Below are 56,673 nucleotides of genomic sequence, written 5' to 3' on the forward strand. Positions count from 1 at the left end.
CAGCTAATATATATGTACAATATCAGACATGCACAAATAGCTGCCCTGACGGGGTGGCATCAACATTGGAGACAAGCATGCGGTTCAAGGACAAGACTGTTTTTGTGACTGGCGCTGCCAGTGGCATTGGTGAAGTGACGGCGAGGATGTTCGCCACCGAGGGTGCTCGCGTCGTGCTCGCGGACTTATTGGAGGAAGAGGGCGTCGCAGTGACGCAGGCCATCAATGAAACGGCGGGGACGCGTCTTTTGTCAAGCTCGATGTGTCGAGCGAGACGGACTGGAGGCACGCGATAGCGTCCGCGGAAAAGGACTTCGGGGCCGTGCATGTCGTTGTCAGCAATGCCGGCATCAGCGGAATGGTGCCGGACCATGAAAATGTTGAATACATGGACCGGCTGACGTCGGTGCACATTCGTGGGACCTTCCTGGCGATTCGGCACGGGGCGAAAGCGATTGTTCGGGCCGGTGGCGGATCAATCGTGACGGTGTCGTCGATTGCGGCCTACTGCGGATTGCCGGGCCTTCACATGGGCTATGCCGGGGTCAAGGCGGGCGTGCTGGGAATGACCCGGTGCGCAGCCGGTGAGTACGCAAGATCGGGGGTGCGCGTCAATGCGATTGTGCCGGGGCTGCTGCCCCCCAATGAGAACGTCCGTGGTCTCCGCGGATCCGGCCATGCGAGAGAAGTTCTTCGAGACCGTGCCCGCTCGGTGGCACTGGAGGCAGAGAGGATGCTGCCAATGCCATTCTGTTCTCGCATCGGATGCGGCCGCCTACGTCACCGGTGCCGAAGTCCTTCTGGATGGCGGTTTCCTCGCCTACCGATGCTGAGGCCGGCCATGCCTGTCTTCGTGGGAGTGCATGGTGCTTGGTCCGGCGGGTGGGCGTGGTGGCGGATGCATTCGCTTTTCCTCGGCAAGGGCATCCGCTTCGTCATGCCGACCTGTACCGGCTTGGGGAGAGAGCGCACTTGCTGAATCCTGGCATTGACCTTAACACGCACATCGAAGACATCGTTCAGGTCATCGAACACGAAGATCTATCCGATGTCGTGCTCGTTGGACACAGCTATGGCGGGATGGTTGCGACTGGCGTTGCTGCGCGGGTGGCCAATCGGATCCGGCGGCTGATTTACGTCGACGCGCTGCTTCCGGAGCCCGGTGAGTGTGCGCTCGACCTCTTGCTCGGGTACAGAGTCAGGGCGTGCTGGAAGCCGCGCAGCAGAAGGGATTCGGGTGGTTGATTCCACCCACGCCCATGCCCGAGGACACGCCCACGCGTGATCTCGACTCGCAGCGACGCGACGAGGGCCTCAGCCCTTGCACACAATTCACGTCCGCACTTCCGGCGAGGGATCATGCGAGCCGTCTCCCGGCCACGTATGTCTACTGCACACGGATCGGTCTGTACGACAGCTTCGGCAGTTCTGCCGCACGCGCCCGCGGCCATTCCGGGCTGGACGTTTCACGAGCTGAATGCAACGCACAACCCGCACATCACGATGCCGGAGCGCCTCGTCGAACTTCTGACGCAGAACATCGAACGCAGCAGCAATCCCTCGAGCTGAGGACGCAGGCGACAAGACGTTTTTCTGGCGCCGCACCACATCCTTGGCGGGATGCGGTGATGAGTGCTGGTGCTTATTGACATTCTTTTCACACAAGGAGCGTGTTCATGCTCGGTTTGATGCAAGATCGTCCCGCTTTTGATTTCCAACCTGATCGACTTTGCCGAGCGCCACCATGGTGAAGCCGAAATCGTCTCTCGCCGCGTCGAGGGCGACATCCACCGCTGCACCTGGGCCGACGTCGCACGGCGCGCGCGCTGCGTGGCCAACGCGCTCGACGCCGATAAGCTGGCGTTCTCCGAGCGGGTGGCCACGCTGGCCTGGAATGGCTACCGCCACCTGGAGCTCTACTACGGCGTCTCGGGCTCGGGCCGCGTTCTGCACACCATCAACCCGCGCCTGCACCCCGACAGATCGCCTGGATCATCAACCACGCCGAGGACCAGGTGCTGGCCTTCGACCCAACTTCCTGCCGCTGGTGCAGGCCGTGCATACCAAGTGCCCCACGGTGAAAAAGTGGGTGGCGCTGGCCGACGCAGACAAGCTGCCGCAGGACACCGGCATTCCGACCTCGTGAGCTACGAAGCCTGGATCGCGGGCAAGCTGACACCTACGACTGGCCCGAGTTCGACGGAATTCTGCCTCCAGCATGTGCTACACCAGCGGTACCACCGGCAATCCGAAGGGGTGCTGTACAGCCACCGCTCGACCACGCTGCACGCTCTCGCAGCAACGCTGCCGGACGGGGTAATCGTACTTTCGTGCTAAATCTGGCGCTTTCCCTGAAAGCCGTTACTGGCAGGGCTTGTCGGTCGACTCCCGCGACCGTCGGCAGACTCTGAGAGATCTCGCGGTAACATAGCTGCCCACGCACCGCGCCGCCGCAAGGAGGTAGGGAAATGCCAGGCATGGAATTTCGCTATGTGGGAATCGACCGCTTGCCCGCCAAATGTCGGAGTTCGACGTGGAGCGGTACTTTGCGCTCACCGACAGCGACATGGCGGAAGTGAATGAGCGGTTTCGACGAGACTGGCGCGCCGGCGCGGGCAATCCAGCTGGTCTTTCTTCGGGCGAGCGGCCATACGCTGGACCATGTCGGCACCCTGCCGCGTCAGTTGCTGCGTTACATCGGTGAGCGCCTTGGCGTGCCGACGCCAACCATCGCGTCGCTGCGGACCATGTATCACCGCTACAAGACGCTCTATGACCACCAAGTCTGGGCCTGCGACTATCTCGGGCTGACACGGATTGGGCCAGACCATTGGGCAGGGCTTGGGGCGTGGATGCGCCAGGATGCAAAAGAATCTCTGACGCCGAGGACCTGCTACAGCACGCGCGCTCCTGGCTATACGAGCGGCGGATCCTGATCCCGGCCGAGCGAGCGTTGCGCGATCTCGGCCGCTCGATCTGGGCGGAAATCGAGCGAGCTGTGGTAGCCATGATCGAGGCTACCATCCCGGAATCTCAACTTGCGCGTGCGGACGCGGTTCTGTCGACCCGTCACGAAACGTCGGGAGTGACCGTTCTTGAGTGGCTGAAGACCCCGCCAGCACGTCACAGCCCGACAACCATTGCCGAACGCTCGAGAAAATACGATTCCTGAAGGAACTCGGAGCGCATACCTGGCAACTGGACGCGGTGCCTATGGAGAAGCAGCGGGCCTGGGCCAAGCGCATCGAGGCGCGCCGCCCCGTTAAGATCAGAGAACTGAAGGCGTCGACGCGCACGCTGGAACTGGTTTTCTTCCTTCGAGTGACCTTACTGGAATTGACAGACTCCCTGCTTTATCAGACAGGGCGACGGGTCTCCGATCTGGTCCGACAGGCCTACGAAAAGACCACGACCAAGCAGGCCCGCTCTGCCGCGGATTACCGCCAGCGCCTGCTAGCGATCAAGATGCTCGTCGGCGAGGCCGAACGTTCGGCCGAGGAGCGGCTCGCGGAGATCGGCAAGCTGCTGGGGGATTTACCTAGCAAGCCCGCCATGAGCCATGCAGCCAGTGTGCGCGAGACACTGACTGAGGACAATCAGCGGATCCGAGCTCTACTCACATCGCTGCGGGAACTGGATTTTGCCGGCCGGGAAGCGGAACCCAGCCTGCGCCAATTGGCGCTCGTTACCAAATTGCACGATAGCGGTGCGAGTGAGCTACCCCGCGGCAGTGAGGTGCCAGCCAGCGGCAGTTGGCATGACCTTATCGAGAATGACGATCGCAAACGTGCACTGCATGCGTTGGAAGCCTCGGCAATCACCGGCCTGCGCAAAGGCCTGCGACGTGGCTCCGTGTGGATTCATCACAGTCTATCTTTCCGGGAACGGGATCAACTGCTGATTCCATCGACGCAATGGGAAAACGAACGCGACCGACATCTGTCGTCGCTGGCATTGCCATCGACGGCCAATGCGTTTATCGACCGCCTGTCGGAGCACCTCAAGGTGAATCTTGCGGCCTTGGATGAGGCGCGCGAGGCCGGCCGGGTCACGATCGGCTCAGACGGTACGCTGCACCTGTCGGCATTGGAGGCGCTGCCCACGGATGGTCTGCCTCGCAAGACACGCGACATGCTCTTCAAGGCCATCGGTACAGCCCAGTTCGCGGATCTGATCATGGAGATGGACGCCCGCACCGGCTTCAGCGCAGTCCTCCTGGCCCGAAGAGCGCGTGACGCGAACGAACTCGTGGCGTTGTACGGCGCGCTGATCGCACACGGCACTGAGATCGATGCCAAGGCTGTCGCAGCGATGATTCCCCAGCTGGACGCGGCGCACATTTCAACACTGATGCGCGCGTTGGAGATGCCAGGCCGACTGGCACGTGCCAATGATCGGGTAATTGAGTTCCAGCGGACTCACACGATCACCGAACTATGGGGAGACGGACAACGAGCCTCGAGCGACTCCATGAGCCTCGACACCTCACCCACCTTTTCTATGCCCGCGCCGATCCCGGCGGCGCACCCACGCGGTCGGAATCTATACGCACGTGCTGGACCAGCACGGAATTGTGTACAACCAGCCGATCGTGCTCAACGAGCGACAAGCTGGCGTCGCGATCGAAGGCGTCGTGCGCCACAATGACACGCGCGACGACGGTGGCTTGCTTCGACTTTCCGTCGACACGCATGGATATACGAGCGTCGGCATGGCGGTTGCGAGCTGCTTGGATTCGATCTGTGCCCGCGTCTGCGCAATCTGGCCGAGCGCAAGCTCTACTTGCCGCGGCGATTGGCCGCCCGGACAAGCTGACACCGGTCGTCGCCATGAAATCTCTCTCAAGGCTATTCGTGATGGCTGGGACGGCTTGCTGCGGCTGGTGGCATCTATCAAGTCCGGACGCGTCAGCGCCGTGGTTGCCCTTCAGCGCTTCGGCAGTGCCGCACAGGGTGATGCCGTCTATCGTGCCGCCGATCAGCTCGGCAAGCTGCTGCGGACGCTGTTCCTATGCGACTATTTTGGCAATCCAGAATTCCGGCGGGAGTTGCATACCCTGCTCAATCGCGGAGAGTCAGTCCATCAGCTCCAGCGTGCGGTCTACACCGGCAAGGTCGCGCCAGAACGGGGCCGTCGGCGTGACGAGATGATCGCGATCTCGGGCTCACTGACCCTGCTCACCAATCTGGTGATTGCGTGGAACACGCAGCGCATGCAGGTGACAGTGGATGCCTGGCGCCAGAAGGGGCAGAGGATCGATGATGACTGGCTACGGAGAATGGGGCCAGCGCACTTCGGACATATCAACTTCCGGGGCACGCTGCGTTTCCCGCTCCATCTGTATCAGGAGATGTTGCTGGACGCCGCACACGGGCAGCGCGCGACAGGTTCATGAGGAACGCACCATGGAATCTGTACTGAGAAAGCCTCCTCGTCTTGCACTACCGAAACTTGAGCTTCCTTTAGCTCAAGGTAGAGAAAGTGGTCGGAGGACCCTCAAGCGATTTTCAACAGTGCGGAGGCAGTGCCACGCTAATGCGAATGACGATGATGCACGTCCGGATAATGCGGATGCTTGTGTACCATCACCTCGTGCGCGTGCCAGTGTCTGTGGGGCTCCTTGCCATCCCATGGGAAGTCGTGCTCATGCTGATGATGCTCGTCGTGTCGATGCGAGTGGCTGTGCGCCAGTGGCTCATGGGTATGCTCGTGCTCGTGCCGCTCGCGCAGGTGCAACCACACGCCCAATGCCATCAGCGCCGCGGCAAGCCAGAAAGCCAAGCCTGGCACTTCAGGCCAGATCACAAATGAGATCAGGACTCCAAACAATGGTGCGACCGAGAAATACGCACCGGTTCGCGCAGTGCCCAACAGACGCAGCGCCACCACAAACAAGGCGAGACTCACACCGTATCCGGCGAATCCGACGACCAGCGCACCTGTCGCGGTACTGAGCGGTGGAAACACAGCCCCATGCATCAGGGCGAGCGTCGTGTTGCATAGTCCAGCGACAACACCCTTCAGGCAGGCGACGAGTAGCGCGTCATTGCTGGAGACCTTGCGGGTCAGGTTGTTGTCAACCGCCCAGCACAGGCAAGCGCCGACGATAAGCAGCGCGCCAGTCGACATCTGCAGGCTGCCCGGCTGCCAGGAAAGCAGCAAGCCGCCGGCCACGATCGCGATCATCCCCAGAACAATCTGTCGGTCGGCGTTCTCCTTGAACACCACCCAGGCGATGACGGCCGTGAACACACCCTCCACGTTCAGCAGCAGGGATGCCGACGCGGCGTTGGTCGAGACGAGGCCAGTCATTAGCAACGCTGGCCCCGCCACGCCGCCCGCAAGGATTGCGCCAATTAGCCACGGCACCTCTGCTCGCGGAATGCCACCATGATCATTTCCCGGATCAGGCTTCGCCCAGATTCTTCGGATCGCGAGCACAAGGGCCAAGCCGAAGCCGCTGCCCAGATATAGCAGCCCGGCCAGCAAGAGCGGGGCAACTGAACCGGTCAGCGCCTTGGCCAGCGGCGTGCTTGCACCGAATAGCAGAGCGGCCAGTAATGCCGGAGATGCGGTACGAATGGACATGGCGGATCAGGGGATGGGGCTAAAGTGGACTCGCGAACTCACATTTCTAGCACGGCTTGCGCTTCCGGCCGGCCGGCGGCCCGGCGCTTCAGCACCATGCCGCAAAGTGCCGGCAGCACAAACAATGTCAGCACGGTTGCGGTGATGAGTCCACCGATGACGACGGTGGCCAGCGGCTTCTGGACTTCCGCACCGGTGCCGGTGGCAATGGCCATCGGAACAAAACCGAGCGATGCCACTGCGGCAGTCATCAGCACCGGCCGGACCCGTTCCATGGCACCGTCGATCACCGCACTGTGCGGTGTCATGCCATCTTCAAGCCGCTTCCGGATAGCTGAAATCAGTACCAGTCCGTTCAGCACAGCCACACCCGACACCGCAATGAAACCGACGGCCGCCGAGATCGAGAACGGGATGCCGCGCAGGAGCAGTGCGAACACGCCGCCAGCCAGCGCCAGGGGCACTGCCGTCAGTACGGTCGCCGTCAGTGCGGCGCTGCCGATCGCCATGTACAGTGTCGCGGCGATCAGGATGAAGCACAGCGGTACGATGATGGCCAGGCGCTTGGTTGCCGCCTGCAGATTCTGGAATTGGCCGCCCCACTCGATATACATGCCTGGCGGTAGCTTGACTTCCTTGGCGATGCGATCCGCGGCATCGTCCACGAAGCTGCCCAGATCGCGGCTGCCCACATTGGTTTCCACGTACACACGACGCTTGCCATTGTCGCGGCTGACTTCATTGAGACCCTGCGTGAACCGGAACTGCACGAGTTGGCGTAGCGGTACCGAGGCACGAGGCTGACCGTCAACCGCTGGCAGCATGACCGGAAGCGCGCCGAGGACGTCGAGGTTCCCACGCTGCTCGCCCGGCAGGCGAACCACGATGTCGAAACGGCGATCGCCATCGAAGATCTGCCCGGATTGCCGACCCGCCATAGCCGCGGACACCGTATCAGCCACTTCCTTGACCGTCAGGCCATAGCGGGCGATTGCGGCGCGATCGAAGACGATGTCGAAGGTCGGGAAACCGCTGGTTAGTGGCACGCGAACGTCGGTGGCTCCCGGGGTTTTTCTCAGCACGCCCGCGATGCGCTGAGCCGTGGCCGCCAGTTCGTCCAGGTTTTCGCCATAGACCTTCACGGCGACGTCGCTACGCACGCCGCCGATCAGTTCGTTGAACCGCATCTCGATCGGCTGCGTCACATCATAGTTATTGCCGACCATCGGCGCGGTCTTCTCGCGAATGCGCTCGATAACCTGTTCCTTGCTCGTGACCCCCTCCGGCCACTCGTCCTTCGGTTTCAGGATGATGTAGTTGTCCGAAGCGTTCGGCGGCATCGGGTCGGCCGCCAGGCTGGCCGTGCCCGCCTTCGAATACACCGTTTGGACTTCCGGCAGCGACAGCACAGCGCGTTCAAGTGGCAGATCGATGGCGACCGACTGGTCGATCGACGTCGACGGAATACGCACCGACGACAGGTTCAAGTTCTGCTCGTCGAGCGTCGGCATGAATTCGCGTCCGACAAACGTGAAGGCCGCCGCCGCGATCGCCAGCGTCGCAACACCGGTGCCAATGAACGGCATTGGGCGCGCCACGGCAAGCTCAAGCCACGGCCGGTAGCGCTGCTTGGTTGCCGCGATGATGCGCACCTCCTTCTCAGCCACCTTCTTGCGCAGCAGCACTGCCACCATGGCGGGCACGAAGGTCAGCGACAGCACAAAGGCCGACGCGAGTGCCAGCATCAGCGTAATCACCATCGGGGAGAACATCTTGCCTTCCACTCCCTGGAAGGTCAGGCATGGCAGGAAGACCATGAAGATCACGAGCTGGCCGTAGACCGTCGGACGGACCATTTCGCGGGAGGACTGGATAACTTCTTCCAGCCGCTCATTGAGTGTCAGCACACGCCCCTCGTGGTGCTGCCGCTCAGCCAGCCTCCTGAGCGAGTTCTCCACGATGATGACCGCCCCGTCAATGATCAGGCCGAAGTCCAACGCCCCCAGGCTCATCAGGTTGCCGGAAATATTGAGCTGATTCATGCCGATCGCGCTGACCAGCATGGACAGCGGAATGACCAGGGCGGCAATGGCCGCCGCACGCCAGTTGCCCAGCAGGGCGAACAGGATTGCCACCACCAGCAGCGCTCCTTCCACCAGGTTCTTCGCCACCGTTTCGATGGTCGCAATCACCAGTTGGGAGCGATTGAGAGTAGGAACGATCAGCACGCCTGGCGGCAGCGTCTTCGAGATCTGGTCCAGTTTGTCGCCCACGGCTTGCGCCACGGTGCGGCTGTTGGCCCCAACGAGCATCAGCGCGCTGCCCACCACGGTTTCGTTGCCATTGCGGCTGGCGGCACCGGACCGCAGTTCTCCGCCAATCTTGACCGCTGCGACGTGTCCCACCGTGATCGGCACACCCTGTCGTTGGGCAATCACAGCCCGGGATATTTCGTCGGCCGATTTGATCCGGGCATCGGCGCGCACCAGGTATGACTCTCCGGAGCGCCGGATAAAGTTCGCGCCGACTGACAGATTGGCATCCTCAAGTGCCTGCGCAAGCTCGCCATAGGAAATGCCGTAGGCTGCCAATTTGGCGGTGTCAGGCTCGACGACAAACTGCTTGACGTAACCGCCGAGTGAATCGACGTCGGCCACGCCAGGCGTCGTGCGCAACTGCGGCCGGATGATCCAATCCTGCACCGTGCGCAGATAGGCGAGCCTTGAGACGCGATCATCGAGACGCTCGCCACGCTCGGTCAGAAAGCTGCCGTCGCTCTGCCAGCCCGGCTCGCTGTCCTTGATGGGGGCGCCGGTGCCGTCCGGATACTGGTACTCGACGCTGTAGTGAAAGACCTCACCCAGCCCCGTCGATACCGGTCCCATCTGCGGCTCGACATTTCCCGGCAGGTTCGGACGCGCCTGGGCCAGCCGTTCGGTTACCTGCTGGCGCATGAAGTACAGGTTCGCGCTCTCTTTGAAGATCACGGTCACCTGGCTGAAGCCGTTACGCGACATCGAGCGCGTGCTCTCGACACCGTTCAGACCGGAAATAGCCGTCTCGATCGGATACGTGACGCGCTTTTCCACTTCCACCGGGCTCATCGTCGGCACCACGGTGTTGATCTGGACCTGCTTGTTCGTGATGTCAGGCGTGACATCGATCGGCAGCAGGTTGAGTTGCCAGGCGCCAATGATCGCGACGATTGCCGTGAGGAACAGAACCAGCCAGCGATAGCGGACCGAGCCGCTGAGGATACGCTCGATCATTCCTCGTCCCCGCCGCCCTTGTTCATTTCCGCCTTGACCAGGAAGGCATTGCGGGTGGCCACCTGTTCGCCGGGCTGTACACCGGAGAGGATTTGCGCCGAACCACCGCTACGGGTACCCACCAGCACGGGACGTGGACGGAAGCCTTCCTGCGTGCGGACGAAGAGGACGTCGCGGCCGTCGAGGTTCTGCACCGCGTCTTCCGGCACAGAAAGGGAAGCGGCATCGCTCGCCGCCGTGCGCAGGCGCACCTGGACGCCTTCGCCCACCACGAGCCGATCAGTCGGCTGCGCCGGCACCACGACCACCGTCGCGGCACGCGCGCTACCTGTCACAGTCGGCGTGACCGCCTGCACGCGCGCCGGCAGCGGCGAGCCGTTGGCCAGCACAATGGTGGCGTCGCTACCGGTGGCAATGCGGTTCGTATCGGCGGCGGTCACGGCGGCCTCCACCTGCACGGCACCGGTGCCGGCCACGCGGAAGAGTTCCGCCTGGGGGGCCACGAAAGCGCCCAGCGTGACGGACTGGGCCGTGATCTTGCCCGCAATCGGGCTGACGACGGCCACCGAGCGCCCGTCGCTGGCCAGATGCGCGGACTGGGCCACCGTGGCAGCGCGCTGCGCTTCGGCCTGCGCAACTTCGAGCGCGGATTTCGCTGCTTCCATTTCCTGACGGGGCGTGACGCCCTGCTGGAATAAGCTTGCCTCGCGCTCGTAGGTCTTGCGCGCGAGATCGGCCTTCGCCTGCGCGACCTTGCGCTCGGCAGCCATGGCGGCTGCATCGGGGCTATCGACCACGGCCAGCACATCACCCGCCCGCACGGAATCGCCAAGCCGGCGCTGAATACGCTGCACGGCGCCGGCGGCGCGCGACACGATAACCGCCTCGCTGCCGAGCACTGCTGCCACCGTGGCCGGCGCCAGGATTTCCGCGCCGACTGCTGCGCTCGCTACCGGCTCCACCGCGATGTTGGCGGCCGCAAGGTAGGCGGCCGGAATTTTGACCTCTTGTGGGCCAGCTTTTTCCGCCGTGACTCCCGGCTTCTTCGCTTCTGCAGCCTGTGACGATGCGGGCAACTTCTCCGGCCCAGACAGTCTCGCCGCGCCGAAACCCACCGCCGCCGCCACTGCGGCCACCCCAGCTACCATTGGCCAGTTCACAGACCGACGCTCGTTCTTCATCATCGTGATTCCTCAAATGCCAGACGGCCGTCTGCCTGAGCCAGCGCCGCCAAGGCGCGCACGCGCGCCAGGCGCGCGTCAATCGTCAGTTGCCGGGCTTCGATCAGTGCACGTCGCACGACCAGCAGTTCCATCAGCGGCGTCTTGCCTGATTCATAACCAATGCGCCCCATGCGATAGGCTTCCGTAGCCGCCTGTTCTCCCTCGCTAGCCGCGGCGAGTTGCTTTTCCGTCGTGGCCACTTGGGAGATGGCGGACTGGCGTACGGCATTCGCCTCAAGCCGAATGCTGTCGAGCCGCGCCTGCGCAGCCGCGACGCGTTCGACGGCAGCGTTGATGCCATTGCGGTTCTGGTCAAACAACGGAAGGGAAGCCGTCACGCCCACCACGTAGCCACTGGCATTGGTCCAGCCATAGCGGCGTACCCCCGCGCTGACGCCGACATCGGGGATCCAGCGCTTTCTTTCGACGTCCACCTGGGCGTCCAATGCATTGCGTTCGGCTTCGGCAGCGCGCACCGAGGGGGACTCGCCAAGCGCGGTGGGAGCATTCAGGATGGCCGGCTGGGCCGTCAGCAAGGAACTCGTGACCGCCGTATAGGGCTCCGAGGCGCCAGACAGCGCGGACAACCTTGCCAATGCTTGCGTGGCGTCGTTGGTGGCTGCCGCCTCGGCAGCCTGCGCCGCCGACACACTGGCTCTTGCCTGCGCGCTGCGCAAACTGGCCTCTTTCCCGGAATCGACGAGGGCACGCGCCGCCGCCAGCTCCTCATTGGCGCGTGCCAGATTTTCGGTCGCCAGCGCCTGGCGCCCCAGCATCGCTTCTGCGGTTGCGTAGACCACAGCGAGTTCCGCGGCATAGGCCACCTGAGCCTGCCGCTCTCGCGCCTGTGCTGCGGCGAAGTTGCGTTCTCCGACCTCGATGCGCGCGCCCCGCTTGCCCCCAATTTCAAAAGGCTGCGTGATCGAATAGGTATTCTGGCGCTGGCTTACGCCTTCGCTTGCCGGGGCGCCCAAGTTCTCCAGCACGGTATCGATCCGCGGGTTGAGCCAGGCACGGGACTGAGCGGCGTCGGCGCCGGCGGCGCGAACATTGGCCGCCTGCGCGACCATTGCCGGGGCAAGTGCCAGTGACTGCTGCAACAGGTTCTGATAGGGAGGCGCCTCGGCGGCATGGCTCAATGCGGCAGGCAGGCACCACAACGCCACGCTGAGGTAGCGAGGCCGGCAAAGCAACGAAAAAATCACCTGTTTCATCGAAGAGAGAAGGTTGACTACTATTCCTCTCTATACGAATCCAGGTGGTGCTTCCCCTCGTCGGATTGGGTCTTTATTTTTGGGAGCCCGCCTCGAGTACGGCGGCAAGTTTGGCCCGCGCACGCGCAATGCGCCCCTCGATGGCTTTCACGCTCATGCCAAGCACGGCTGCTGCTTCCGGCTGGGACATTCCCACGATTGCCGTCAATACAATCGCTTCGCGCGAGCCCTTGTCCAGCTTGTCCAGGGTCTTGACTACGCGTGCCAGGTCCCGGCGCGCTGCCACGTGCTGTTCCGGGCCCGGCTCATCGTGTGCGACCCCGCCGGCCAGTTCCATGTCGCCAAGGTCCTCAGCGCCGAAAAGGAATTGTCTGACGCGCCGGAAGCGATACAGGTCCCGCATCTTGTTGAGTCCAATGCGGAAAAGCCACGCGCGAAACGGCCTGTCTCGATCAAAATCATCCAGCGCGTGCCATGCGGCGACAAAGGTGTCCTGTACGACGTCGTCAACGTCGGTCTCGGGAATACCAAAGCTGCGCGCAGCCTGAGCCAGCGCGATGCCATGCCGTTCCACAAGCTGACCGAACGCGCGCTGGTTGCCTTCGGCCGCCTGGCGGGCGAGCAATTTGTCCGCGTCGTCGGGATTCACTGCGATCCACGGCGAAGCGCATCGACAAGGACGCGGTCGTAGGCAGGCCGATGCTCGGGCTTGAGACCGGCACGCATCTCGAACACATGGACCAGCGTGGCGCGCTGCAGGTCGCCGGCGGCGCGCTCGACCTCCTGGGTTGCGGCCTCGACCTCGGGCGACCAGTTTGGATTTCTGGCGATGGCGTTCGCCAGCTTTCCGTTCGCCGCCCGCAACCGCATCTCGATCTCCCGACGGCGCTGGGCAAATGCCTCTTCTTTCAGTTCGAGAATTTCGCGCTCGTTGGCGTCGAGCGGCACGGCTTCGTGCAGCATTTCATGCAAGTCGGTGTGCCGTTCATGCGAGGAACGCGTGACATAGACACCTGCAATCGCCACGGAAATGCCGACTAGCGCGCCAACCAGCGTGGAAATGGACAGGCGTCGGGTTCGCGGCGTCATCATTCGCCGATCAGCAGGCCGAACGGCGATGCGGCAGACGGCGTTGCCACCCAGGTCGGTCCAGTCCTGACCACCAGGCTCGTGGCCACTCGGTCCATTGCCGCGTACGCCACCAGCGCCGCCACAGCGGCACAGAGGACGGCTCGCCACACATCGTGGCGCGCGACAAGGACTTCTTGCGTCGGTTCTGCCGCGATCCGCCTCTGAATTTCCGCGATGTCCGTTTCGGAAGACGCCTTTCGTATGATCCTTGAGGCGCTATTTAGCCATTCGTCGATGTCAGCCATTGCTGATCTCCAAGCTGTTGACCTAGCTAATACGGCGCTAAGCGGCAGACACCCTCGCATCCGTATCGAATATTTGAATTGTAGAGATCTCTACAACATTGAAGAGGCGACTACGGCCAGCTACGCTTGGCGCATGAATCCTCTCCCATCCAGCCCCCAAGCCACCTGGCTGCTGCTGATCGTCAGCCTGCCGACATCGGCTGCGACCCCGCGTATGCGACTGTGGCGCGGCATCAAGTCGCTCGGCGGCGCGTCGTTGCGGGACGGCGCTTACCTTCTGCCCGACCAGCCGGGATTGCGCGGCCAGCTCGAAAAGCTCGCTGCCGACGCGACCAGCGAAGACGGCAAGGTTTGGATCCTCTCGGTCCACACGAACGATGCGCGAGAGGATGCCGAGTATCGCGCATTGTTCGACCGGTCGGCCGAATACGCGGCCTGGGCGGCCGAACTCTCCGGTGCGCGCGCAACGTTGGGCGACACGGACGAAGCGGAATTGCTGCGCCTCGTGCGCCGCCACGGCCGGGGATTCGACGCGATTCGCCATATCGACTTCTTCCCCAACGACGCTTCGGCCCGGGCCGAAGCGCAATGGCGCGACTTCAACGCGGCCGTTGACATTCTCCTGTCGCCGGGCGAACCACATGGGGTAGCCGGCAGCATCCCACGACGTGATCCCACCCAGTATCAGGGGCGGCACTGGGCGACACGCCGGCACCTCTGGGTGGACCGCGTCGCCTGTGCCTGGCTGATCCGGCGCTTCATCGATCCCCACGCCACCTTCCTCTGGCTCGCCGACATGCACGAATGCCCGGACGACGCGTTGGGATTCGACTTCGATGGCGCGACGTTCACGCATATCGGCGACCGCGTTTCCTTTGAAGTGTTGCTCGCCAGCTTTGGGCTCGACGAGGACAAGGGGCTGGCGCGCCTTGGCCAGATGATTCATGTACTCGACATCGGCGGCATGCCCGTCGCGGAAGCGAGCGGCTTTGAAGCCGTGCTGACCGGTGCCCGTGAGCGGCTGTCCGACGATGATGCCCTGCTGGACGAGATGAGCCATGTCCTCGATTCGCTCCATCTGCACTTCTCCAGTAGCCGCAAGCGCTAATCCAAATTCGCCAATCAATTTCACACCTCAAGACTAACGATGAACTCGCCCCAACCAGCCGATACCGCATCGGACCAGTCAACCCATAAGCGCCCCGGCTACACGCTACGGCAACTGGTGCTTTACTTCCTGCGACTCGGCACCTTCGGCTTTGGTGGCCCGGTGGCCCTGGCCGGCTACATGCACCGTGATCTGGTGGACGCGCGCCAGTGGATCACCGACGCCGACTACAAGGAAGGCATCGCGCTGGCACAACTGGCGCCAGGGCCCATGGCGGCCCAACTGGCGATCTACCTTGGCTATGTGCATTACCGCATCCTGGGCGCGACGCTCGTCGGCATCGCCTTTGTGTTGCCCTCTTTCCTGATGGTGTTGGCACTCGGCTGGGCATACACGCGCTTCGGTGGACTGACGTGGATGCAGTCCGTGTTCTACGGGGTGGGTGCCGCCGTCATCGGCATCATTGCGATCAGTGCCTACAAGCTGACCAAGAAGAGTGTTGGTAAGGACAAACTGCTGTGGTGCATCTACCTGGTGCTCGCAGCAGTGACGGTCATCACCGAATCGGAGGTGGCTTGGCTATTTCTGGCGGCTGGCGTTCTGGTCTGGTTCTGGCGTGCACCGCCCAAATGGTTCCGCCAAGGCAAGCTCAATGCGATGGCGGCAGCACCGTTGCCGGCGGCAAGTGGTCTGCTAAGTACCGTGGACTGGCCACTGCTCTCGCAGATCGGTGTGTTCTTCGCCAAGGCCGGTGCGTTCGTCTTCGGCTCGGGGCTCGCCATCGTGCCGTTCCTGTATGGCGGCGTGGTGACCGAACACCACTGGTTGAACGACAAGCAGTTTGTGGACGCCGTGGCCGTGGCCATGATTACGCCTGGCCCGGTAGTCATCACCGTCGGCTTCATCGGCTATCTGGTCGCAGGACTGCCGGGGGCCTGCATGGCAGCGGCGGCAACGTTCCTGCCCTGCTACCTGTTCACGATCCTACCGGCACCGTACTTCAAGAAATACGGGAAGCTGCCCGCCATCCTGGCGTTCGTGGATGGTGTCACGGCAGCCGCCATCGGCGCGATCACGGGCGCGGTCATCGTGCTGGCCAAGCGCTCGATCATCGATATCCCCACGGTGTTGCTGGCACTGGTCACCGTTGCACTGCTGCTGAAGTTCAAGAAACTGTCCGAGCCCATGATTGTTGCAGGTGCCGCCGCGATCGGCCTGCTCGCCTATCCGCTGCTGCACCACTGAATCGCCACAGGAGACACGATGACTTACCAGATGAAGCCGCTCTCATGCGATCCGGCGGGGTTGCCAGGCCTGTCCGAGAAACTAATCTTCAGCCACTACGAGAACAACTACGGTGGCGCAGTCAAGCGACTGAATGCCATTACGGCGGAGCTTGTCGCATTGGATGTCGCGACCGCACCTGTGTTCGTACTCAATGGGCTGAAACGTGAGGAACTCATCGCCACGAATTCGATGATCTTGCACGAGGTGTACTTCGACAGCCTTGGCGATGGCGGGCCGCTGGAAGGCAACCTGAAAGCCGCTATCGAGCGCGATTTTGGCTCGGTCTCGCGCTGGCAGGCCGAATTCACGGCAATGGGCAAGGCGCTTGGCGGTGGCTCGGGCTGGGTGTTGCTCACCTATTCGCCGCGCGACGGGCGGCTCGTCAACCAGTGGGCGTCGGATCACGCCCATACGCTCGCAGGCGCCACACCCATCCTGGCGCTCGACATGTATGAGCACTCCTACCACATGGATTACGGCGCCAAGGCGGCCGCGTATGTCGATGCGTTCCTGCCGAACATCAGTTGGCAACGCGTGGCAACCCGCTTTGCTGCCACAGCTCAGCAATAACCGACGCAGGATTGCCCATGCCGAATGCTACCACCTCCCGTGAACTCGCCGCGGCTTTGCAAGCCCTCGACTCACCGCAATTGATCGACGTCAGACGCAAGGCAGCGTTCGATGCGAGTGACCAAATTATCACGGGGGCCATCTGGCGCAACCCCGATGACCTTGGCCACTGGATTTCCACTCTCGACGCAAACCGCCCGGTCATCGTCTATTGCGTTCGCGGCCACCAAGTTGGCCAAGACTGCGCAGCGCTGCTGGAAGCCGCTGGCTTTGATGCGTCGTATCTGGTCGGCGGTCTCGAAGAATGGGCCGCCGGTAGTCATCCCACGGTTAGCAAACCACGGACTGCGCCATGAAATGGATCACGCGTGAACGCCCCAAGATCGATCGCATCGCCTGCCCGTGGCTGATCGCACGCTTCATCGACGAGACGCCGGACTTCCTGTACGTGCCGGCCGCAGACGTCGTGCGCATCGCCAACGAATCCGGTGCCATTCCTTATGACATCCCTGGTGTTGAGCTGACGCATGTGGGCGAGCTTTGCAGCTTCGATGCGTTTCTTGATAGGTACAAGCTCGGCGGTGATCCGGCCCTGCAGCAACTGGCCGGCATTGTGCGCGGCGCGGATACATCACGGTTGGACCTGACACCGCAGTCGAGCGGACTCTATGCGATTTCACTGGGGCTGTCTCACGTCTTCACCGACGACCATGAAATGCTTGAACGCGGCATGGTGATGTACGACGCGCTGTATGCATGGTGTCAGAGTTGCCAGGCGGAAACGCATCAGTGGCCACCAAAAATGCCTGCGTGAACGCACCGGGGGGCCGGATGAAGCGGATCTTACTCACTCCACTACTTTTACTGATGACCCTGCCCACATTGGGGGAGACCGTCATGTTCAGTCAAGACAAGCAAGGGGCGTTGCCCGCAGGGTGGCTGGCTGGCGTCACCGGACGTGGCCAGCCGAAATGGACCATTGAGGCCGACCCGACCGCGCCAAATGGGGCCAATGTGCTCAAGCAGTCTGGCTCCGGCGATTTTCCGTGGTGCGTGAAGCAGGACGCCTCTATTACTGACGGGTATGTCGAGGTGAAGTTCAAGCCGATCGCTGGTCGGGATGATCAGGCCGGTGGGGTGGTTTGGCGCTGGAAGGACGGTAACCAGTACTACGTCGCGAGAGCAAACGCATTGGAGAACAACGTCTCTCTGTATTACACGATCGGCGGACGCAGGCACACGATCAAGTATCAGGAAACACCAGTCGCCGCCCGGGTCTGGCACACATTGCGCGTGGAATTCGCCGGGAGTCATATCCAGGTTTCCCTGGACGGCAAACGACAGATTGACGTAACGGACGAGCACATCAGTGGCGCCGGCGCAGTTGGCGTCTGGACGAAGGCGGACAGCGTGACTGTGTTCGATGCCTTCTCGTTCAGCGCCGCCGTATCGAAGTAGCGCAAAAAATGGGAACAAGCATGATCACCCGGGTACTGGCATGGAAGGAAACTCGCGGTACGCGATTGCAATTGGGACGCTTTTTACCGGCTGCGACAGCTTCTGAATTTCGATCCTGTGTCGCGATATGCGTCGGTGTCGCCATTGGTTGCTTCACCACAACGGCATTGGACGGCCGCTTCCACTCAACAAGTGGTCGTTGACATGCTGTGTGATCAGCGGCGGTAACGGGTCGGGTACGGCCCTCCGCCAAGCTATACCTTTTGCTCTGCGCGGAAATGCTCGATCGACTGCCCCGCATTGACCGCGCGCTGCAACCAATCCGGCAGGTCGCCCACGCCATTCCAGGCGTGGCCAGCGGCGTCCCGAAATTTGATGACGCCTGAGGCAGAGCCTCCGGCTACGCCGGGCGCCGCGAAACAGCCTGCCGCCAGGAGTTGCTCATAGCTCAGCCCGAGCCGGGCCATCTGTGACTTGATCCACAGGACTGCGTCGGCGCGCTCGCGCAAGGATTGGGCCCCAGGATAGGCGATTGGCATGGCGGGGGAAGATAACGGCGGGCAGTCTGCTCGGCCCCGCCCACGGTTCGTGACGGGCGTTGTAGCCCACAGCCGATTCTAGCCCATGCCCGCCGACCCTCCCCCCAATGCCGCCTCGCGCGCCCCAGGGACAGGTGTGCCCATGCCTCGGCAACGTTTCGAATCATGGGTACAGAGATAAGAGTTATTATCTCTGTACCAATATCTTGGTACGTAACTTGCTCCACACAAAATGCCCCGACGCCTAACTGTTCCCGATGGCCTGCCCGACCCCGCCGCTCTTGCCACGCTGCGCGCCTGGTACGAGGGCGCTTCCTCGCGTGAGTCGGCCGACCGCTACCTGCGTGATCGGATTGGCGATGGCCAATCGGCAAGAGGCATCATCGGAGCGATCCGGCGCCAACTCGTTCAGTATGCCCGGCAGCGCCAGCGCCCCGACCTGGCGGAAGTCTTCGTGTGCTCTGCCACCGAGCGCGTGGGCTACGCCCGGGCAGCTGCGGCGGCCATCGAGCAACTGCGTGTAACCCCCGCGCCTTCGCCACAGATCAGCGATGCCGTGGCACAGTGGCTGCCAGCGCGCGCCGTACGCGCGCTGCAGGCCGCTGGCATCAACACTCTGGCCGACCTAACCGTTCGAATCCCCCGCCGGCGACAGTGGTGGACCGCCGTGCCGGGGCTCGGAGTCACCAGCGCCCGCCAGATCGAGGCATTCTTTGCCGCACACCCGGTGCTAACCGAACGTGCCCGCGCTTTGATCGTCGCCGACCGACGGTCCATCGTGACGCCGTGGGAACACCTGCGGCTGCCCCACGAGGTCGACGGCTCCGCCGGCGCCTTCCGCGCTCCGCTGTCGACCTGCATTCTGGGTGTGGACAATGATTACGAGGCCATCCAGGCTTGGCTGGCCCTGCACGAATCGCCGGCCACGCAGCGCGCCTACCGCAAGGAAGCCGAACGGCTGATCCTGTGGGCCATCGTAGCGCGAGGGAAGGCCCTTTCATCCTTGACGACCAAGGATGCGACCGACTATCGGGCATTTTTGCGCAGACCCACGCCGCGCGAGCGCTGGGTCGGACCACCACGGCCACGCACGTCGCCGGACTGGCGCCCGTTTGTCGATAACCTCTCGGCGCGCTCGGTCGCACATGCGCTGGCCGTACTCAGCGCCTTGTTCCGCTGGCTGGTGGAACAACGCTATGTGCTTGCCAACCCATTTGCGGGTATCAAGGTGCGCGGCAGCCAGCGTGCCATGGCCGTGGAAACCACGCACGCGTTCACCGAAGGCGAATGGCTGCTGGTACGGACCATCGCCAACGGCCTCGAGTGGTCGTACGGCTGGCAAGCTGCGGCCGCACAACGGCTTCGCTTCCTGCTGGATTTCGGATACGCGACCGGGCTGCGGATCAGCGAACTGGCCAATGCCGCGTTGCGTCACCTCGACGCCGACGCCTTGGGCGATCACTGGCTGCACCTGGTCGGCAAAGGTGGCAAGCCCGCTAGGGTCGCATTGACGCCCTTGGCGCGGGCAGCGCTGGAACGCTACCTGCTGGAGCGCGAGCTCCCTGTCAGCCGCGCTCGCTGGAACCCCACTACGCCCTTAATCGGTAGCCTGGATGGTGGTGAAACCGGCATCACGCCCCTGCGCCTGTGGGAAGTCATGCGCCGATTCTTCAGGCTCGCAGCGGACATCATCGAAGGCGATCATCCAGCGTTGGCAGAGAAGCTCCGCCGGGCGACACCACACTGGATGCGGCACACCCACGCGACCCACGCGCTGGCCAAGGGTGTCGAACTGAGCGCTGTGCGCGACAACCTGCGCCACGCCTCAATTTCGACCACGTCCATCTACTTACATACCGATGATGTCAAGCGGGCCCGGCAGTTCGGCGAGGCATTCGCTGCCTGAAACCATTTTTTAAGCACGTGCCGTGAGTACGGGGCGCGAGGAGATAGCAGCGCTGGCCTGAAATGCGCCAGATTTTGCACCGGAAGGAACAGCAACCGGGAAATGCGCTGCCGCACAAGGCATTGATCTATAAGAGAAATTCAAACCAAACCGCCAGATTTAGCACCAAAAGTACGATCACCCCGGCCTTGGCGTCGGCCAGCGAGCCATAGCGGCGCTTGACGCGCGCCAGCGTCCAGTGCGCGTAGACCGGGTGCCCGAGTGCCTCCGCCAGGTAGGCGAGGGCCGCCGCGACGGTGGCCGGCAGTGGGCGCGGCGGCACCGCGCCCGTATCGATCCAGTCGGCCGGCTTCATGACTGGGCGGTCCGCTTGGCGGCCGCCTTGCCCGTCGATCTGGGCACGCGCGTCTTGGCCGCTGGTGGCGCCGCGGCCAGGGTCGCACGCAGCAGCTCGTCGAGCTGGGCGCGCTGGCTGGCGGTGACGGCCTTGAGTGCGCTCGCCTCGCCCGCGGCGGTCTGGCGCGCGGCCCGCTCGCTGGCCAGGTCGGCGTCGAGTCGTGCGCGCTCGTCTTCCAGCGCGGCGATGCGCCGCTCGGCGAATTTGAGTTGGGAGGCCAGTTGCGCGCGCTCGGCCCGCACCGCGTCGCGCTGGTGCGCGGTTTCCTGCAGGAGCTGCTTCGACAGCGCCTCGTAGCGCGCCTGGGTGGTGGCGATCGCCTCGGTGTGGGTGCGCTCGCCCGCCGTGGCGCGCTCCTGGGCGGTCGCCAGCGCCGCCTCGAGCTCGCCCCGGCGTGCGGCTTGCTCATCGGCGCGCGCGCACGCCGCCGCCTGGGCGGCGCACGCTACGGCCAGCGCGGTGTCGCGCGCGGCGAGCTGGCCGCGCACCTCGCTCAGTTCGGCCCGCAGCAGCTCGACCCGCAGTTCGGCCTCGGCGCGGGCGGCCTCGGCGGTGTCGGCTGTGGCTTGCGCCTCGCGCTTCAGGCGCACCACGTCGTCGAGCTGCACCGCGACCGCGGCCTGCCACAGCGCGCGCATCGCTTCGGCGATCTCGACCGGAATCTCGGGCAGGGCGAGGTCGGCCAGGCCCGAGCGCACCACCTCGGCCTCGATCGCGTTGAGCGTACGCGACAGCGTTGCAGGGTCACCGCCGCCCAGGCGGTCACGCAGCTTGCGCACCGACACCACGCGGCGAAAGCGTGCGGCCGTGGGCGGCGCCGCGTCGCCGGCCTCGGTGAGCATGGCCAGCACGGTGGCGCGGATCTGGTCGGGGGTGGCGGCGAGGCGGGGCATGGCAGTTTCCGGAGGCGCATTTCAGCCTATCTTACGCACATACCTAACGTTAGAAAAGCCATTTATGTGTTGCTTGGGAAAACCAAAGACGGATAAATCTAGTTATCTTGCGGAAACAATGGCTTCCAGCCACAGGGCGCGCTTGGCCGCGCGGCGGGGGCGGTCAACGTTCCAAAACCAAGGGGAAAAGGACCAGTCAGCAAGTGACTGATTTGACTAGGGTTTTAGGGTGGGCATCACCCTGGAACCCGCATGGCTGCTACGGGTGGCTACCCCGGTAAATTGCGGCGAAATCAAGGGGACCCCTGATCCAGACATTCGTCTATTCGCTGGCCTGGCCGCATATCCAGTGGGCGGCGATGCTGGTGGTGCGGCTGCGCCCGGGTGCGGGTAACTAGTCGCTGGACGAACTGTAGGGGGCGAGCACTAACCGTCTCGCGCGGCGGCTTGCGAACCATAGGTCGGCCCGCGGCCGGAAAAATGCTTGACCTTCCCTGCCGTGGGAACGTCCATATTAACCATGGGGGACAGAAGCCCCTGCGGCGTGGCAGGACCAAGTCGGCAGAGAGCATCGGATTTTCCGCCGGAGGTTAGTCAAATGGGCGTTCCGGGGCGCACGTTGTATGAAGAGGTCTTTGCGGTGTTCGAAAGGGCATGCCAGGAAAGCGATTTCGAGCTGGCCGAGGACCTCCTGCTCGCCCTAGAAGCGATGGATCGCCGGCAGGAAGCTCATCGGCAACTCGACCGCGCCTACCTGCTGCTAGCCGATCTCTGAGAACGGGAGTCCCCCGACTTTGGTTTCTACCTGCTTGCCATCGGCTGGCCAATGCCCCTGGGGACAGCAGTGGTCCTCTTCCATGCCTTAGCGTGCAATATTTTCCGTTTTCTGAAGTGACCCCTTCTTTACGGAGTCCCGCGTATACCAGTCGTTCTTCTCGACAACCGGCTCTTTGCGATAGTGCCGCATGACCCGAAGAAAGCACTCGAGAGGCTGTTCTTCTTTCGTAACCATCGGGCCTAACGTCGTCGGAGACAATTGCACGTTCCGGCTAATTCGAGAAACATCGTCTATTTTGCAGAAAGCGGCCGCTAACCGATCGAGCGGGGGAGTATCCGAAGGTCTTGCGAGCGCCGAGGCAATTTCTTCCATGTGCGCCGGGCTGCAAGGAAACTCATGTCGATCGGACAGTGCGCTCACTTTGGCTTGCAGAGCCGGGTTCGTGCCCTCGTGAAGGTACGCAAACAGGTTGTAATCCAGGTAAATTCTCATGCGATGGAGTTTGCGTATTGTTAAGCGCGCTCATACGTTTGGGAAATGCTGGCCGAACCTGAAGTTGGCGCATTCGCGCTGCACGTGGCTTGGGAGCAGTGGGAGTCTTACTTCTTCGACATTTGAAGGATTCTGAGCACGATGAGTGCGAAGGCAGTCGCGACGATGGCCGTCACCGCATGGCCCATGCCGGCGGCCACGCCGATCGCGGCAGCAATCCAGATGCTCGCGGCAGTTGTGAGCCCCCTGACGTGTGTCTCATTGTCCGGCTTCAGGATCGCCCCTGCACAAAGGAATCCGATGCCTGACGTGAGACCCTGAAGCACGCGGCTCATGTCGGCAAGCTGCACGCCCGCCTGGAGGGGAACCACGACAAAAACGCATGCCCCCAGCGCGACGAGCATGTGAGTGCGCACGCCTGCGGATTTTCCCGAGCTCTCCCGCTCGTACCCCAGCAAGCCCCCCAAAACGATAGAGACGGTCATTCGAACGACGGCACGTACTGCCTCGGCAGCATTAGCGAGATCGGAGAATTCCGAGCTCAATGTGCGGATGATGTCGTTCATTGCGGAGCGTCTCTGGGTGTGTCCTGAAAATGGCCAAGACAGTCTATGTCGCAGAAGATGACTGTCAGATTGCCGAGCTATGACACAACCGGATTCGCTGGCCCGGGGGCAAGATTAACAACGTATTACATTTCGGCAATAAAGCCTGACAACGGAAGGGCAACCTTAGAATGCCGGCCATTAGTGCTCGTTTTCGCGCCAGTGTGTCCACTCGAAGTGCGCGACATTCTCCTCCAGCCCCCGAACCGCATGACCGATTCTTCAATCTCCCCGTCCCAACCCGCTGGTCTCTCGAGGGCGCTGGACAATTTCCTGACACGCCACCGCATCGGCGTTTGGCGTGTTGTCGTAACGTTTGTCCTGGCAAGTCTGGTCTTTGGCCATTCTCGCTGGGACGGTACCTGGGTGTCGCCGCTGCTGCTGACGCTGGGGATGTTGGGGGTGAGCCTGGCCACGGTCGGGCGGCTCTGGTGCGCGTTGTACATTTCCGGGCGCAAGAACAATACCTTGGTGACCTCGGGTCCATATTCACTGTGTCGCCATCCGCTCTATGTCTGCAACTTGCTAGGCATTATCGGACTAGGGGCGATGACCGAGTCGCTGGCGGTTACCGCAGTCCTGGCGCTCGCATTTGCGCTGATGTACCCGGCTGTCATCCGGACGGAAGACCGCTTTCTGGCTTCCGCCTTCCCGGAATTCGCCGAATACGCACGCCGTACACCAGCGTTCTTTCCCCGTCTGTCGCTGTATAGGGGGGAGTCGACATGGACGGTCCATGTGTCTTCCTTTCAACGCAATATTGCGGACTCGGTCTGGTTTCTCGGCCTGTCGGTGGTCGTGGAGTCGTTTGATTTGTTCCATGACGCCGGCGTCCTCCGGGCGGTCGTGACGCTTGCCTGATGCGGGCAACTCCGCATACACGTACAGCCATGCACTACGCTCACGTCTCCGATTCTGTTGTCGAGAGCATGCTCGTGATGCTGGTCGGCCTGATCGTCCTGTATGTGGGGTTCGCTGTCTATTTGCGGTGGAAGCATGGGCCCGCCCCCAAGCGTAAGACTGATGAGGGGCGAAAGCGGCACCCCAAAACGAGCAGGCGAAAGCGATAATCGTAATCTGCTCTTAATGCTGGTGATCGAGGATTCATGTAAACTTCGGCGACGGCCCAGCCGTTAGTACTTCAACCCCAAGCCCCCCGCACAGTCTCCCAAGGAATGCGACGTTTCGTTCTGATCTTCGTGCTGCTCATTTTGCCGTTCCAGTTTTCCTGGGCGGCAGCGGCACGCTATTGTCAGCACGAGAAAGCCACGGCCACTTGGCACCTTGGGCACCACGAGCATCGTCATCAGCAGCCGGAAGGTAAAACGGATGCCGAGAAAAAGCCATTCGTGGATACAGACTGCGGGGTATGCCATCTGGTCTCCCTCCCGTTCGTCTATGGACAGACGCAGGACGTGTTGATAGCGAATCGGGTAGAAGTGACCGATACTCAACATGCGTCCGAGTTCTCGTCTCTGAATGCCAGGGCTCCCGACCGTCCTCAGTGGCAGCGTCTCGCTTGATCGGCGAGACGACGACTCTTTTTCTCCTTTCGTCTCTCGCCGAATTCTCCTGGTCACATACCTTGGTGCAATTCGATGCGAAGACTATTTCTGCCGCTCGGGCTGGCGGTAGCATTTCTCAGCCCAAACTTTGCCGTAGCGCAATCTGACACCGGCACGTCCATGGTGCCCGTCTTCCCAAGGGAAGCGGCGGGACCGTTGACCCTCGAGGCCGCGTTGTCGCTGGCGGCAGGAAGCAATTTCAACCTGTCCGCCGCCGCCAAGGAACTCGATTCCACAGAAGGTGGGATCATGCAGGCCCGGGTTATTCCGAACCCGGAACTCCAGACGCTGGTCGAGGACACGCGGAAATCCACCCGTACATCCACCGCCCAGATGAATATCCCCATCGAACTGGGCGGCAAGCGCTCGGCTCGTATCAATGCCGCGGAAAGGACGCGCGAACTGGCGCAGGCAACGCTGGCTGGCGTTCGCGGTGACATTCGGGCGCAGGTAATCGAGAGCTTTTTTTCCGTCTTGATCGCACAGGAACGCGTCAAGCTGGCAACTGGCTCCGCGGATATCGCTGCGAGGGGCGCGCAAGCCGCTTCACGCCGCGTCGCGGCCGGCAAGATCTCCCCGGTTGACGAAACTAAGGCACGTGTCGAACAGGCCAACGCCGAACTTGAATTGGCCGAAGCAACGGCGAGCCTGCAGTCCGCCCGTCAGGCGTTGACGGCGTTGTGGGGCAATGCATCGCCGCAGTTTACCGAAGCACAGGGCAATCTGGACGCGCTGCCATCCAGGCCGGCGCCTGAACTCCTTCTGAAGGAGCTGGAAAACTCACCGCTGGTGGCCGCAAGCCGCGCTGAACTTGACCGCCGCCAGGCATTGGTGGGCGTTGAGCGCAGCCGCCAGTATCCGGATCTGACAGTCAGTCTGGGTGCCAAGCGAGATACAGAAGCCAACCGCAACATGGCGGTGATCGGTGTGGCGATCCCGTTGCCGATTTTTGACCGGAATCAGGGCAACTTGTATTCGGCCATTCGCCAGGCGGACAAGGCCCAGGATGAATATCTGGCCAATCGCATCAGCCTGACCCGAAATCTCCTGATGGCATCGAACCAGCTGTCGGTATCGCGCGCCTCGGCACAAACGCTGAAGCAGACCGTCTTGCCAGGCGCCGAGCAAGCCTTCAACGCGGCGACCATTGGCTTCGAGGCCGGCAAGTTCAATTATCTGGACGTCCTGGATGCCCAGCGCACGCTGTTCCAGGCACGCATCCGCTATCTCGGCGTGCTTGGACAAACCTATCAGGCGGCGACCACGATCGATCGCATTCTGGGACGTTAAGACGGGATTCATAAAACATGGCTATTTCGAACAAACAAAAGGCTGCCATTGCGGCCATCGTACTGGTGGGCGGCGTCGCGACTGGTGGCGTTCTGCTGAGCGGGCGCTCTGCGCCGGAAGAGCAGGGTGGGCACTCGGAATCCAAGGGGCATGGCGACACCGAGCACCATGGCAAGCAGGCGGCGGAAGCCGACCACAAGGATGACAAGTCACACGGCGACGGCGAGCATCACGAGGTCAAGAAGGGCCCCAATGGTGGCGCGCTCTTTTCGCGTGATGGCTATGACGTCGAAATTGGCACGGCCGAATCCAAGGGCGAGGCCCGTATTCGGCTCTGGGTTAGCAAGTCTGGGAAGGCGGTGGCAAATGGCGTGGCAGCGACAGGCCAGCTCGTGCGGGCTACGGGCGAGTCTCAAGCGCTCAAGTTCGTGGTGTCTGGCGACGCGCTGGAAAGCCAACAGCCAGTTGCCGAGCCCCATGTCTTTGACGTGACCGCAAATGTGACCTTGCCCGGTTCGTCTTCGCCACTCGCCGTGCGGCTCTCGAAAGAGGAAGGCAAGATTGAGTTGACAGCGGACCAGCTGGCCAAGACAGGGGTAGTGGTTCAAACCGCGGGCTCGGCAAAGGTCCAGGCTGGCGTCCAGTTCCCCGGCGAAATCCGTTTCAACGAAGACAAGACAGCCCACGTGGTGCCGCGACTGGCTGGCGTCGTAGAGAGCGTTCCGGCCAATATTGGGCAACAGGTTAAGAAGGGACAGGTTCTCGCGGTCATCGCGAGCACCGGACTTTCTGACCAGCGCAGCGAACTGCTCGCAGCACAGAAACGTCTGGATCTGGCGCGTGTCACTTATGACCGCGAGAAGAAGCTCTGGGAACAGAAGATCTCTGCGGAGCAAGATTATCTGAGCGCCCGCAACGCGCTGCAGGAAGCGCAGATCAGTGTCCAGAACGCGCAGCAGAAGCTGACCGCCATTGGCGCCAGCAACAGCTCGACGGCACTCAATCGCTACGAGCTGCGCGCACCGTTCGACGGCATGATCGTTGAAAAGCATATCTCGCTTGGGGAAGCGGTGGCGGACAACGCCAACGTGTTCACGCTGTCGGATCTGTCGTCCGTCTGGGCCGAGTTCGTGGTGTCTGCCAAGGATGTCGAGCGGGTGCGCATCGGCGAAAAGGCGTCGATCAATTCGGCATCGTCCGATGTGAAGGCAGATGGCACCGTTTCATACGTGGGTTCGCTGCTGGGCGAGCAGACGCGGACGGCGAAGGCCCGCGTAACATTGACCAATCCACAGATGGCTTGGCGACCGGGTCTCTTCGTCACGGTCGACGTATTCGGTGCTGATGTCGAGGTGCCCGTTGCGGTGAAGACCGAGGCCGTCCAGGACGTCAATGGCGAGAGCGTAGTCTTTGTCGCGGTTCAAGGTGGATTCGTGCCGCAGCCGGTGAAGGTCGGCCGGACAAACGGCAAGGTCATCGAGATTGTCGAGGGCCTGAAGCCGGGCGCACGTTACGCCGCCGCCAACAGTTTTGTTCTGAAGGCCGAACTTGGCAAATCCAGCGCCGAACACGGCCATTGATACGGGGGAAACAGCAATGTTTGAACGTATCATTAGTTTCGCCATCCAGCAGCGATGGCTGGTCCTGCTCGCCGTGTTTGGAATGGCCGGGTTAGGGATTTTCAGCTACAACCGACTACCGATCGACGCGGTCCCTGACATTACCAACGTTCAGGTTCAGGTCAATACCTCGGCACCAGGCTATTCACCGCTCGAAACCGAACAGCGTGTTACGTATCCGATCGAGGTCGTGATGGCCGGCCTGCCGGGACTCGAACAGACGCGTTCCCTGTCCCGCTATGGCTTGTCGCAGGTGACGGTCATCTTCAAGGATGGCACGGACGTCTATTTCGCGCGCCAACTCGTCAACCAGCGCATCCAGGAAGCCAAGGACAATCTGCCTGAAGGCGTTGTGCCGGCGATGGGGCCTATTTCGACCGGCCTCGGGGAGATCTATCTATGGACCGTTGAAGCCGAAGAGGGTGCTCGCAAAGCTGACGGGACTGCCTATACGCCGACAGATTTGCGCGAAATCCAGGATTGGGTGGTACGGCCGCAACTGCGTAACGTGCCCGGTGTCACCGAGATCAATACTATCGGTGGTTTCAACAAGCAGTACCTGGTCGCGCCGAGTCTTGAACGGCTAGCGTCGTACGGGCTGACGCTGACCGACGTCGTCAATGCGCTGAACAAGAACAACGACAACGTGGGTGCGGGCTACATCGAGCGTAGGGGCGAGCAGTATCTGGTTCGTGCGCCGGGTCAGGTTGCGTCCGAAGACGACATCCGCAACATTATTGTCGGTACAGCGCAGGGGCAGCCGATCCGCATTCGCGACATCGGGGATGTGGAGATTGGCAAGGAACTGCGTACCGGTGCGGCAACCGAGAATGGCAAGGAAGTTGTGCTGGGCACGGTATTCATGCTCATCGGCGAAAACAGCCGGGCTGTGTCAAAAGCGGTCGATGAAAAGGTCGCTTCCATTAACCGTACGATGCCGGAAGGTGTGAAGATCGTAACGGTATACGACCGGACACGTCTGGTCGACAAGGCCATTGCGACCGTCAAGAAGAACCTTCTTGAAGGCGCGGTGCTCGTCATCGTAATTCTGTTCCTTTTCCTGGGTAACATCCGCGCGGCGCTGATTACCGCGACGATCATTCCGCTGGCGATGTTGTTCACCTTCACGGGGATGGTGAACTACAAGATCAGTGCGAACCTGATGAGCTTGGGCGCGCTCGACTTCGGCATCATCATCGATGGCGCGGTGGTGATTGTCGAAAACTGTGTGAGGCGACTGGCGCATGCGCAGGAACACCATGGCCGGCCATTGACGCGCTCCGAGCGGTTCCATGAGGTGTTTGCCGCAGCGAAGGAGGCGCGTCGCCCACTGATCTTCGGTCAGCTCATCATTATGATCGTCTACCTGCCGATCTTTGCGCTGACGGGGGTGGAAGGCAAGATGTTCCACCCGATGGCGTTCACGGTCGTCCTGGCGCTGCTGGGCGCGATGATTCTGTCCGTGACGTTCGTTCCGGCTGCGGTCGCCTTGTTCATCGGCGAACGGGTGGCCGAGAAAGAAAATCGTCTCATGCTCTGGGCGAAGCGTCGCTACGAGCCGCTGCTGGAAAAGTCGCTCGCGAACACGGCCGTTGTATTGACGTTTGCCGCGGTGTCAATTGTTCTGTGCGTGGCCATTGCGGCCCGCCTGGGCAGCGAGTTCATCCCCAATCTGAACGAAGGCGACATTGCCATCCAGGCGCTGCGCATTCCTGGCACGAGCCTGTCGCAGTCCGTGGAGATGCAGAAGACGATCGAGACGACCCTCAAGGCAAAATTCCCCGAAATCGAGCGCGTGTTTGCGCGGACAGGTACGGCGGAGATTGCATCCGATCCGATGCCGCCGAATATTTCGGATGGCTACATCATGCTCAAGCCTGAGAAGGATTGGCCAGAGCCGAAGAAAACACATGCCGAACTGCTGTCCGCCATCCAGGAGGAAGCCGGCAAGATCCCCGGGAACAACTACGAGTTCTCCCAACCGATCCAGCTGCGGTTCAACGAGCTGATCTCCGGGGTCCGCTCGGACGTCGCAGTCAAGATCTTCGGCGATGACAACAACGTGCTCAGCGAGACGGCGAAGAAGGTATCGGCCGTGCTGCAGGGCATCCCCGGCGCGCAGGAGGTGAAGGTAGAACAGACCACCGGCTTGCCGATGCTGACGGTCAAGATCGATCGGGAGAAGGCGGCGCGATACGGGCTTAACATGAGCGACGTGCAAGACGCGGTGGCAACGGGCGTCGGAGGCCGTGATTCCGGAACCTTCTTCCAGGGCGATCGTCGTTTCGATATCGTGGTCCGCCTGCCCGAAGCTGTGCGCGGCGAGGTCGAGGCTCTGCGCCGATTGCCGATTCCGTTGCCAAAAGGAGTGGACGCGAGAACGACGTTTATCCCATTGAGCGAGGTGGCGACGCTGGAAATGGCGCCCGGCCCGAACCAGATCTCGCGCGAGAACGGCAAGCGCCGCATCGTGATCAGTGCCAACGTTCGTGGACGTGATATTGGTTCATTCGTGCCCGAGGCGGAAGCGGCTATCCAAAGCCAGGTCAAGATCCCGGCTGGCTACTGGATGACATGGGGTGGCACCTTTGAGCAACTGCAGTCCGCCACCACCCGCCTGCAGGTGGTAGTGCCGGTGGCGCTGTTGCTGGTCTTCGTACTGTTGTTTGCGATGTTCAACAACATCAAGGATGGCTTGCTAGTCTTCACGGGCATTCCCTTTGCGCTGACTGGCGGGATTCTTGCCCTGTGGATACGCGGCATTCCGATGTCCATTACTGCAGCGGTGGGCTTCATCGCGCTGTGCGGGGTGGCGGTGCTCAATGGTCTGGTGATGCTGTCGTTTATCCGATCGCTGCGCGAAGAAGGGCATTCCCTCGACAGCGCGGTCCGAGTTGGCGCCCTGACGCGACTGCGTCCGGTGCTGATGACGGCCCTGGTGGCATCCCTGGGTTTCGTGCCGATGGCCATCGCCACCGGTACGGGCGCTGAGGTGCAACGTCCCCTCGCAACGGTGGTAATCGGTGGCATCTTGTCGTCCACGGCGCTGACCCTACTGGTGTTGCCGGTGCTCTATCGACTTGCTCACCGCAAGGATGAGGACGCGGAAGATACTCGCGAGCCAGTCACTCAGACGCATCAACCGGATCAAGGCCGCCAGCCTGCATGACGTAAATCCTTGGGCGGTCATCGTACCGCCCAATTTTTATAGGAGTTTCTATGGGCGCAGGTCACTCACACGACCATCCCGGTGGCAACGAGCGATCGCTCAAGATCGCCCTTGCGCTGACCGGTACGTTCCTGATTGCCGAAGTGGTCGGTGGTGTCATGACGAAGAGCCTGGCGTTGATCTCCGACGCCGCGCACATGCTCACGGACACCGTCGCACTGGCCATCGCACTGGCTGCTATTGCGATCGCCAAGCGACCCGCGGACAAGAAGCGGACATTTGGCTACTACCGTTTTGAGATTCTTGCCGCGGCCTTTAACGCATTGCTGCTGTTCGGTGTGGCTATCTACATCCTGTACGAAGCCTACCTGCGGCTGAAATCGCCACCTCAGATTGAGTCAACCGGCATGTTCGTCGTGGCTGTGCTGGGCCTGATCATCAATCTCATCAGCATGCGCATGCTGTCCTCCGGGCAAAGCAGCAGCCTGAACGTGAAGGGTGCTTATCTGGAAGTCTGGAGCGATCTGCTCGGGTCGGTTGGCGTCATCGCCGGTGCGATCATCATCCGCTTCACGGGCTGGGCGTGGGTCGACTCCGCCATTGCGGTGCTGATCGGCCTCTGGGTACTGCCTCGCACGTGGATCCTGCTGAAGTCGAGCCTGAATGTGCTGCTCGAAGGCGTACCCGATGACGTGGATCTGGCAGAGGTTGAGAAGCAAATTCTGGCGACGCCCGGGGTAAAAAGCTTCCATGACCTCCACATCTGGGCACTTACCAGCGGCAAGGCGAGCTTGACGGTTCATGTCGTGAATGACACGGCCGTCAACCCGGAAATGGAAGTGCTACCGGAATTGAAGCAGATGCTGGCTGACAAATTCGATATCACGCACGTGACCATTCAGTTCGAACTGGCACCATGCGAACAAGCGGATGCAGCTCAGCATTTCAATGCATCGCCAGCACTGGTCGGATCGAAGTCGCTTGCTGCAGGAGGAAACTAAGGTGCGGGTACTTGTTGTAGAAGACGAACCGCGTACTGCGGAGTATTTGCAGAAGGGATTGTCGGAGTCGGGTTTCGTGGTCGACATCGCGAACAATGGTGGCGATGGGCTCCACATGGCGGAAGAGACCGACTACGACGTCATCATCCTGGACGTCATGCTGCCAGGTATGGACGGGTGGACGGTCATCAAGTCCATTCGATCCAAGTCCGAGACACCCGTACTGTTTCTGACGGCGCTGGATGATGTGGCGGATCGTGTCAGAGGCTTCGAGTTGGGGGCAGACGATTACCTGGTCAAGCCCTTCGCCTTTGCCGAGCTCCTTGCCCGTATCCGGCGTTGCTTGCGCCAAAGCACCTCGAAGGAGTCCGAGCGATTGCGCATTGCCGATCTGGACATCGACGTGCTTGGAAGGCGGGTATTCCGGGGAACTACCCGCATTGAATTGACGAATCAGGAGTTCTCGCTGTTGCACCTGCTCATGCGCCGGAGAGGGGAGGTGCTGTCGCGAACCACGATCGCGTCCCAGGTCTGGGACGTCAACTTCGACACGGATACCAATGTCGTTGACGTCGCGATCCGGCGCCTGAGATCCAAGGTGGATGATCCCTTCGATCAAAAGCTGATCCATACCGTACGGGGAATGGGCTATGTCCTCGACCCAGAGCGCGGCCGGTGACGGAATGAGGCCCGGGACTTCGATAACCCCGCTGTCACTGACGAGGCGGCTTGGGCTCTTCTTTGCATTGGTACTGTCTATCGCGCTGGCCAGCATGGGCGCCTTTGCTTACTACTCGCTCGCCGCGCAACTCGAGGCCAGAGACGATGAGGTTGTAAAGGGAAAACTCGAACAGGTCGAGCATTTCTTGCGCGAGGTGGACGGGGTGCAGGGCGTCCCGGCGGCGCAGCATCGCTTCGATGATCTGGTGCGAGGTTACTCGGACCTCATCGTTCGCGTCACGGCGCTGGATGGCCGGCTTTTGTTTCGCACGGGCAACGATGCATTGCTGGAAGGCACTGACCAAGCGGCGGTCACGGGAAAGTCATCGCTCATGTTCCAGTCCGCCGATGCGGTGTTGGGGCGAGACGGTACGCGGGCGACGGTGTTCGTGGCGAAGTCTGGCGAGGACAGGAAGCAGGTGACTGCGCGATTCCGGACGACGCTCGTGCTTGGTACCACCGTCGGTGTGATATTGACGGCCCTGGTGGGGGCGGCCATTACGCGCCGTGAGCTGGAGCCGGCGCACGTACTTATCAAGCAGATCAACCGGATCAGTGTGGAACGGCTGAGCTACCGGGTGGACATGCCACCCAAGCCCACCGAAGTGCGTGATATCGCCTCTGCGTTCAATGCGATGCTGCAACGCCTCGAGGATGGTTATCAGAAGCTGTCGCGGTTCTCCGCCGATCTTGCCCATGATTTGCGCACGCCGCTTAACAACCTCATTGGACATGCCGAGGTCGCCTTGTCACGAGACCGCACCGGGCCCGAGTATGTCGCCTTGGTGGAGGAAAGCCTGGTCGAATACCAGCGACTTGCGAGGATGATCGATGCGATGTTGTTCCTCGCGCGAGCTGACAGTGCCAATGTGGCGCTCGAGTTGACGGAACTCCAGTTGAATGCAGAACTTCGCAAGTTGTCCGCCTACTTTTCGGTGCTTGCAGAGGAGCGAAGCGTCGTAATCAGGGTAAGCGGGGATGCCACCCTGGTCGCTGATGCCATTCTGTTCCAGCGTGCGATCAACAATGTTCTGTCAAATGCGGTCCGTCATGCGTGGCCGAATTCGATGATAGATCTGGTGGTGCGCCGCGAAGCGGCACATTGTTGCATCGACATCACGAACGTTGGAGACCCAATCCCGGAGCGGGAACTTTCCCTCATCTTTGATCGGTTCTTCCGTGGGGATAGGGCGAGATCCAACTCGTCACAGTCCACGGGGCTGGGCCTGGCCATCGTCCTGTCGATCATGGAGCTCCATGGCGGCGACGCGTCAGCCGTGAGCGGCTTGGATGGGAAGACACGCTTTACATTGCGCTTCCCGCTCAACGGTGCTGAAGCCTCAGCGCGGGTTTCGGTGGGTAGGCCGAGTCAGGACCGACCAGTCGTTGGGTAGAGTGGTGCAATGAGCCCGATTGCCTATTTGTAATCGCCGGGCAAGGCTGCAGCATGCGTACAATTTATACACTCGTTTTCATAGATCAACGAAGTCTCTAGAAAGGAGATGACTATGAAAACGAAGAAACACGCCTTGCTGTTTGCGGCGTTGCTGTTGGGTGGGATGTCGGCTTCGTATGCTTTGGAAATGACCGGGTTGAAACCGGGCGTGCCTGCGTCGACGGCGACGGCGCAGGCGATGGCGAAGCGTCACGCGACCTTGTATGGCGATCCAGCCGGCCAATCTCAGGCCAGTCGCATTATCGACGTGAAGCCAGGGATGCGGTATGTCAACGTGGACTCTGGCGAGACGGTGGCGTTTCGGGCCGGCGAGAAGATCGTCGCATGGACCTTCGCCCAGATGGTCAGGGATACGAGTGTGGACCTTGGCTTGTTGATGCCGGATCTGCCGGGTAGCGCTGGCGTGCGCGTCTATATTGATAGAAGCGACCTCTTCACAGGTGGCTGAACGTTGCTGAACCGGTGAACTACAGGCCCCGCACAATGCGGGGCCTTTTTCATCGTCATTGGCGTCGGTTCTGCCGCTTAGCAATACACGAGGCGATGGGAAGTTGTAGCACGCGCCACCGCATCATGAACGGCACCGGATTGACGCCGATGGAGGGAAAAAAAGCTTGCCCTCCGGGGAGGGCAAGCTTCGGAAGCTTTCGCCATCGGGATAAAGCGAAAGAGCACCAAGAGCCAAGCAACTGACGGGTGCCTGGCTCCCCCACAGAGGTCGGTCTGAGTTTCAGGGACGGCTTGCGTCAAATTCCGCGTGCGCCATCGGTGAACACATCACGCGGCCCAATACGCGAGCCGTCGGTAAATACGTCACGCTGGCCGAGGCGTGCTCCGTCGGTGAACACGTCGCGCTTGTCGATGCGTGCACCGCCGGCGTAAATGTCGTTGACTGCGGCGCGTCCGCCGTCGGTGTAGGGGTCGCGGGGACGGTGGATCTGGCCATCAGGGGTAGCAGCGATGGCGGAGCCGGCGGCAGCAATCGTGAGGGCAGCAGCAATCAGGGCAGTGTGAATCGTCTTCATGGAATCTCTCCGGAGTCAATGTTTGTGAGTCTCTAATCGCTCACCGTGTTCACAGTCTAGCTACCGGACCTGCTCCACTGAATTACCCGCGTATTACGTAAGCACCCGGTGAACCCGTCTTGAAGGGGACCCGCGTAGCAAGGAGCATCGTGTCCATCTAGTTCTAGGTGGACACGTGGACACTATCGAAGAGAGCGCGCCAATACGGCGCCGACGTCGGCATAGCGCCGAGTTCAAGGCCAAGGCAGTGCAGGAGTGCATGCAGCCGGGTGTTTCGATCGCGGCGATAGCCCTGCACCATCGCCTCAATGCGAATCTGCTGCGGCGCTGGGTCGCCGAGCAGGAAGCAAAGAATGGCGCGCCTGAGGACCGCGAGTTGATGAGGGTGCCGCAAGGCGAGTTCATCCCGTTGCGGATCGGCGAGCCGACCACTGCCGTGCCGGACATCCAGATCGAAGTCCGCCGTGGCGCGACGACGATCAGTCTTCGCTGGCCGGGATCGGCCGCAGCGCAGTGCGCCCAGTGGCTGCAAGGGTGGTTGCGTTGATTCGGGTGGACGCGATCTGGTTGGCCGTGGAGCCGCTGGACATGCGCGCCGGTACCGAAACGATCCTCGCGCGGGTCGTCAAGGTGTTCGGCGCGGCACGCCCCCACCACGCCTACCTGTTTGCCAATAAGAGTTCGACGCGCATGAAGGTGCTGGTCTACGACGGCTTCGGCATCTGGCTGGCCGCGCGGCGCCTCAACAAGGGGCGCTTCATCTGGACGAACGGCGACCAGGCGATCGCCACGGCGCTCAATCCCGAGCAATTGCGTGCGCTGGTGACGGGGCTGCCTTGGCAGACGCTCACCCACGACCACGCGATCACGGTCGTGTAATACCCCCAAAGCCGTAAACTGGCTTCCTTCCAGAGGACTTGGGGTTCTGGCAGACTCGCCGCATGAACCTACCCACCAACCTCGATGCCCTGAGCCCGGACGAACTGCGCACACTGGCTGCGCAGTTGATGGCCCAGGTCGGCGAGAAGGACCGGGAGTTGCGGTACCGGCAAGCCAAGATCGACCAGCTCACACACGAGCTGGCCATCCACAAGCGCTGGAAGTTCGGCAAGCGCAGCGAGCAACTGACATCTGAACAGGCGAGTCTGCTGGACGAAGCCATTGACGCAGACCTCGAGGCGATTGAGACCGAACTGGAAGCGCTCCTGCCGTCGTCCAAATCTGAAGCCAAGAGCAAGCCCAAGCGCCAGGCATTGCCGCCGCAGTTGCCGCGCACCGACATCCACCACGAGCCGGACGCAGAGACCTGCACCTGTGGGTGTGCGCTCAAGCGCATTGGCGAAGACATCAGCGAGAAGCTGGACTACACGCCGGGCACGTTCACCGTGGAGCGTCACATCCGCGGCAAATGGGTGTGCGATCAGTGTGAGACGCTGGTGCAGACGCCGGTGCCACCCCACGTCATCGACAAAGGCATCCCGACGGCCGGACTGCTGGCACATACGCTGGTGTCCAAGTTCGGCGACCACCTTCCCCTGTATCGGCAGGAGCGCATCTATGCGCGCGCCGGTCTGGCCATCCCGCAATCGACACTGGGCGCGTGGGTGGGCATCTGTGGCGTGCGTCTGCAACCGCTGGTGGACGCCCTGCAAGAAGAGGTTCTGAGCCACGGTGTTCTGCACGCCGACGAAACGCCAGTGCAGATGCTCGCGCCCGGCAATGGCAAGACGCACCGCGCCTACCTGTGGGCCTATGCGCCGAGCGAGTTCGAGAAGATGCGCGCGGTGATTTACCAGTTTGCGCCCAGCCGCAGCGGCGAGCACGCTCGCGCGTTCCTGGGGCAGTGGCAAGGCAAGCTGGTATGTGATGACTTCGCCGGCTACAAGGCCAGCTTCGACGGTGGCGTCACTGAGATCGGTTGCATGGCCCATTCGCGGCGCAAGTTCTTTGAACTGCACGACAAGCACAAGAGCGAATTGGCGGGCCAGGCACTGCGCTACATGGTGAGCTTGTACGAGATCGAGGCGCAAGTGCGGGATGCTGAGCCAGACCAGCGCCTGGCAGCGCGGCAACAAAGGGCTGGCCCGATTCTAGAGCGGCTGCACGCCTGGCTCGAGGAACAGCGACGCCGCGTCCCAGACGGCTCGGCGATCGCGCGGGCCATTGACTACAGCCTCAAGCGGTGGCCGGCTCTCGTGCGTTACCTCGACGACCCGACGGTGCCCATCGACAACAACCACGTCGAGCGACAGATCCGGCCGGTTGCCCTGGGTCGCTCCAATTGGTTGTTTGCAGGCTCACTGCGCGCCGGTCAACGCGCGGCTGCCGTCATGAGCCTGATCCAATCGGCCAAGCTCAACGGGCACGATCCCTACGCCTATCTGAAAGACGTCCTCACGCGACTGCCGACCCACAAGGCGGCCGACATCGCCGAACTGCTCCCGCATCGCTGGACGCCCAGCGCCACCTAGCTGGCAAGACGGGTTCACCGGGTGCTTACCGTATTACGATCCTGTCATAAAAAAATGCCTCCCGGTTGGGAGGCACAAACTCTCTTGAATTAACAAGAAAGTGTCGATTCTTTTGAGCTCGCTCAGAACTTGTGGCGTACGCCTACGACGACGCCGGTCTGATCCTTGCCAGGGACAACGTTGGTCGGGCTGCCGGTCGTCGAGTTGTAGCCGTTCATGCCCAGCTGCGAGTTGCCGCGGTTCAGTGCATAACCGACGTTCATATACACATCGGTACGCTTCGAGAAAGCGTAATCTGCCGAGGCAACGAACAGGAACGGGTCTGCGCCAGAATTGCGGCTGTCCGTGTAGTAGGCGGCGCCGGTCAGCGTCAGTGCGGGCGTCAGGCCATAGCGCAGGCCGGCCCAGTAAATGTTAGAACCGTTCGTCGGCAGCGCACCGACATTGCCGTTGTACCAGCGATAACCAATAAATGCCTTAGCCGGTCCGAAAGCGTAGCTCGCGCCAATTAGAGCGCGGCGGTCCTTGCGGTCGGCCGTGGCGACGGTGCTGCCCTGGATCTCGTCGTACACCGCGCCGACAGCGAGGGCGCCGGTTTCATACATGAGCGATACGCCCATGTTTCGATCGACCTTGTAGTTCCCCGGCACTTCGCCGCCGCCGGTGCGGCTAAAGCTGTAGAGGCCGGTGACCGTCAGGCCACTGAAGATGCCACGGTACTTGATAGCATTGTCAGCGCGACCCGCCAAGACGTCATCCATCTTGAAGAGCGAGTAGCGCGGCGCGAAGCCCATCGGGTCGAGTTGCAGCGTGGTGTCATACATTGGTGTCGTTTGACGACCCAACGTCAGTTGACCATATTTGCTACCCAATCCTACGAAGGCACTACGATCAAAAAGACGGGTGCTGTTGTTCTGTGCGCCGGTGTCGAACGAAATGCCGCTTTCCAATTCGAAGATGGCTTTCAGACCGCCGCCAAGGTCTTCGACGCCACGCAGGCCCCAACGCGACGTCGACATGTTGCCGGAGGTCATGCGAACCTGGTTCGAGCCACCGGGCGAAGCCGATGGGACGTTGCTCAGATACTCGATACCCGCGTCGGCCACACCATACAGCGTGACGCTCGATTGAGCGAATGCGGTTGTAGCGAACAGACCGAGGGATGCGACGGCAATGCGACTAATCTTCATGGATTCTCCTCATTAAGACCCGAAATTAATTTGGTGGGGGCGAGTATAGAAATCTGCAGATGACGGTCAGATTGCGAAGTAATTACGTGGGGTCACTTCGTCGCGTGATGACGACAAGGTGGAACGTACCGGGGTTATGTGGATTGACATGGCTTTCGCGCGGACGCGTCAACCTGTGTGCGCGCGAACATTGCGGGCCGGTAATGGGAAACTCACGAAAAGAGGTCGCTTCTCTCGAAGCAAGATCGACTGCCTTTGCAATACGCTGCGGGTTCCGATCTAGTTGGAGAGTAAGGATGGACACGCCATACGTCGCAAAATGGGCGCGTAGCGAAGACAGCGTTCATGAGCAAGCGCTGCGACTTCGCACACGGAGGTTCGAGCTGCTGTCTGCAAATATTGCAAATGCGGATACGCCGAACTACAAGGCGCGCGATATCGACTTCAGCGCCGAGTTGGATAGGGTGATGGGCAGTGGCCAGAATTTTGCGGGCATGACCATGACTTCGCCGCGACACATCGAGGCAAGCAAGCCCGCGCTGGAAGAGGATCTGATGTATCGCGTCCCCCTGCAGTCGAGTATGGACGGCAACACCGTGGAGATGGACGTCGAGCGTGTGGCGTTTGCAGAGAACGCGCTGCGGATGCGGTTCTCCATTCAAAAGACTGCCGACGAGTACAAGGACATGCTCAAGCTCTACCAGGACATGCGGCCCTAGCGGGGAAACCGCGACTACTGGCAGGGCGGCTTGGGTGCGGCGACAGCGCTGGACGCGTCTCTGGAAGACGGCTCCGGTGTGCTCGCTGCGGATTCCTGCTTCGACGGATGTTTGGCTGTGCGATGTCGCGGGTTGGCCGCCCAGGCAACCCGTTGGTCGCGGGAGGCGTATCCCGTGTCTGAATGTCCAATGGCGAGGGTGTGCCACTGGGTCGGCTTCTCGCTGAGTCGATCACCGGTCGCAGGAGCCGGCAAAGCGTAGGCCAGCAAGGCAGAGCATGCGACGGCGCTAATCATCTGTATGGTTCCTGGACGGATGACATGAGGATCCTGTCATCCGCAAGATAGTACGCTCAGATTGCGGGCACATTACCAACGCATTACGGCGGGGCATTGGGGCGCTGACTCGTTGAGCTTTGTTGTTGCAATGCGGGGCACACTAGTTGCTAATAGTGTGCAACGGCGTGAATGCCGATTCAGACTGACTGGAGCCCGCGACAATGACCGAAAAGCTGCGCCTGGACATTCCTGTCTTGCTTCCTGGCCTTCCCGATTCCTCTGATCCCTGTGTAGAACGGTTGCTGTCCGAACTGAGAGGGAAAGAGGGCGTCGAGGCGGCGCATATAAAAACTGCAAATGTTGATAGCGATTCACAGATATGTGTCCACTACGATCCCGCAGCGATTTCCCTTGCCCGCATCCGGGAGCTGGTGACAAGCACGGGTGCGGTGATTTCGTCGCGGTTTGGTCATGTGCTTTGGCAATTGAAGGGCGTCTGGCACGAACGACGAGCGCGAACCGTAGCTAGCCAACTGCGGGCCTTGCCCGGCGTCATCGAGGCCGAAGTCAGCGCCTCCGGCATAGCGCGCGTCGAATTCGACAACGATCGGATCTCCGCGGCAGGGATCGAGCAGGCCCTGTCAAAACGCGGGCTCGCGCCGGTTGAGATCGGTGCCCGGAAGAGCGGTCATGCAGACCATGAACACCGCGAAGGCGTCAAGGATCATGCACATGGGGAAGGCGAGGGGCATGAGGCCCACGCACACGGCAGCGTGTTTGGCCCGAATACTGAGCTAATCTTCTCCCTGATCTGTGGGGCCTTGCTTGGTCTCGGATTTGCCGTTGGTAAGCTGTTCGGCAGCCTGCCAGCATGGATTCCGGTTGCCTTCTTTGTCGGCGCGTATTTTTTTGGTGGTTTCTATACCGTTCGGGAAGCGATAGAGAACCTCCGGCTAAAGAAGTTCGAAATCGACACACTGATGCTGGTAGCCGCCGCAGGGGCGGCGGCGTTAGGCGCTTGGGCGGAAGGCGCGCTACTTCTCTTTTTGTTCAGTCTCGGCCACGGGCTCGAACACTACGCCATGGGGCGCGCCAAGCGGGCGATCGAAGCGTTGGCGGCGCTCGCACCGGCTACAGCAAGTGTGCGGCGTGAAGGCGAGGTACGAGAGGTCCCCGTCGAGGAATTGCAGGTGGGGGATGTGGTGGTGGTTCGGCCGAACGAACGCCTCCCCGCCGATGGTTTTCTGGTAAAGGGGGCTTCCGCAGTCAATCAAGCGCCGGTTACTGGCGAAAGCATCCCGGTCGACAAGCAGCCCGTGGATGACGCCGCCGCAGCCAGGAGGAAGCCCGATGCCGTAGGGGCCGTGTCCCGCGTGTTCGCCGGAACCATCAATGGCGCCGGCGCCATTGAAGTGGAAGTGACGCGCCTTTCCACGGACAGCGCCCTGGCGAAAGTCGTCAAGATGGTCAACGAGGCCGAAGCGCAAAAGTCACCGAGCCAGCGGTTCACTGAGAAGTTCGAACGGATCTTTGTTCCTGCAGTGCTTGTGCTGGCGGTATTGCTGCTGTTTGCAGGGCTAGTGATCAATGAGCCGTTCAGTGCGACCTTCTACCGCGCCATGGCGGTGCTGGTTGCCGCCAGCCCATGCGCGCTCGCCATCGCGACACCGAGCGCGGTGCTGTCGGGGGTAGCGCGCGCCGCTAGAGGGGGTGTACTGATCAAGGGCGGGGCGCCGCTCGAAAACCTGGGTTCACTGAAAGCCATTGCATTCGATAAGACGGGGACGCTGACGGAGGGGCGCCCCCGTATTACCGATGTGATGGTCGCCGAAGGAGTAGCTGAAGCGGAATTGTTGAGCGTAGCGGTCGCCGTGGAGTCGCTCAGCGACCACCCGTTGGCTGCGGCCATTGCCCGCGATGGCCGCAAGCGCCTGGAAGGCAGTTCCATCCCGGAAGCGTCTCATCTCCAAAGCTTGACCGGACGCGGGGTCACGGCGACGTTGTGCGGTAAGACCGTCTGGATTGGCAAGCCTGACATGTTCGGCGCCGACGGGATTGCACCGCTTAGCGAATCGATGGCGAGCGCAGTGCAGACGCTGCGCAGCACTGGCCGCACGACAATGATCGTCAGGCAGGGAGATCGGGACCTCGGCGCCATTGGGCTGATGGACACGCCGCGCGCCTCGGCGCGCGCTGCCCTCGAGGCACTGCGCAGGCTGGGTATCACACGCATGATCATGATCTCCGGCGATCACCAGCGCGCAGCCGAAGCCGTCGCCAAGGACGTAGGTATCGATGAAGCCTGGGGCGATCTGATGCCTGAGGACAAGGTCAAAGCCATCCAGACGTTGCGCGCGGAAGCCAAAGTGGCCATGGTCGGCGACGGCGTCAACGACGCGCCGGCAATGGCCAACGCCACGGTGGGCATCGCAATGGGTGCGGCAGGTTCAGATGTGGCACTGGAAACGGCGGATGTTGCGCTGATGGCCGACGACCTCCAACACCTGCCTTTTGTGGTCGGTTTAAGCCGACATACGCGGGCCATCATCCTTCAGAACGTGTATATCAGCCTCGGCGTCGTGGCGTTCCTTCTGCCAGCCACGATCCTCGGCCTCGGTATCGGGCCCGCCGTGGCCATGCATGAGGGGTCGACGCTGATCGTCGTGTTCAATGCGCTTCGACTGCTAGCCTATCGCGACAAATCCCCATGACGGGCCCCGGCCGCAATGATGGCGATGCCAGATGCGGCGGCAGCTATGGCCGCCGACTCATTTGGCGGCATTGCCGCAACTTCCACAGAACTTTGCGTCGCGTGGGAGTAAGGTGCCGCATCGACTGCACGGCGCCGGAGCCAGTGAACTGCCGCATTGCTGGCAGAAGCGCGCGCCCTGGGCGCTCACCGTGCCGCAGTTGGGGCAGTGGACGCCGGCGGGGCTTTGTGGTGGCAAAGGATTCCCATAGCCGTAGCTGCCGCCACCATCATGATGACCTCCTCGACGACCGTGCTCACTTCCGCCGCCGTGATGACCGCCGCTGTGACGGCCCATGAGCCTTTCCAAGAAACCCATCATTCCTCCTAAGTGGATGGATCGTCGCTGCGGCCCCGTGGTGTCGGGTGCTGCGACGACTTGCGCTGCTACGCGTCAGCCAATGCCTGTAGTAAATAGTCTGTAGTGACTACAGGGTCAATGGTCGGTGGATGCGAAGAACGGAATAAGTTGAATACGAGGCTCTTTCTTTCGAAAACGTCATGATCCCGATAGTTGCTGGCCATGTCGTGAGAGCGCATGGAAGGCGGGCTGTCTATCGGCTTGGCGCAAGGGTTTCCGTGAGGATGGCATCCCGCTGAGGAGCCTCGGGGAGGCCAGGAGCTTTGCCTTCCGGGCATCCGGGTGCGTGAAAGATTGCTGCAGGCGGGGTGCCACCCCGTGTCGCTGCGGCCACCTGCCCCGGCTCAGCGGTGGGGGTGCCGGGGCCGATCGGCGCCGTATAGCTTGCCACCAGATACACCGGCCGCCGCTTGACTTCATTGAACAGACGCCCAACATATTCCCCGAGCACGCCTAGGAAAACCAGTTGCAGGCCGCCCAGCAGAAGCAGGGCGGTCATCATGGATGGGTAGCCGTGTACGGGGTCGCCGTAGAGCAGCGTCTTGCCAACGATGAAGGCGGCCATGCCAAAGGCGGGAACGGCAACAAGCAGGCCGATCGAGGTTGCAAACTTGAGCGGCACGGTGGAAAAGGCAGTGATGCCATCCACGGCAAAACGCAACAGCTTGCGGTAGTTGAACTTGGTCGTCCCGGATGCCCGCGCGTCACGCCGATACAAGACGGCCGTCTGCCGGAATCCTATCCAGGCATACAGCCCCTTCATGAAGCGGTGCTGCTCCCGGAGTTGTCCGAGTGCGGCAACGGCACGACGGCTCATGACGCGGAAGTCGCCGGTGTCGGCCGGAATCTCCGTATCGCTGAGCTTGCCCATCAGGCGGTAAAACCAGTGCGCGGTGAACTTCTTGAGGAACGATTCGCCATCCCGGGAAGTGCGCGTGGCGTACACCACGTCGAACCCCTCGCGCCATTTCTCGATCAACGACGGAATCAGTTCGGGCGGATCCTGCAGATCGGCGTCGATGATCACAACGGCGTCGCCGCTTGCCACGTCGAGGCCCGCCGTTAGCGCGGCTTCCTTGCCGAAGTTGCGACTCAGCTCGACAATGCCGACGCGCGCTTCGGCCGCCTTGAGATTGTGTGCAACCGCCAGTGATCGATCGCGGCTGCCATCGTCCACGTAGATAATCTCGTAGTCCGATGCCAATCCATCCATCACGCGGAGAAGCCGAAAGTGAAACTGTGGCAGGACAGCTTCTTCATTGAAGAGCGGTACGACGACCGAGATCTTCTCTGGCAGCAGGCTGGCGGCATTCATCGCATCGCTCCATTCATGAACGTCCAATTTGCATGGAGTACGTAGTTGACCAACATGACGAAAATTGTCGAGAGGATTTGAGCAACCAGGTAGTGAAGCCCCAATGCTAGTCCAGCCCACATCAGAAGTGAGTTAAGAAAGAACGCCAGCGCGGAAACGAGAATGAACCGTCCGAAAGTGGCGCGTTGTGGTCGGACTGGTGTGAACACCCATCGGCTGCTGATGCAGTAGTGCGTCAGAAGGCCTGCAACACTGCCGGCGGCAGACGCCGGTAGCGCTGCAACCCCGAAACCGACCAGCGTGATCAGTGTTGCGTAGTGTGTAGCGGTTGCCGTCGCCCCCGCGCCCAGAAACCGTACAAATCGTGATGGGATGTTCATGGTTTTTGCACCAGAACGTTGACGCCATGTCGTCCGATCACAGTTGTGTTGCCGCCGAGCAGCGGTCTCAGTCGATGAAACGTCTCGTGCCGCATGACCGCGAGCTTGTGACCAGGGGTCAGCCATCGCTGCGCAAAAGCTTCTTCATTAGCAATCCACTTGTCGGGCTCGACCGAGAAGCCGAGATCCAGCTCGGATCTGGCCCCGACAATGATCGGTTCTCGTTCGGCGTAAAACGCCAGACCTCGGTCAATCTGGCCCACGTTGAACAGTTGTGTGTTGTCGCGGGACGCCGCCTTGGCTTCCAAGCCAAGTGGTTTGATGGAGAGGGACCCAAACGCCCGAGACGCCATCAAGCCAGCCTGAAGGCTGGCCAGCGTCGCCAGCGAAGCGACGGCAACCGCGCAGAGCCTGTGGCCGCGCAGGGCGATCCCAAAGGCCAGGAAGCCACCGATGACCAGAATGCCCATCGTGATGGCGCCCCAGGTATGCAATGAGGCCGGATTGCTGATATTGAGCTTCAGTACCGCATTCGACATTGTCGGATGCCATAGCAGCACGGCGATGGCAACGCCGAGCACAGGCATGGCAAGAAAGCTTGCCGCCAGTGTGGGGCGGGCTGCAGTCATGGATCTGTACGCGAGCAAGACGGCCACCGGTGGTAAGGCGGGCAGGATATAGAGCGGCAGCTTCGAGCGCGAAATCGAAAAGAAGGCAATGACAACGACTACCCACAGCGACAGAAACAGTCGTGCGTCGAAGCCAGGCGTTGCCTGTGCGCTGCGAGAGCGGAGTGCGATAGCACGGGGAATCAAGCCCATGAACGGCAGGACGCCTGCCGCACCAACGGCCAGGAAGAACCAGAATGGCTTGTCCCGCTCGTGAACCGAGGACGAGAATCTCGCGAAGTGTTCGTGGATGAAGAAGTAATTCAGAAATTCGGGGTTGCGCTGGGACACCACGACAAACCAAGGCATGGTGATGGCCACCGCAAGCAGGCTCCAGCGCCAGAATCTCGCGCTAAAAAATGCGGAAAATTGTCGAGTGACCGCCCCGTATAGCAGCAGCGTGATTCCTGGCAGTACCAGGGCAATCAGGCCTTTGGCAAGAAATGCCAGACCGACCAACAACCAGATCAGGGGGTATAAGCGAGGTTCCCGATTCTGGTAGGCCACGGCGAAAACGAGAGCGGCACTGCCGAGCAGTGCGCCGACACCAATGTCTGTTGTTGTCAGATTCGAGCCGAGAATCCAGAGGGGAGCGCCGATGAGCACCAGCGCTGAGGCGAGGCCTATGCGCGTGTCATAGAGCGATCGCGCCGCCCACCATGCGGCGAGTGCGCCCAGCAGTCCCACAAGCGCACTCCAGATCCTTGCTGTCCACTCGGACGGCCCGAAGAGCGTATAGGCGCTGGCGGTCGCCCAATACTGCAGGGGCGGCTTGTCGAAGAACTTGATGCCGTTCAACCGCGGCGTGACCCAATCGCCGGAGACGAACATCTCGCGCGGAACCTCGGCGTAACGACCCTCGTCGGGTTCATAGAGGGGACGCACGGATAGCGTGGACATCCAGAGGACCACCGTGAGTGCGATGGTCAAAGCCATGAAAATCTGTCGCTTCAAGAGACTGCCCGTCCAGGTGTGCGGTGGCCACTGCTACCGCGCTTGGTCAAATGCTCTCAGGGCGCAACGACATAGATGCCGGATGTGGTTCGTCGCCGTCGTGATGTTGGATCATGGAGCAGTTCACGCGGCGCCGCTTGACGCCCCACGAGCCGAGGATGCGATTCACGCGGGAGTCCGAAGGATGGCGACTTGGCCAGCAGAGAGCGAACAGCGGGATTCTAGGGCGCTCACCTGTCGGGGGGATTACGAGATGATGACGGCGCAGTCCGCCGTCGAGTGCTTTGCGGCAGAAGAAGTTGCCTGACGAAGCGTCAGCGTTAGCTCATGGTAACCCAAGTGCTTCGGAGAACGGGCGTCGGGTTCGATGCGTTGGTGCGTAACCATTCGGCAATGTCGCCGCAATGTTCTGCATAGTAAACTTGACGCCCCGCAGTTGTCAGCGGGCCTCATCACCCTTAGTACGCCGGGGTGCAGCCCTCGATGGGATCGGCGGGCGATGCTTATGACAACGCCATGTGTGAAAGCTTCTTTGCAACGCTCGAATGCGAGCTGCTGATGCGTTCGCACTTTGCCACGCATGATGACGCGCGGCGCGCCTTGTTCACTTGGATCGAAGGCTGGTACAACCCACATCGCTTGCACAGCGCGTTGCGCTATCGAAGCCCGCAGGAGTTTGAAAGGATGACCGCCCATGACAAGGATCTGACGCAACACTCAGCCTTCACCGCCCCATCACAAGGAGACAACCCATCGAACTAAGATTCCAATGCAGATCTGTCCGAAAAAACGGGGTAACCCCAATCGTCGGTTTGCCTGGCACTGCGCCCGTCTTGCCAGTCTGCAGGCCGAGCAAGCTTCTCTTCTACATTTTTGATCGCGCTACACCGAGAACTTCGCAGACCAGCTTCACAGGTCGTCCCCCGCCAATGAGGTTGAGCGCGCAAATTATTTTCGCGAGGTCATCACCTCCACTGCCTCACGGAGAATCTCGTTCTCCATGGTCTTCTTGCCCCAGCATGCGCTGTAGCTCACGGACTTGCTTGAGCGCGTCGCTCAGGCTCGATGGCGGCACGACTTCTTCACCAGCCCTAACCGCCGATAGACTGCCGTCCTGGTACAGCTTGCGCCAATGAAGGAGGTGATTCGGATTTCCGCCTTGCTGGCACGCCACCATCAACACCGTCTTGCCCGGCTCACAGCTCTCGCGCTCAATCGAAACACAGTCGTATGCCCCCGCCTGTAAGTTCATTGTAAGGGGGAACTGTGTCCGGCAATTCAGGGGGCCGCTCCAGGCTCGCTCCATCCGGATAGCCCCCCCGAAAGCAAGTAAATCGATTAATTATGCGTAAATGAACTGCGCATAAAATAAGATCGCGTCTTGGCACGACTTCCTAAAGCGAGAGGATACAGGCGATGGCCCAGAATGGTGCAATAGTCTTGGAGGCGCCCAGCGGCGATCCAGATGCCGCTGAGTTGCAAGCGGTGGAGATGGAAGCGACCTTGCAGAGCCTGATGCAGCTTGGATTAGTGACGTCGTGGCTGCGGCTCGCCGACAGCTCGTACCGAGTGGAGGTCGATGGAGAAATCATGGAGCAGCTCTCAGTACTCGGATGGGCGCGCAACTGCTGCCCTCGGCGGGCACCCGAATCTCTGGAGTAGCCGCAACTCCCTCTGAGCGTAAGGCGGCGTAGCTCCAGCAGTCTACGTGCACGTGCGTAATGCATTCGGGAAGCGGCTTCTTGACTGGCCGAGCTCATTTTCGCGGCCCGGTCGGTCGAGCCCGGCGCACACTTTAGATCGTGGATGATTTCGCATGGCAACATGCTTCCGGCGAAGATCACGTTATTTGGATGGGCGAGCGCTGGAGCCGTGAATGGATTCTAGTGCTATGCGGCTCACTAAAGCCCAATTGAAGGTGGCCGGGTGTGACGAGCACGCGCTTGATTGGTTGGACTGACGTCCATGGCCATCATTTGATCATCGGCCGCTGTTTGTAAGGTCTTAAGAGGCCTTCCCTCAGGTCCAGCGATCGCGGCGCAACCGCAAAACCGACTGTCAGGCTCCCTCCTCCTTAGTCGCTCGACACAACGCCCTATCCCCAACTTCCCGGTCGATGGCTCCGCACGTCATCTTCCCGTAATCCTTTCGACAGGTCAGGACCCTAAAATCTGTCATCCGGATGCAAAAATATCGCGTTCGAGACATTGCAACGGCCACCTCGCGGCCCAAGCCCTTTCCGTGAATACGGTCTGCAGACTCGGGATCGAAAAGAAGCGCGTGTCCGTTGCAAAGCCCCAGCACCACGATCCTGCGAGTAGCTTTCGGAAGTGGCACAGGCGACGCGTACGTCTGATCGGCAGAAATTTAACCGTAACTACATGGGCCTGCTCTCAAAACGACGGATTTTGCCTGTCTTGACGATGACACTGGCAATGGTCCTTTGGATGTCGACACTAGCCATTCGCCCGCTGTATGAACCCGATGAGGGGCGTTACGCAGAGGTTCCGCGGGAAATGTTCGTCTCGGGCGACTGGGTCACGCCGCGGTTAAATGGCGTCAAGTTCTTCGACAAGCCACCCCTTCAGTATTGGGCGACCGCCGGCGCCTATACGCTTTTCGGGCCGTCCGAATGGACAGCAAGGATCTGGAGTGCTCTTGTGGGACTGCTGGGCGTACTTGTCGCATGGTGGGCTGCGCAAAAGCTCTATGACAAGCACGTTGGCCTGGCTTCAGCGTCGGTACTTATCGGCGCACCCTTATGGATTCTCGGCTCGAATCTGACAACGACGGACATCGGCGTCGGCTCACTGCTCGGCAGTGCGGCTCTCGTTTTCGCTGTGGCTTACCAGCGTCGGGACTATCGCTTATACCCGATTATCTGGCTGTTGGTCGGTCTGGCATTTCTTGCCAAAGGCCTGATCGCTCTCGTATTGCCAGCAATAACGCTGGCGCTGTACGTGGCGATCACGCGACAGCGATCCGCGTTCTTCAGCGGGAAATTCTGGCGCTGGAGTCCGCTTGCGGTGGCAATCACAGCGCCTTGGTTCATTGTGGTGTCCTTGCGCAACCCCGAATTTCTGAACTACTTCTTTATCCACGAACACTTCGCAAGGTTTTCTTCCGCGATACACGAGCGAGACAAGCCAGTCTGGTTTTTCCTTGCCGTTGCCGCGGCGGGTGTGCTGCCGTTCATTGGCTTGATCCCTCGTGCTTTCTCTTTCTGGTCTCGCAGCGCTCGGGCGACGCAGCACTTCGATTCGAGATTGTTTTTGTCACTCTGGGTTGTTGTTGTCCTTACCTTCTTCTCGATCTCCCGCTCCAAGCTGCCGCTGTATATCCTGCCAGCCTTTCCACCGATGGCGGTGCTGCTTGCGCACCGTGCTATGTCCGGAGTCCGCCCCACGTTGGCTGCAAGCTTTCTTGCCATGCCAGTGCTCGCGGTGACGATCGGCTTCCTGCTGTGGCATCCGACCTTGTCAAATGCGCTACTGAAGCGCGACGTCAGCGATCCGGCAACGTTGCAGACCTGGGGCTCCATCACCGTAGGCATTCTCGCGATCGGTGGCTTTCTGGCCTTTGGGATCGCCCTGCGCGGCCGCAGGCTCTGCGCGGTTGCCGTCGCTTCGCTGGCGACGCTGGCCGGCCTTCAGGCTGGCTTGATGGCGTCTCGGGCGTTTGGATCCCTCTCCATCAAACCACTTGGCTTGGAAGCCAAGGCGGCGTCCCGCGTTGACACAGAACTGTTCGACGTGGGACAAATTGACCGAGGCCTAGCATTCTACACCGAGCGATTACCTACCATTGTCGGCGCCAGATCCGAGCTAGATCTTGGCTTCTCGGTCGAGCCTGGAAAGTGGATTGCTAATGAAGAGGCCTTTGCGCAGCGATGGAAGACCCCTGGTCACAAGCTCGCGGTCATGCGGCACGAGACGTTCGTCGTGATCATCGCCCCATGCTGGCATGCCGGTCATCTTCAAGCCGTGTTTGATCACTACAAAGGCGTGCTTGGGATCGACCCTGCTCTGATCCAGACGCGGCGGCGAGGGATAAAGTCCACGCGCTAACTGATTGTCTGGTAAGCCTGGTGCACGATGGCAAGCCACACACATAGAAGCATACTGACCCGCTCCTTTGAAAATACGCTGCGCATCGTTCAGATTTGGCGGCTGCAGTTCGTCGGATTGCCGCTCCATGGCGCGGGAACGCACCATCGCCAAAACGTTTTCTGTGATCCGCCAATCAGGTTCATCCGCGGCCACGCTATAAGTGCCCGAGAACGCGATTCCGAGTCCAATTACTGCCACAAGGAGCAGCGAGACAAGGATCGAAAGTCCGAAGGTTTTCATTGCGCGTTCACCTCTGTTTCGGCAGCGTCAGAATAGTTACGGCGTAAATTCTAGTTCGATACGTGGCTGGGAGGTGCACAGCAAGGAAAATCCCGGCCTGCCCGCGCTCGGCCTTCGGGCCAATTGCGCTGGGGGACTGGGCGCTTACTGCATCAACGAAGTCCGGTTGCAGTTCCGGCAGCGGATCGTCGTTGGCCCATTCTCCAAGCACGACGCGTGCCTGACAGGACATTGCCGCCACGTCATTATCCCGTAATGGATTCCAGCGATGACGAGTCGATATGGATTCAGATACGCCCACGAGATCACTAGTATTTTGTCCGTTTGTGCAGGGAGCGCAGAAGCTGGCGCCGGGCTAGCTGCAAATGCCACATGAACGGAGAAGTGGACCAAAAGAGCGGACTGCGACCTGCCGCTCTCCCGCCAGCCTCGAGCATGAAAGTTCTACATGTTTTGGTGTGAGTTACATTGGACGCGACGCGAGAATCCCCGTACATTGCCGCGGCGCGCCGACAAAAGGTGCTCGGTGCCTTGCGGCGTCAGTTATTGCATACTGTTGCACGCTTGCGAGCATCGCTCGCAGGCCTTCGCACAGTCCAGACAATGTTGCGCTGCGTGCTTGGCGCATTCAGCACCGCATTCTTCGCAAATTCGAGCGCATAGCTGGCAAATCTCCTTTGAGTGTTCGCTTGCGCGAGACATAGCAGCAGCAGCAAACGCACAAATTTGTGCACAGTCTATATCGAGCTCTATACACTTCCGCATTTCATCGACGTTCCGTTCTCGCAGGCAGGAAGCTGCACAATGATTGCAGGCGACTGCGCACGCGTGACAGGCATCAATACACGCTCTGAGGTCCTCATGTGGCATGACAAATCTCCTTCGGAATAGTTTGATCGGCGTATTGGAAATACGCCATTCCAACAACAGCAATTCGCGCGCCAGACTTGCTCGTATGGGGACCCGCCAACATCGCCCTCGTGGTGGGATCGGCTGCTGCCGAGTGCGACGAGCATGCGGAACCTGTTGTCGCAGTGGGGCACCGCATAGCAAATGGCCTCAAATTGAAATGCACAATCAGTCGGCCCGATTACCCGCTGCGCGCATGCTGCGCTCCCATATATCGATGGTGATCTAAAGCACGCGCTTACCGAGCGTGCCCGCGCCTTGATCGTCGCTGACCGACGGGCCATCGTGACACCGTGGGAACACCTGCGGCTGCCACACGAGGTCGACGGCTCCGCCGGCGCCTTCCGCGCTCCGCTGTCGACCTACATCCTGGGCATGGACAACGATTACGAGGACATCCAGGCCTGGCTGGCCCTGCACAAATCCCCGGCCACGCAGCGCGCCTATCGCAAGGAAGCCGAACGGCTGATCCTGTGGGCCATCGTCGCGCGAGGGAAGGCCCTTTCATCCTTGACGACCAAGGATGCAACGACTATCGGACATTTTTGCACAGACCCACGCCGCGCGAGTGCTGGGTTGGACCCCCGCGGCCACACACGTCGCCGGACTGGCGCCCGTTTGTCGACAACCTCTCGGCGCGCTCGGTCGCCCATGCGCTGACCGTGCTCAGCGCGCTGTTCCGCTGGTTGGTGGAACAGCGCTATGTACTGGCCAACCCCTTGGCGGGCATCAAGGTGCGCAGTAACCAGCGTGCCATGGCCGTGGAAATCACCCACGCCTTCACCGATGGAGATGGCTGCTGGTGCGCACCATCGCCAACGGCCTCGAGTGGTCGTACGGCTGGCAAGCCGCGGCCGCACAGCGGCTTCGCTTCCTGCTGGATTTCGGATACGCGACGGGACTGCGGATCAGCGAATTGGCCAATGCCGCGTTGCGTCATCTCGACGTCGACGCCGCGGGCGATCACTGGCTGCACCTGGTCGGCAAAGGTGGCAAGCCCGCTAGGGTTACATTGACGCCCTTGGCGCGGACGGCGCTGGAACGCCACCTGCTGGAGCGCGGGCTCCCTGTCAGCCTCGCTCGCTGGAACCCACCTAAGCCCATAGTCGGTAGCCTGGATGGTGGCGAAACCGGTATCACGCCCCTGCGCCTGTGGGAAGTCATGCACCGATTCTTCAGGCTCGCAGCGAACACGATTGAAGGCGATCATCCAGCGTTGGCAGAGAAGCTCCGACGGGCGATACGACAGTGGATGCGCCACAGCCACGCGACGCACGCACTGGCGAAGGGTGTCGAACGTAAGCGCCCGGTGAACCCGTCTTGAAGGGAAGCAGGAGAGCAAGGAGCATCGTGTCCATCTAAATTCTTGGTGGACACGTGAACACTATCGAAGAGAGCGCACCAGCGCGACGCCGACGTCGGCACAGCGCCGAGTTCAAGGCTAAAGCCGTCCAGGACTGCCTGCATCGGGGTGTTTCGATTGCGGCGGTAGCGCTGCACCATCGCGTGAACGCGAATCTGCTGCGACGCTGGGTCGCTGAACACCAAGCGTTGGATAGCGCGGGCGAAGCCCGTGCATTGATGACAGTACCCCAAGCCGAGTTCATCCCGTTGCAGATCGGCGATCCCACGCCGACGCCTGCGATACCGGATATACAGATCGAAGTGCGACGCGGTGCTGCGACGATCAGTATTCGTTGGCCAGGATCGGCCGCAGCAGAGTGTGGCGAATGGCTTCAGGGGTGGTTGCGTTGATCCGCATCGAGGCAATCTGGCTAGCTACCGAGCCGCTGGACATGCGAGCGGGAACAGATACGGTCTTGGCTCGGGTGGTGAAGGTATTCGGAGCCGCCCGACCGCATCATGCTTATCTCTTCACGAACAAGCGCGCGACGCGTATCAAGGTGCTGGTGTACCCTGCCTTGGCAACGCCTGGGCCGCGATGAGGCGATCACCGTGCTTTAGTCGTGGCTTGGTACAAGGGCCGAGCGTCCATTGGGGGCTGTGCCAATAGTTGGAGTGACGGGGAACTGGCAAGATTCGGAACATGAATCCCGCAATAAGGGCCGCTTCGTCTGGACCGACGGTATGACGGCCATCGCGACGCCGCTGTGCCGAGAGCAACTGGATGCGCTGGTGCTGGGACATCTGCCCAGGCAAGCTTGCTGGAGGAAGCCCTCGATGCAGACCTTGAGGCAATCGAAGCCGAGCTCGAAGCACTGACTCCTTCATCCAGGTCGGAGCCCAAGGACAAGCCGAAGCGCCAAGCACTTCCACCCCAATTGCCTCGCACTGAGATCCGTCACGAGCCGGAGTCCGAGACTTGCACATGCGGCTGCGCGCTCAAGCGCATTGGCGAAGACGTCAGCGAGAAGCTGGACTACACCCCTGGCGTGTTCACGGTCGAACGTCATATCCGGGGCAAGTGGGTATGCGGTCAATGTGAGACTCTCACCCAGGCACCCGTTCCTCCGCACGTCATCGACAAGGGCATCCCCACCGCCGGCCTGCTGGCGCATACGCTGGTGTCCAAGTTCGGCGACCATCTCCCTCTGTACCGGCAAGAACGCATCTACGCAAGCGCCGGCCTGGCGATCCCGCAATCGACGCTGGGCGCGTGGGTCGGCATCTGCGGCGTGCGTCTGCAACCGCTGGTGGATGCACTGCAGGCGGAGGTATTGACCCAGAGCGTACTGCATGCCGACGAGACACCAGTGCAGATGCTCTCGCCAGGCGACGGCAAGACGCATCGCGCCTACCTGTGGGCCTACGCACCGAGCCAACTCTCGTCATTACGTGCGGTGATCTATCAGTTTGCCCCCAGCCGCAGCGGCGAACATGCCCGCGCATTCCGGCGGGGCTGGCTGGGCAAGCTGGTATGTGACGACTTCTCGGGCTACAAGGCCAGCTTCGGCGGCGGCATCGTCGAGATTGGGTGCATGGCTCACGCGCGTCGTAAGTACTTTGAGTTGCACGACAAGCACAAGAGCGAATTGGCTGGCCAGGCGCTGCGCTTCATTGCTGGGCTCTACGAGATCGAGCGAGAGGTGCGGGACGCCGAGCCAGAACTACGCCTGGAAGCGCGACAGCAGCGGGCCAGACCAATCCTGGATGCGCTGCATCTCTGGCTTAGTGAACAAAGGCGGAGGGTGCCCGACGGCGCGGCCATCGCGCGTGCCATCGACTACAGCCTCAAACGCTGGGCGGCGCTCGTGCGCTACGTTGAGGATCCAGCCGTGCCCATCGATAACAATCATATCGAAGGGCAAATACGGCCTATCGCTCTTGGATGATCGAACTGGCTGTTCGCGGGCTCACTGCGCGCTGGCCAGCGCGCAGCCGCAGTCATGAGTCTGATCCAGTCGGCGAAGCTCAATGGGCATGATCCGTACGCCTACCTGAAAGACGTGCTTACGCGACTGCCGACTCAGAAGACCGCCGACATCGCGGAGCTCCTGCCACATCGCTGGACTGCTTCCGTCCTTCCTGCGTAGCCCCGTCGAGACGGGTTCACCGGGCGCTTACTGTCGAACTGAGCGCTGTGCGCGACAACCTGCGCCACGCCTCAATTTCGACCACGTCCATCTACTTGCATACCGATGACGTCAAGCGGGCCCGGCAATTCGGCCAGGCATTCGCTACCTGAATCTCTTATTAAGGAGGGTGCCGTGAGTACGGAACGCGAGAAGATGGCAGCGCTGGCCGTGACAGCGGTTTCAAGTCTGAGATGCAACACCAGTTCGTAATTTGTTGATCTCTTCGGCCATGGCTTCGGCGGGAGTGGCGAAGTCGAGAACCGCCCGAGGGCGATAATTCAGCGCCTTCGGGACTCCGTTCAAGTACCCCTGCGAGAAGACCGATAGATCGTCGCCTTTCGGTAGATACTCCCGAACCAGTCCGTTCATGTTCTCGTTGCTTGGCCTCTGCCACGGACTGTGCGGGTCGGCAAAGAACACTTCGGTACTGACTCGCCTGGTCAGCTCTGCGTGATGCGCCATCTCTTTGCCCTGGTCGTAGGTCAGGCTCTTGCGAAGCGCCAGCGGCACCCGACGGAACTTCTTGGTCAACGCCTCCAGCGCTGCCTCCGCCCCGCAACCGTCCATCTTCGCCAACACCACGAAGCGCGTCTTGCGTTCCACCAGCGTCGCCACTGCGCTGCGATTGCCCGCGCCCTTGATCAGGTCGCCTTCCCAATGCCCAGGCACCAGCCGCTCGAACACCTCCTCGGGCCGCTCGTGGATCGAGCGCATATCCTGCAGCTTGCCTCGGCGATCGTTCCCCGCGCCCCGTGAACGACGCTCCTTGTGGGCCTTACGCAGGCTGCCGATTAGCTCGCGGCGCAGCTCACCGCGCGGCGTGGCGTAGATCACGCAGTAGATCGTCTCGTGGGACACATGGAACTCCGGCTGGTGGGCATACATGCGCCGGAGTCTGCCTGCAATCTGTTGCGGTGAATAGCCCACGCGCAGCCATGCTCTCACCAGCTTCAGCAGCGCCGTGCCTGCTGCCAGCTTGCGCGGCCCACGTCGACGCCTTCTCAGCGCCATACCCTGCGCGCTCGCAGCATCGTAGGAACGATGACCTCCGGCCCGGGCAACCTCGCGTGAAATAGTCGACGGACTTCGCCCCGCCACTCTCGCGACCTGACGCAGGCTGCACCCCTCGTTTAGCAGGCGATGACTACAGTTACGCTCTTCGATACCCAGTTGACTGTAGCTTTGTCCCATCCCAACACCCTAACATCAGGGTGTTGCACTTCATTCTAGAGACCGCCCCCTATAG

The 56,673-nt window shown here is 61.3% G+C and carries 49 protein-coding genes and 8 pseudogenes; 36 read left to right on the forward strand and 21 right to left on the reverse strand.

Features of this window, described 5'->3' with window-relative positions; all coding sequences use genetic code 11:
* Window positions 1-146: 146 nt before the first annotated feature.
* The 6 genes and pseudogenes from BKK79_RS39710 to BKK79_RS41915 all read left to right on the forward strand — a co-directional run bounded on the left by BKK79_RS39710 (window position 147) and on the right by BKK79_RS41915 (window position 5,395).
* Window positions 147-833: pseudogene (locus tag BKK79_RS39710) on the forward strand (SDR family NAD(P)-dependent oxidoreductase).
* Window positions 805-1,245: an alpha/beta fold hydrolase gene (locus BKK79_RS39715; RefSeq protein ID WP_232346515.1), complete on the forward strand. Its 441-nt coding sequence runs from the start codon at window positions 805-807 to the stop codon at window positions 1,243-1,245. Before BKK79_RS39710 ends, BKK79_RS39715 begins: the two are co-directional and overlap by 29 nt.
* Window positions 1,246-1,676: 431 nt before the next feature.
* Window positions 1,677-2,313: pseudogene (locus BKK79_RS41340) on the forward strand (AMP-binding protein); the annotation flags it as partial.
* A 266-nt stretch (window positions 2,314-2,579) separates the two neighbouring features.
* The gene (locus BKK79_RS41815) at window positions 2,580-2,936 is read left to right on the forward strand and encodes a DUF4158 domain-containing protein (RefSeq protein ID WP_232346516.1); all 357 of its coding nucleotides are present in this window, start codon (window positions 2,580-2,582) and stop codon (window positions 2,934-2,936) included.
* Window positions 2,937-3,099: 163 nt separating this feature from the next.
* Window positions 3,100-4,647, forward strand: a complete 1,548-nt coding sequence (locus tag BKK79_RS41820) for a Tn3 family transposase (RefSeq protein WP_232346517.1) — start codon at window positions 3,100-3,102, stop codon at window positions 4,645-4,647.
* Window positions 4,574-5,395, forward strand: coding sequence for a transposase (locus tag BKK79_RS41915; RefSeq protein ID WP_250637831.1), 822 nt, complete (start codon window positions 4,574-4,576; stop codon window positions 5,393-5,395). The genes BKK79_RS41820 and BKK79_RS41915 overlap by 74 nt, the downstream gene beginning before the upstream one ends.
* Before the next feature lie 137 nt (window positions 5,396-5,532).
* On the opposite strand, the gene BKK79_RS36185 is transcribed toward BKK79_RS41915, so the two are convergent.
* The 7 genes from BKK79_RS36185 to BKK79_RS36215 form a co-directional block, all read right to left on the reverse strand.
* Window positions 5,533-6,588, reverse strand: a complete 1,056-nt coding sequence (locus tag BKK79_RS36185; protein ID WP_024570392.1) for a DMT family transporter — start codon at window positions 6,586-6,588, stop codon at window positions 5,533-5,535.
* 38 nt (window positions 6,589-6,626) lie between these two features.
* Window positions 6,627-9,857, reverse strand: coding sequence for a CusA/CzcA family heavy metal efflux RND transporter (locus BKK79_RS36190; protein ID WP_024570393.1), 3,231 nt, complete (start codon window positions 9,855-9,857; stop codon window positions 6,627-6,629).
* Window positions 9,854-11,041 carry a CzcB/NccB family metal efflux transporter periplasmic adaptor subunit gene (gene czcB, locus BKK79_RS36195; RefSeq protein ID WP_024570394.1) on the reverse strand — a complete coding sequence of 396 codons (1,188 nt, stop codon included), beginning with the start codon at window positions 11,039-11,041 and terminating at the stop codon, window positions 9,854-9,856. Before czcB (BKK79_RS36195) ends, BKK79_RS36190 begins: the two co-directional genes overlap by 4 nt.
* Window positions 11,038-12,294, reverse strand: a complete 1,257-nt coding sequence (locus BKK79_RS36200; RefSeq protein ID WP_024570395.1) for a TolC family protein — start codon at window positions 12,292-12,294, stop codon at window positions 11,038-11,040. Before BKK79_RS36200 ends, czcB (BKK79_RS36195) begins: the two co-directional genes overlap by 4 nt.
* 73 nt (window positions 12,295-12,367) lie before the next feature.
* Complete coding sequence (locus BKK79_RS36205) at window positions 12,368-12,943, reverse strand: RNA polymerase sigma factor (RefSeq protein WP_017514986.1); 576 nt, start codon at window positions 12,941-12,943, stop codon at window positions 12,368-12,370.
* On the reverse strand, window positions 12,940-13,386 hold the full coding sequence (locus BKK79_RS36210; RefSeq protein WP_024570396.1) for a periplasmic heavy metal sensor: 447 nt from the start codon (window positions 13,384-13,386) through the stop codon (window positions 12,940-12,942). Before BKK79_RS36210 ends, BKK79_RS36205 begins: the two co-directional genes overlap by 4 nt.
* The gene (locus tag BKK79_RS36215; RefSeq protein WP_017514988.1) at window positions 13,383-13,670 is read right to left on the reverse strand and encodes a CnrY/NccY family anti-sigma factor; all 288 of its coding nucleotides are present in this window, start codon (window positions 13,668-13,670) and stop codon (window positions 13,383-13,385) included. Before BKK79_RS36215 ends, BKK79_RS36210 begins: the two co-directional genes overlap by 4 nt.
* Before the next feature lie 133 nt (window positions 13,671-13,803).
* Between BKK79_RS36215 and BKK79_RS36220 the strand changes: the two genes are divergently transcribed.
* From BKK79_RS36220 to BKK79_RS36240, 6 genes are read left to right on the forward strand one after another with little or no spacing between them, the layout of a single operon-like run.
* Window positions 13,804-14,778, forward strand: a complete 975-nt coding sequence (locus tag BKK79_RS36220; protein ID WP_017514989.1) for a chromate resistance protein ChrB domain-containing protein — start codon at window positions 13,804-13,806, stop codon at window positions 14,776-14,778.
* Between the two features lie 39 nt (window positions 14,779-14,817).
* Entirely contained in the window at window positions 14,818-16,023 is a 1,206-nt protein-coding gene (locus tag BKK79_RS36225) for a chromate transporter (protein ID WP_024570397.1), read from the forward strand.
* Between the two features lie 18 nt (window positions 16,024-16,041).
* Complete coding sequence (locus BKK79_RS36230) at window positions 16,042-16,635, forward strand: superoxide dismutase (RefSeq protein WP_017515809.1); 594 nt, start codon at window positions 16,042-16,044, stop codon at window positions 16,633-16,635.
* Between the two features lie 17 nt (window positions 16,636-16,652).
* Window positions 16,653-16,991, forward strand: a complete 339-nt coding sequence (gene chrE / locus BKK79_RS39720) for a rhodanese family chromate resistance protein ChrE (RefSeq protein WP_017515810.1) — start codon at window positions 16,653-16,655, stop codon at window positions 16,989-16,991.
* Window positions 16,988-17,449, forward strand: a complete 462-nt coding sequence (locus BKK79_RS36235; protein WP_024570398.1) for a chromate resistance protein ChrB domain-containing protein — start codon at window positions 16,988-16,990, stop codon at window positions 17,447-17,449. Before chrE ends, BKK79_RS36235 begins: the two co-directional genes overlap by 4 nt.
* Before the next feature lie 17 nt (window positions 17,450-17,466).
* Window positions 17,467-18,093, forward strand: coding sequence for a hypothetical protein (locus BKK79_RS36240; protein ID WP_017515956.1), 627 nt, complete (start codon window positions 17,467-17,469; stop codon window positions 18,091-18,093).
* Window positions 18,094-18,347: 254 nt separating this feature from the next.
* Here BKK79_RS36240 and BKK79_RS36245 read toward each other — a convergent pair whose 3' ends face one another.
* Window positions 18,348-18,632, reverse strand: a complete 285-nt coding sequence (locus tag BKK79_RS36245; protein ID WP_017515957.1) for an H-NS family nucleoid-associated regulatory protein — start codon at window positions 18,630-18,632, stop codon at window positions 18,348-18,350.
* 232 nt (window positions 18,633-18,864) lie between these two features.
* Between BKK79_RS36245 and BKK79_RS36250 the strand changes: the two genes are divergently transcribed.
* A complete protein-coding gene (locus BKK79_RS36250; protein WP_029306638.1) occupies window positions 18,865-20,538 on the forward strand; it encodes a site-specific integrase in 1,674 nt (557 codons plus the stop codon).
* Between the two features lie 127 nt (window positions 20,539-20,665).
* Here the strand turns inward: BKK79_RS36250 and BKK79_RS36255 are convergent, their stop codons facing one another.
* Together BKK79_RS36255 and BKK79_RS36260 are read right to left on the reverse strand one after the other, a co-directional pair.
* Window positions 20,666-20,893, reverse strand: coding sequence for a hypothetical protein (locus BKK79_RS36255; RefSeq protein ID WP_071040582.1), 228 nt, complete (start codon window positions 20,891-20,893; stop codon window positions 20,666-20,668).
* Window positions 20,890-21,828, reverse strand: a complete 939-nt coding sequence (locus tag BKK79_RS36260; RefSeq protein ID WP_004635320.1) for a DNA-binding protein — start codon at window positions 21,826-21,828, stop codon at window positions 20,890-20,892. The genes BKK79_RS36255 and BKK79_RS36260 overlap by 4 nt, the downstream gene beginning before the upstream one ends.
* A gap of 598 nt (window positions 21,829-22,426) precedes the next feature.
* On the opposite strand from BKK79_RS36260, the gene BKK79_RS41345 reads away from it, so the two are divergent.
* On the forward strand, window positions 22,427-22,603 hold the full coding sequence (locus BKK79_RS41345; RefSeq protein WP_004635326.1) for a hypothetical protein: 177 nt from the start codon (window positions 22,427-22,429) through the stop codon (window positions 22,601-22,603).
* An 87-nt stretch (window positions 22,604-22,690) separates the two neighbouring features.
* Here BKK79_RS41345 and BKK79_RS39725 read toward each other — a convergent pair whose 3' ends face one another.
* The gene (locus BKK79_RS39725; RefSeq protein WP_004635327.1) at window positions 22,691-23,098 is read right to left on the reverse strand and encodes a hypothetical protein; all 408 of its coding nucleotides are present in this window, start codon (window positions 23,096-23,098) and stop codon (window positions 22,691-22,693) included.
* A gap of 107 nt (window positions 23,099-23,205) precedes the next feature.
* Window positions 23,206-23,664 (reverse strand): MgtC/SapB family protein, encoded by a 459-nt coding sequence (locus tag BKK79_RS36265; protein ID WP_004635330.1) that lies wholly within the window; start codon window positions 23,662-23,664, stop codon window positions 23,206-23,208.
* A 249-nt stretch (window positions 23,665-23,913) separates the two neighbouring features.
* Between BKK79_RS36265 and czcN the strand changes: the two genes are divergently transcribed.
* From czcN to czcE, 9 genes are all read left to right on the forward strand, one after another.
* Window positions 23,914-24,564, forward strand: a complete 651-nt coding sequence (czcN, locus tag BKK79_RS36270; protein ID WP_020206397.1) for a heavy metal efflux RND transporter CzcN — start codon at window positions 23,914-23,916, stop codon at window positions 24,562-24,564.
* 314 nt (window positions 24,565-24,878) lie between these two features.
* Window positions 24,879-25,226, forward strand: coding sequence for a CDF family cobalt-zinc-cadmium transporter CzcI (czcI, locus tag BKK79_RS40880; protein WP_137924345.1), 348 nt, complete (start codon window positions 24,879-24,881; stop codon window positions 25,224-25,226).
* A 75-nt stretch (window positions 25,227-25,301) separates the two neighbouring features.
* Window positions 25,302-26,558 carry a heavy metal efflux RND transporter CzcC gene (gene czcC / locus BKK79_RS36285; protein ID WP_004635338.1) on the forward strand — a complete coding sequence of 419 codons (1,257 nt, stop codon included), beginning with the start codon at window positions 25,302-25,304 and terminating at the stop codon, window positions 26,556-26,558.
* A 17-nt stretch (window positions 26,559-26,575) separates the two neighbouring features.
* Window positions 26,576-28,138, forward strand: a complete 1,563-nt coding sequence (gene czcB / locus BKK79_RS36290; RefSeq protein WP_004635340.1) for a heavy metal efflux RND transporter CzcB — start codon at window positions 26,576-26,578, stop codon at window positions 28,136-28,138.
* 16 nt (window positions 28,139-28,154) lie between these two features.
* Window positions 28,155-31,346 (forward strand): heavy metal efflux RND transporter CzcA, encoded by a 3,192-nt coding sequence (czcA, locus tag BKK79_RS36295; protein WP_004635342.1) that lies wholly within the window; start codon window positions 28,155-28,157, stop codon window positions 31,344-31,346.
* Window positions 31,347-31,396: 50 nt separating this feature from the next.
* Window positions 31,397-32,347 (forward strand): cation diffusion facilitator family transporter, encoded by a 951-nt coding sequence (locus tag BKK79_RS36300; RefSeq protein WP_004635344.1) that lies wholly within the window; start codon window positions 31,397-31,399, stop codon window positions 32,345-32,347.
* Between the two features lies 1 nt (window position 32,348).
* On the forward strand, window positions 32,349-33,026 hold the full coding sequence (czcR, locus tag BKK79_RS36305; RefSeq protein WP_008646724.1) for a heavy metal homeostasis two-component system response regulator CzcR: 678 nt from the start codon (window positions 32,349-32,351) through the stop codon (window positions 33,024-33,026).
* 4 nt (window positions 33,027-33,030) lie between these two features.
* A complete protein-coding gene (gene czcS, locus BKK79_RS36310; RefSeq protein ID WP_011229349.1) occupies window positions 33,031-34,461 on the forward strand; it encodes a sensor histidine kinase CzcS in 1,431 nt (476 codons plus the stop codon).
* Between the two features lie 108 nt (window positions 34,462-34,569).
* Entirely contained in the window at window positions 34,570-34,971 is a 402-nt protein-coding gene (gene czcE, locus BKK79_RS36315) for a copper-binding periplasmic protein CzcE (RefSeq protein WP_011514820.1), read from the forward strand.
* A gap of 298 nt (window positions 34,972-35,269) precedes the next feature.
* Here the strand turns inward: czcE and BKK79_RS36320 are convergent, their stop codons facing one another.
* Entirely contained in the window at window positions 35,270-35,548 is a 279-nt protein-coding gene (locus BKK79_RS36320) for a hypothetical protein (protein WP_008646716.1), read from the reverse strand.
* Window positions 35,549-35,723: 175 nt separating this feature from the next.
* On the opposite strand from BKK79_RS36320, the gene tnpA (BKK79_RS36325) reads away from it, so the two are divergent.
* The 3 genes from tnpA (BKK79_RS36325) to tnpC (BKK79_RS36335) all read left to right on the forward strand — a co-directional run bounded on the left by tnpA (BKK79_RS36325) (window position 35,724) and on the right by tnpC (BKK79_RS36335) (window position 38,019).
* Window positions 35,724-36,095, forward strand: a complete 372-nt coding sequence (gene tnpA, locus BKK79_RS36325) for an IS66-like element accessory protein TnpA (RefSeq protein ID WP_004633552.1) — start codon at window positions 35,724-35,726, stop codon at window positions 36,093-36,095.
* A gap of 41 nt (window positions 36,096-36,136) precedes the next feature.
* Entirely contained in the window at window positions 36,137-36,427 is a 291-nt protein-coding gene (gene tnpB / locus BKK79_RS36330; RefSeq protein ID WP_004633551.1) for an IS66 family insertion sequence element accessory protein TnpB, read from the forward strand.
* 62 nt (window positions 36,428-36,489) lie between these two features.
* Entirely contained in the window at window positions 36,490-38,019 is a 1,530-nt protein-coding gene (gene tnpC / locus BKK79_RS36335; protein WP_009238807.1) for an IS66 family transposase, read from the forward strand.
* A gap of 122 nt (window positions 38,020-38,141) precedes the next feature.
* Here the strand turns inward: tnpC (BKK79_RS36335) and BKK79_RS36340 are convergent, their stop codons facing one another.
* Window positions 38,142-39,209: a porin gene (locus tag BKK79_RS36340; RefSeq protein WP_011229350.1), complete on the reverse strand. Its 1,068-nt coding sequence runs from the start codon at window positions 39,207-39,209 to the stop codon at window positions 38,142-38,144.
* A gap of 296 nt (window positions 39,210-39,505) precedes the next feature.
* On the opposite strand from BKK79_RS36340, the gene flgB reads away from it, so the two are divergent.
* Together flgB and BKK79_RS36350 are read left to right on the forward strand one after the other, a co-directional pair.
* On the forward strand, window positions 39,506-39,928 hold the full coding sequence (gene flgB, locus BKK79_RS36345) for a flagellar basal body rod protein FlgB (RefSeq protein ID WP_008650726.1): 423 nt from the start codon (window positions 39,506-39,508) through the stop codon (window positions 39,926-39,928).
* 499 nt (window positions 39,929-40,427) lie between these two features.
* Window positions 40,428-42,917, forward strand: coding sequence for a heavy metal translocating P-type ATPase (locus BKK79_RS36350; RefSeq protein WP_011514822.1), 2,490 nt, complete (start codon window positions 40,428-40,430; stop codon window positions 42,915-42,917).
* A gap of 57 nt (window positions 42,918-42,974) precedes the next feature.
* Here the strand turns inward: BKK79_RS36350 and BKK79_RS39730 are convergent, their stop codons facing one another.
* From BKK79_RS39730 to BKK79_RS36360, 4 genes are all read right to left on the reverse strand, one after another.
* Complete coding sequence (locus tag BKK79_RS39730; RefSeq protein ID WP_008650724.1) at window positions 42,975-43,277, reverse strand: zinc ribbon domain-containing protein; 303 nt, start codon at window positions 43,275-43,277, stop codon at window positions 42,975-42,977.
* Window positions 43,278-43,509: 232 nt separating this feature from the next.
* The gene (locus BKK79_RS36355; RefSeq protein WP_008650723.1) at window positions 43,510-44,631 is read right to left on the reverse strand and encodes a glycosyltransferase family 2 protein; all 1,122 of its coding nucleotides are present in this window, start codon (window positions 44,629-44,631) and stop codon (window positions 43,510-43,512) included.
* Window positions 44,628-45,011 carry a GtrA family protein gene (locus BKK79_RS39735; RefSeq protein ID WP_008650722.1) on the reverse strand — a complete coding sequence of 128 codons (384 nt, stop codon included), beginning with the start codon at window positions 45,009-45,011 and terminating at the stop codon, window positions 44,628-44,630. Before BKK79_RS39735 ends, BKK79_RS36355 begins: the two co-directional genes overlap by 4 nt.
* Complete coding sequence (locus BKK79_RS36360) at window positions 45,008-46,615, reverse strand: glycosyltransferase family 39 protein (protein WP_008650720.1); 1,608 nt, start codon at window positions 46,613-46,615, stop codon at window positions 45,008-45,010. Before BKK79_RS36360 ends, BKK79_RS39735 begins: the two co-directional genes overlap by 4 nt.
* Before the next feature lie 483 nt (window positions 46,616-47,098).
* On the opposite strand from BKK79_RS36360, the pseudogene BKK79_RS39740 reads away from it, so the two are divergent.
* Window positions 47,099-47,395, forward strand: a pseudogene (locus tag BKK79_RS39740) (integrase core domain-containing protein); the annotation flags it as partial.
* 41 nt (window positions 47,396-47,436) lie between these two features.
* Here BKK79_RS39740 and BKK79_RS39745 read toward each other — a convergent pair.
* Window positions 47,437-47,885 (reverse strand): annotated as a pseudogene (locus BKK79_RS39745) (transposase); the annotation flags it as partial.
* A gap of 164 nt (window positions 47,886-48,049) precedes the next feature.
* Between BKK79_RS39745 and BKK79_RS36365 the strand changes: the two are divergent.
* Both BKK79_RS36365 and BKK79_RS36370 read left to right on the forward strand, forming a co-directional pair.
* Entirely contained in the window at window positions 48,050-48,295 is a 246-nt protein-coding gene (locus tag BKK79_RS36365) for a hypothetical protein (RefSeq protein WP_008650714.1), read from the forward strand.
* Between the two features lie 761 nt (window positions 48,296-49,056).
* Window positions 49,057-50,700 carry a glycosyltransferase family 39 protein gene (locus BKK79_RS36370; RefSeq protein WP_223277462.1) on the forward strand — a complete coding sequence of 548 codons (1,644 nt, stop codon included), beginning with the start codon at window positions 49,057-49,059 and terminating at the stop codon, window positions 50,698-50,700.
* Here the strand turns inward: BKK79_RS36370 and BKK79_RS42450 are convergent.
* A pseudogene (locus BKK79_RS42450) lies at window positions 50,629-50,982 on the reverse strand (hypothetical protein); the annotation flags it as partial. The gene BKK79_RS36370 and the pseudogene BKK79_RS42450 overlap by 72 nt on opposite strands.
* Window positions 50,983-52,128: 1,146 nt before the next feature.
* Between BKK79_RS42450 and BKK79_RS36375 the strand changes: the two are divergent.
* The 5 genes and pseudogenes from BKK79_RS36375 to BKK79_RS41350 all read left to right on the forward strand — a co-directional run.
* Window positions 52,129-53,188: pseudogene (locus BKK79_RS36375) on the forward strand (tyrosine-type recombinase/integrase); the annotation flags it as partial.
* 80 nt (window positions 53,189-53,268) lie between these two features.
* Window positions 53,269-53,646 carry an IS66-like element accessory protein TnpA gene (gene tnpA, locus BKK79_RS39760; RefSeq protein ID WP_011229357.1) on the forward strand — a complete coding sequence of 126 codons (378 nt, stop codon included), beginning with the start codon at window positions 53,269-53,271 and terminating at the stop codon, window positions 53,644-53,646.
* 41 nt (window positions 53,647-53,687) lie between these two features.
* Complete coding sequence (locus tag BKK79_RS39765) at window positions 53,688-53,837, forward strand: IS66 family insertion sequence element accessory protein TnpB (RefSeq protein WP_231138527.1); 150 nt, start codon at window positions 53,688-53,690, stop codon at window positions 53,835-53,837.
* A 204-nt stretch (window positions 53,838-54,041) separates the two neighbouring features.
* Window positions 54,042-55,385: pseudogene (gene tnpC / locus BKK79_RS36380) on the forward strand (IS66 family transposase); the annotation flags it as partial.
* Window positions 55,386-55,420: 35 nt separating this feature from the next.
* Window positions 55,421-55,537 (forward strand): annotated as a pseudogene (locus BKK79_RS41350) (site-specific integrase); the annotation flags it as partial.
* Between the two features lie 70 nt (window positions 55,538-55,607).
* Here the strand turns inward: BKK79_RS41350 and BKK79_RS36385 are convergent.
* The gene (locus BKK79_RS36385; RefSeq protein WP_011229360.1) at window positions 55,608-56,618 is read right to left on the reverse strand and encodes an IS30-like element ISRme10 family transposase; all 1,011 of its coding nucleotides are present in this window, start codon (window positions 56,616-56,618) and stop codon (window positions 55,608-55,610) included.
* Between the last annotated feature and the right edge of the window lie 55 nt (window positions 56,619-56,673).

It is taken from the genome of Cupriavidus sp. USMAA2-4, assembly GCF_001854305.1.
Taxonomy (GTDB): Bacteria; Pseudomonadota; Gammaproteobacteria; order Burkholderiales; family Burkholderiaceae; genus Cupriavidus; species Cupriavidus malaysiensis.

Coding starts and splice junctions, on each gene's coding strand:
- BKK79_RS41815 (WP_232346516.1), top strand. CDS start 2,580: ATGAGCGGTTTCGACGAGACTGGCGCGCCGGCGCGGGCAATCCAGCTG.
- czcN (WP_020206397.1), top strand. CDS start 23,914: ATGACCGATTCTTCAATCTCCCCGTCCCAACCCGCTGGTCTCTCGAGG.
- BKK79_RS39735 (WP_008650722.1), bottom strand. CDS start 45,011: ATGAACATCCCATCACGATTTGTACGGTTTCTGGGCGCGGGGGCGACG.
- BKK79_RS36300 (WP_004635344.1), top strand. CDS start 31,397: ATGGGCGCAGGTCACTCACACGACCATCCCGGTGGCAACGAGCGATCG.
- BKK79_RS36340 (WP_011229350.1), bottom strand. CDS start 39,209: ATGAAGATTAGTCGCATTGCCGTCGCATCCCTCGGTCTGTTCGCTACA.
- BKK79_RS36250 (WP_029306638.1), top strand. CDS start 18,865: ATGCCCCGACGCCTAACTGTTCCCGATGGCCTGCCCGACCCCGCCGCT.
- BKK79_RS36320 (WP_008646716.1), bottom strand. CDS start 35,548: ATGAAGACGATTCACACTGCCCTGATTGCTGCTGCCCTCACGATTGCT.
- BKK79_RS39765 (WP_231138527.1), top strand. CDS start 53,688: ATGCGAGCGGGAACAGATACGGTCTTGGCTCGGGTGGTGAAGGTATTC.
- BKK79_RS36220 (WP_017514989.1), top strand. CDS start 13,804: ATGAATCCTCTCCCATCCAGCCCCCAAGCCACCTGGCTGCTGCTGATC.
- BKK79_RS36215 (WP_017514988.1), bottom strand. CDS start 13,670: ATGGCTGACATCGACGAATGGCTAAATAGCGCCTCAAGGATCATACGA.
- czcC (WP_004635338.1), top strand. CDS start 25,302: ATGCGAAGACTATTTCTGCCGCTCGGGCTGGCGGTAGCATTTCTCAGC.
- BKK79_RS36255 (WP_071040582.1), bottom strand. CDS start 20,893: ATGAAGCCGGCCGACTGGATCGATACGGGCGCGGTGCCGCCGCGCCCA.
- czcS (WP_011229349.1), top strand. CDS start 33,031: ATGAGGCCCGGGACTTCGATAACCCCGCTGTCACTGACGAGGCGGCTT.
- BKK79_RS36190 (WP_024570393.1), bottom strand. CDS start 9,857: ATGATCGAGCGTATCCTCAGCGGCTCGGTCCGCTATCGCTGGCTGGTT.
- BKK79_RS36230 (WP_017515809.1), top strand. CDS start 16,042: ATGACTTACCAGATGAAGCCGCTCTCATGCGATCCGGCGGGGTTGCCA.
- BKK79_RS36370 (WP_223277462.1), top strand. CDS start 49,057: ATGACACTGGCAATGGTCCTTTGGATGTCGACACTAGCCATTCGCCCG.
- BKK79_RS36245 (WP_017515957.1), bottom strand. CDS start 18,632: ATGCCAATCGCCTATCCTGGGGCCCAATCCTTGCGCGAGCGCGCCGAC.
- czcA (WP_004635342.1), top strand. CDS start 28,155: ATGTTTGAACGTATCATTAGTTTCGCCATCCAGCAGCGATGGCTGGTC.
- BKK79_RS36185 (WP_024570392.1), bottom strand. CDS start 6,588: ATGTCCATTCGTACCGCATCTCCGGCATTACTGGCCGCTCTGCTATTC.
- BKK79_RS36210 (WP_024570396.1), bottom strand. CDS start 13,386: ATGATGACGCCGCGAACCCGACGCCTGTCCATTTCCACGCTGGTTGGC.
- BKK79_RS36265 (WP_004635330.1), bottom strand. CDS start 23,664: ATGAACGACATCATCCGCACATTGAGCTCGGAATTCTCCGATCTCGCT.
- BKK79_RS39725 (WP_004635327.1), bottom strand. CDS start 23,098: ATGAGAATTTACCTGGATTACAACCTGTTTGCGTACCTTCACGAGGGC.
- chrE (WP_017515810.1), top strand. CDS start 16,653: ATGCCGAATGCTACCACCTCCCGTGAACTCGCCGCGGCTTTGCAAGCC.
- BKK79_RS36385 (WP_011229360.1), bottom strand. CDS start 56,618: ATGGGACAAAGCTACAGTCAACTGGGTATCGAAGAGCGTAACTGTAGT.
- czcB (WP_024570394.1), bottom strand. CDS start 11,041: ATGATGAAGAACGAGCGTCGGTCTGTGAACTGGCCAATGGTAGCTGGG.
- BKK79_RS36240 (WP_017515956.1), top strand. CDS start 17,467: ATGAAGCGGATCTTACTCACTCCACTACTTTTACTGATGACCCTGCCC.
- BKK79_RS36225 (WP_024570397.1), top strand. CDS start 14,818: ATGAACTCGCCCCAACCAGCCGATACCGCATCGGACCAGTCAACCCAT.
- BKK79_RS39730 (WP_008650724.1), bottom strand. CDS start 43,277: ATGATGGGTTTCTTGGAAAGGCTCATGGGCCGTCACAGCGGCGGTCAT.
- czcB (WP_004635340.1), top strand. CDS start 26,576: ATGGCTATTTCGAACAAACAAAAGGCTGCCATTGCGGCCATCGTACTG.
- BKK79_RS36355 (WP_008650723.1), bottom strand. CDS start 44,631: ATGAATGCCGCCAGCCTGCTGCCAGAGAAGATCTCGGTCGTCGTACCG.
- czcE (WP_011514820.1), top strand. CDS start 34,570: ATGACTATGAAAACGAAGAAACACGCCTTGCTGTTTGCGGCGTTGCTG.
- BKK79_RS36365 (WP_008650714.1), top strand. CDS start 48,050: ATGGCCCAGAATGGTGCAATAGTCTTGGAGGCGCCCAGCGGCGATCCA.
- tnpB (WP_004633551.1), top strand. CDS start 36,137: ATGCGCGCCGGTACCGAAACGATCCTCGCGCGGGTCGTCAAGGTGTTC.
- BKK79_RS36235 (WP_024570398.1), top strand. CDS start 16,988: ATGAAATGGATCACGCGTGAACGCCCCAAGATCGATCGCATCGCCTGC.
- BKK79_RS36360 (WP_008650720.1), bottom strand. CDS start 46,615: ATGGCTTTGACCATCGCACTCACGGTGGTCCTCTGGATGTCCACGCTA.
- BKK79_RS39715 (WP_232346515.1), top strand. CDS start 805: ATGGCGGTTTCCTCGCCTACCGATGCTGAGGCCGGCCATGCCTGTCTT.
- BKK79_RS41345 (WP_004635326.1), top strand. CDS start 22,427: ATGGGCGTTCCGGGGCGCACGTTGTATGAAGAGGTCTTTGCGGTGTTC.
- czcI (WP_137924345.1), top strand. CDS start 24,879: ATGCGACGTTTCGTTCTGATCTTCGTGCTGCTCATTTTGCCGTTCCAG.
- tnpC (WP_009238807.1), top strand. CDS start 36,490: ATGAACCTACCCACCAACCTCGATGCCCTGAGCCCGGACGAACTGCGC.
- BKK79_RS36260 (WP_004635320.1), bottom strand. CDS start 21,828: ATGCCCCGCCTCGCCGCCACCCCCGACCAGATCCGCGCCACCGTGCTG.
- flgB (WP_008650726.1), top strand. CDS start 39,506: ATGGACACGCCATACGTCGCAAAATGGGCGCGTAGCGAAGACAGCGTT.
- BKK79_RS36200 (WP_024570395.1), bottom strand. CDS start 12,294: ATGAAACAGGTGATTTTTTCGTTGCTTTGCCGGCCTCGCTACCTCAGC.
- BKK79_RS36350 (WP_011514822.1), top strand. CDS start 40,428: ATGACCGAAAAGCTGCGCCTGGACATTCCTGTCTTGCTTCCTGGCCTT.